The organism is Isoptericola sp. NPDC060185 (genome assembly GCF_042728595.1).
Lineage (GTDB): Bacteria > Actinomycetota > Actinomycetes > Actinomycetales > Cellulomonadaceae > Isoptericola.
Genome location: NZ_JBHWYY010000014.1, coordinates 1 through 57671, shown reverse-complemented (window position 1 = coordinate 57671; position 57671 = coordinate 1). Strand labels below are relative to the sequence as shown.

The 57671-nt window shown below is 74.1% G+C and carries 45 protein-coding genes (1 of these 45 running past the window's edge); 30 read left to right on the top strand and 15 right to left on the bottom strand.

The features are described 5' to 3' along the window. Window positions 1-830, bottom strand: partial view of a GntR family transcriptional regulator gene (locus tag ACFWDO_RS07695; RefSeq protein ID WP_380315554.1) — the 5' portion only. The gene continues 289 nt to the left of window position 1, outside the view; 830 of the gene's 1119 nt are visible here — the first part of the coding sequence; its start codon is at window positions 828-830; the stop codon falls past the left edge of the window. Between the two features lie 98 nt (window positions 831-928). Here ACFWDO_RS07695 and ACFWDO_RS07690 point away from each other — a divergent pair, with 98 nt between their 5' ends. Together ACFWDO_RS07690 and ACFWDO_RS07685 are read left to right on the top strand one after the other, a co-directional pair. Then, entirely contained in the window at window positions 929-3487 is a 2559-nt protein-coding gene (locus ACFWDO_RS07690; protein ID WP_380315551.1) for a family 78 glycoside hydrolase catalytic domain, read from the top strand. Between the two features lie 72 nt (window positions 3488-3559). Further along, window positions 3560-5173 (top strand): CotH kinase family protein, encoded by a 1614-nt coding sequence (locus tag ACFWDO_RS07685; protein WP_380315602.1) that lies wholly within the window; start codon window positions 3560-3562, stop codon window positions 5171-5173. On the opposite strand, the gene ACFWDO_RS07680 is transcribed toward ACFWDO_RS07685, so the two are convergent. Next, window positions 5170-5454 (bottom strand): UBP-type zinc finger domain-containing protein, encoded by a 285-nt coding sequence (locus ACFWDO_RS07680; protein WP_380315548.1) that lies wholly within the window; start codon window positions 5452-5454, stop codon window positions 5170-5172. The two genes, ACFWDO_RS07685 and ACFWDO_RS07680, sit on opposite strands and share 4 nt — an antisense overlap. A 139-nt stretch (window positions 5455-5593) precedes the next feature. Between ACFWDO_RS07680 and ACFWDO_RS07675 the strand changes: the two genes are divergently transcribed. Further along, window positions 5594-6349: a response regulator transcription factor gene (locus ACFWDO_RS07675; protein WP_380315545.1), complete on the top strand. Its 756-nt coding sequence runs from the start codon at window positions 5594-5596 to the stop codon at window positions 6347-6349. Here ACFWDO_RS07675 and ACFWDO_RS07670 read toward each other — a convergent pair. After that, on the bottom strand, window positions 6325-6741 hold the full coding sequence (locus tag ACFWDO_RS07670) for a hypothetical protein (protein ID WP_380315542.1): 417 nt from the start codon (window positions 6739-6741) through the stop codon (window positions 6325-6327). The two genes, ACFWDO_RS07675 and ACFWDO_RS07670, sit on opposite strands and share 25 nt — an antisense overlap. A 152-nt stretch (window positions 6742-6893) precedes the next feature. On the opposite strand from ACFWDO_RS07670, the gene ACFWDO_RS07665 reads away from it, so the two are divergent. The 15 genes from ACFWDO_RS07665 to ACFWDO_RS07595 all read left to right on the top strand — a co-directional run bounded on the left by ACFWDO_RS07665 (window position 6894) and on the right by ACFWDO_RS07595 (window position 22054). Beyond that, the gene (locus ACFWDO_RS07665) at window positions 6894-8603 is read left to right on the top strand and encodes an FAD-dependent oxidoreductase (RefSeq protein ID WP_380315540.1); all 1710 of its coding nucleotides are present in this window, start codon (window positions 6894-6896) and stop codon (window positions 8601-8603) included. Then, complete coding sequence (locus ACFWDO_RS07660) at window positions 8600-9058, top strand: nitroreductase family deazaflavin-dependent oxidoreductase (protein WP_380315537.1); 459 nt, start codon at window positions 8600-8602, stop codon at window positions 9056-9058. Before ACFWDO_RS07665 ends, ACFWDO_RS07660 begins: the two co-directional genes overlap by 4 nt. A 196-nt stretch (window positions 9059-9254) precedes the next feature. Then, window positions 9255-10403, top strand: a complete 1149-nt coding sequence (locus ACFWDO_RS07655) for an ABC transporter substrate-binding protein (RefSeq protein WP_380315534.1) — start codon at window positions 9255-9257, stop codon at window positions 10401-10403. Next, on the top strand, window positions 10400-11266 hold the full coding sequence (locus tag ACFWDO_RS07650; protein ID WP_380315531.1) for an ABC transporter ATP-binding protein: 867 nt from the start codon (window positions 10400-10402) through the stop codon (window positions 11264-11266). Before ACFWDO_RS07655 ends, ACFWDO_RS07650 begins: the two co-directional genes overlap by 4 nt. Further along, window positions 11263-12153 (top strand): ABC transporter permease, encoded by an 891-nt coding sequence (locus ACFWDO_RS07645; RefSeq protein WP_380315529.1) that lies wholly within the window; start codon window positions 11263-11265, stop codon window positions 12151-12153. The genes ACFWDO_RS07650 and ACFWDO_RS07645 overlap by 4 nt, the downstream gene beginning before the upstream one ends. 51 nt (window positions 12154-12204) lie before the next feature. Beyond that, a complete protein-coding gene (locus ACFWDO_RS07640) occupies window positions 12205-13578 on the top strand; it encodes an LLM class flavin-dependent oxidoreductase (protein ID WP_380315526.1) in 1374 nt (457 codons plus the stop codon). 28 nt (window positions 13579-13606) lie between these two features. After that, window positions 13607-14146 carry an NADPH-dependent FMN reductase gene (locus ACFWDO_RS07635; RefSeq protein ID WP_380315523.1) on the top strand — a complete coding sequence of 180 codons (540 nt, stop codon included), beginning with the start codon at window positions 13607-13609 and terminating at the stop codon, window positions 14144-14146. Then, on the top strand, window positions 14143-14667 hold the full coding sequence (locus ACFWDO_RS07630) for a flavin reductase family protein (protein WP_380315520.1): 525 nt from the start codon (window positions 14143-14145) through the stop codon (window positions 14665-14667). The genes ACFWDO_RS07635 and ACFWDO_RS07630 overlap by 4 nt, the downstream gene beginning before the upstream one ends. Window positions 14668-14717: 50 nt before the next feature. Next, window positions 14718-17495 (top strand): cation-translocating P-type ATPase, encoded by a 2778-nt coding sequence (locus ACFWDO_RS07625; RefSeq protein ID WP_380315517.1) that lies wholly within the window; start codon window positions 14718-14720, stop codon window positions 17493-17495. 4 nt (window positions 17496-17499) lie between these two features. Continuing rightward, window positions 17500-17739 (top strand): hypothetical protein, encoded by a 240-nt coding sequence (locus ACFWDO_RS07620; RefSeq protein WP_380315514.1) that lies wholly within the window; start codon window positions 17500-17502, stop codon window positions 17737-17739. After that, a complete protein-coding gene (locus ACFWDO_RS07615) occupies window positions 17736-18134 on the top strand; it encodes a type II toxin-antitoxin system VapC family toxin (RefSeq protein WP_380315511.1) in 399 nt (132 codons plus the stop codon). Before ACFWDO_RS07620 ends, ACFWDO_RS07615 begins: the two co-directional genes overlap by 4 nt. 99 nt (window positions 18135-18233) lie before the next feature. Continuing rightward, complete coding sequence (locus tag ACFWDO_RS07610) at window positions 18234-18695, top strand: DUF2255 family protein (RefSeq protein ID WP_380315508.1); 462 nt, start codon at window positions 18234-18236, stop codon at window positions 18693-18695. Next, window positions 18692-19231: a hypothetical protein gene (locus ACFWDO_RS07605; protein ID WP_380315505.1), complete on the top strand. Its 540-nt coding sequence runs from the start codon at window positions 18692-18694 to the stop codon at window positions 19229-19231. The genes ACFWDO_RS07610 and ACFWDO_RS07605 overlap by 4 nt, the downstream gene beginning before the upstream one ends. A 76-nt stretch (window positions 19232-19307) precedes the next feature. Next, on the top strand, window positions 19308-20762 hold the full coding sequence (locus tag ACFWDO_RS07600; RefSeq protein WP_380315502.1) for a basic amino acid/polyamine antiporter: 1455 nt from the start codon (window positions 19308-19310) through the stop codon (window positions 20760-20762). Window positions 20763-20797: 35 nt separating this feature from the next. Continuing rightward, a complete protein-coding gene (locus ACFWDO_RS07595; protein ID WP_380315499.1) occupies window positions 20798-22054 on the top strand; it encodes an arginine deiminase in 1257 nt (418 codons plus the stop codon). A gap of 38 nt (window positions 22055-22092) precedes the next feature. Here the strand turns inward: ACFWDO_RS07595 and ACFWDO_RS07590 are convergent, their stop codons facing one another. Beyond that, window positions 22093-22608: an HsmA family protein gene (locus tag ACFWDO_RS07590; RefSeq protein ID WP_380315496.1), complete on the bottom strand. Its 516-nt coding sequence runs from the start codon at window positions 22606-22608 to the stop codon at window positions 22093-22095. 86 nt (window positions 22609-22694) lie between these two features. Here ACFWDO_RS07590 and ACFWDO_RS07585 point away from each other — a divergent pair, with 86 nt between their 5' ends. Further along, a complete protein-coding gene (locus tag ACFWDO_RS07585; RefSeq protein ID WP_380315493.1) occupies window positions 22695-24425 on the top strand; it encodes a DHA2 family efflux MFS transporter permease subunit in 1731 nt (576 codons plus the stop codon). On the opposite strand, the gene ACFWDO_RS07580 is transcribed toward ACFWDO_RS07585, so the two are convergent. The 3 genes from ACFWDO_RS07580 to ACFWDO_RS07570 are packed head-to-tail and all read right to left on the bottom strand — an operon-like array spanning window position 24355 to window position 26650. Further along, window positions 24355-24774, bottom strand: coding sequence for a DUF2871 domain-containing protein (locus tag ACFWDO_RS07580; RefSeq protein WP_380315490.1), 420 nt, complete (start codon window positions 24772-24774; stop codon window positions 24355-24357). The two genes, ACFWDO_RS07585 and ACFWDO_RS07580, sit on opposite strands and share 71 nt — an antisense overlap. A gap of 30 nt (window positions 24775-24804) precedes the next feature. Beyond that, a complete protein-coding gene (locus ACFWDO_RS07575) occupies window positions 24805-25500 on the bottom strand; it encodes an ABC transporter ATP-binding protein (RefSeq protein ID WP_380315487.1) in 696 nt (231 codons plus the stop codon). A 52-nt stretch (window positions 25501-25552) separates the two neighbouring features. Then, window positions 25553-26650: an ABC transporter permease gene (locus ACFWDO_RS07570; protein WP_380315484.1), complete on the bottom strand. Its 1098-nt coding sequence runs from the start codon at window positions 26648-26650 to the stop codon at window positions 25553-25555. 163 nt (window positions 26651-26813) lie between these two features. On the opposite strand from ACFWDO_RS07570, the gene ACFWDO_RS07565 reads away from it, so the two are divergent. Both ACFWDO_RS07565 and ACFWDO_RS07560 read left to right on the top strand, forming a co-directional pair. After that, complete coding sequence (locus tag ACFWDO_RS07565; protein WP_380315481.1) at window positions 26814-28028, top strand: sensor histidine kinase; 1215 nt, start codon at window positions 26814-26816, stop codon at window positions 28026-28028. Continuing rightward, on the top strand, window positions 28025-28660 hold the full coding sequence (locus ACFWDO_RS07560) for a LuxR C-terminal-related transcriptional regulator (protein ID WP_380315478.1): 636 nt from the start codon (window positions 28025-28027) through the stop codon (window positions 28658-28660). The genes ACFWDO_RS07565 and ACFWDO_RS07560 overlap by 4 nt, the downstream gene beginning before the upstream one ends. Window positions 28661-28686: 26 nt before the next feature. Here ACFWDO_RS07560 and ACFWDO_RS07555 read toward each other — a convergent pair whose 3' ends face one another. Continuing rightward, on the bottom strand, window positions 28687-30261 hold the full coding sequence (locus tag ACFWDO_RS07555) for a DUF222 domain-containing protein (protein ID WP_380315475.1): 1575 nt from the start codon (window positions 30259-30261) through the stop codon (window positions 28687-28689). Window positions 30262-30432: 171 nt separating this feature from the next. On the opposite strand from ACFWDO_RS07555, the gene ACFWDO_RS07550 reads away from it, so the two are divergent. Both ACFWDO_RS07550 and ACFWDO_RS07545 read left to right on the top strand, forming a co-directional pair. Further along, entirely contained in the window at window positions 30433-31473 is a 1041-nt protein-coding gene (locus tag ACFWDO_RS07550) for a S66 peptidase family protein (RefSeq protein WP_380315472.1), read from the top strand. Window positions 31474-31533: 60 nt separating this feature from the next. Then, complete coding sequence (locus tag ACFWDO_RS07545; RefSeq protein ID WP_380315469.1) at window positions 31534-32190, top strand: hypothetical protein; 657 nt, start codon at window positions 31534-31536, stop codon at window positions 32188-32190. Window positions 32191-32197: 7 nt separating this feature from the next. Here the strand turns inward: ACFWDO_RS07545 and ACFWDO_RS07540 are convergent, their stop codons facing one another. Then, a complete protein-coding gene (locus ACFWDO_RS07540; RefSeq protein ID WP_380315466.1) occupies window positions 32198-32989 on the bottom strand; it encodes an isocitrate lyase/phosphoenolpyruvate mutase family protein in 792 nt (263 codons plus the stop codon). Between the two features lie 89 nt (window positions 32990-33078). On the opposite strand from ACFWDO_RS07540, the gene ACFWDO_RS07535 reads away from it, so the two are divergent. From ACFWDO_RS07535 to ACFWDO_RS07525, 3 genes are read left to right on the top strand one after another with little or no spacing between them, the layout of a single operon-like run. Next, the gene (locus ACFWDO_RS07535; RefSeq protein ID WP_380315463.1) at window positions 33079-33441 is read left to right on the top strand and encodes a YidH family protein; all 363 of its coding nucleotides are present in this window, start codon (window positions 33079-33081) and stop codon (window positions 33439-33441) included. Window positions 33442-33446: 5 nt separating this feature from the next. Then, a complete protein-coding gene (locus ACFWDO_RS07530; protein WP_380315460.1) occupies window positions 33447-33803 on the top strand; it encodes a DUF202 domain-containing protein in 357 nt (118 codons plus the stop codon). 57 nt (window positions 33804-33860) lie between these two features. Further along, window positions 33861-34514 (top strand): Pr6Pr family membrane protein, encoded by a 654-nt coding sequence (locus tag ACFWDO_RS07525; RefSeq protein WP_380315457.1) that lies wholly within the window; start codon window positions 33861-33863, stop codon window positions 34512-34514. Here the strand turns inward: ACFWDO_RS07525 and ACFWDO_RS07520 are convergent. Together ACFWDO_RS07520 and ACFWDO_RS07515 are read right to left on the bottom strand one after the other, a co-directional pair. After that, entirely contained in the window at window positions 34504-36393 is a 1890-nt protein-coding gene (locus tag ACFWDO_RS07520) for an alkyl/aryl-sulfatase (protein WP_380315454.1), read from the bottom strand. The genes ACFWDO_RS07525 and ACFWDO_RS07520 overlap by 11 nt on opposite strands. A gap of 87 nt (window positions 36394-36480) precedes the next feature. Then, window positions 36481-38373 (bottom strand): alkyl/aryl-sulfatase, encoded by a 1893-nt coding sequence (locus ACFWDO_RS07515; RefSeq protein WP_380315451.1) that lies wholly within the window; start codon window positions 38371-38373, stop codon window positions 36481-36483. A 164-nt stretch (window positions 38374-38537) separates the two neighbouring features. Between ACFWDO_RS07515 and ACFWDO_RS07510 the strand changes: the two genes are divergently transcribed. Together ACFWDO_RS07510 and ACFWDO_RS07505 are read left to right on the top strand one after the other, a co-directional pair. Further along, entirely contained in the window at window positions 38538-39209 is a 672-nt protein-coding gene (locus ACFWDO_RS07510) for a GAP family protein (RefSeq protein WP_380315448.1), read from the top strand. Window positions 39210-39242: 33 nt separating this feature from the next. Next, a complete protein-coding gene (locus ACFWDO_RS07505; RefSeq protein WP_380346877.1) occupies window positions 39243-41066 on the top strand; it encodes an alkyl/aryl-sulfatase in 1824 nt (607 codons plus the stop codon). 67 nt (window positions 41067-41133) lie between these two features. Here ACFWDO_RS07505 and ACFWDO_RS07500 read toward each other — a convergent pair whose 3' ends face one another. Beyond that, on the bottom strand, window positions 41134-42849 hold the full coding sequence (locus ACFWDO_RS07500) for a SulP family inorganic anion transporter (RefSeq protein WP_380323152.1): 1716 nt from the start codon (window positions 42847-42849) through the stop codon (window positions 41134-41136). A gap of 206 nt (window positions 42850-43055) precedes the next feature. On the opposite strand from ACFWDO_RS07500, the gene ACFWDO_RS07495 reads away from it, so the two are divergent. Next, window positions 43056-44636 carry an LPXTG cell wall anchor domain-containing protein gene (locus ACFWDO_RS07495; protein ID WP_380323155.1) on the top strand — a complete coding sequence of 527 codons (1581 nt, stop codon included), beginning with the start codon at window positions 43056-43058 and terminating at the stop codon, window positions 44634-44636. 36 nt (window positions 44637-44672) lie between these two features. On the opposite strand, the gene ACFWDO_RS07490 is transcribed toward ACFWDO_RS07495, so the two are convergent. Further along, a complete protein-coding gene (locus tag ACFWDO_RS07490; protein ID WP_380323158.1) occupies window positions 44673-45722 on the bottom strand; it encodes a TIGR00341 family protein in 1050 nt (349 codons plus the stop codon). Between the two features lie 274 nt (window positions 45723-45996). On the opposite strand from ACFWDO_RS07490, the gene ACFWDO_RS07485 reads away from it, so the two are divergent. Next, entirely contained in the window at window positions 45997-54195 is an 8199-nt protein-coding gene (locus ACFWDO_RS07485) for a DUF5979 domain-containing protein (protein WP_380323161.1), read from the top strand. Window positions 54196-54277: 82 nt separating this feature from the next. Here ACFWDO_RS07485 and ACFWDO_RS07480 read toward each other — a convergent pair whose 3' ends face one another. Both ACFWDO_RS07480 and ACFWDO_RS07475 read right to left on the bottom strand, forming a co-directional pair. Continuing rightward, window positions 54278-56329 (bottom strand): bifunctional lysylphosphatidylglycerol flippase/synthetase MprF, encoded by a 2052-nt coding sequence (locus ACFWDO_RS07480; protein WP_380323164.1) that lies wholly within the window; start codon window positions 56327-56329, stop codon window positions 54278-54280. Then, on the bottom strand, window positions 56326-57671 hold a 1346-nt coding region (locus tag ACFWDO_RS07475), incomplete at its 5' end, for an AI-2E family transporter (RefSeq protein ID WP_380323167.1). The genes ACFWDO_RS07480 and ACFWDO_RS07475, both read right to left, overlap by 4 nt.

Genomic DNA, 57671 nt, shown 5'->3' with positions numbered 1-57671 from the left:
ACGCACCCGGTGAGGTCGGGGCTCGCCGCCAGGAACGCGGCGAGGCCGTCGACGTCGTCCTCGGGCGTGACCGACGAGCCCGGCACCACCGACCGGACGCCGGAGTACACCTGGGACTCCTCCAGGCGGACCTGGTGCGCGGCGTGCGCGGCCACCACCCCGCGCCGCCGCTCGTCGAGGGTCGACACCGCGTTGGGGGACTGGACGAGGGCGATCCGCGTGTGGCCGAGCCCGAACAGGTACTCGGCCGCCAGCCGGCCCCCGGCGACGTTGTCCGAGGTCACGGTGCTCACCGGCACCCCGGTGAGGGTGCGGTCGACGATGACGATGGGGAAGCCGCGGCCGACGAGCGTCGCCACGCTCTGCGGGATGGCCTGGGACGACGTCGGCAGCAGGACGAGCCCGTCGATGCCGCGGTCCAGCTGCTCCTGGATGAGGCGCTCCTCCAGGTCCGAGTCTCCCCGCGACATCGCCACCACGACGTGCGCGCGCTCGCTGGACGCGTCGAGGAGCCCGCCGAGCAGGTGCGAGCCGAAGGCGTCGTCGAACCCCGGCACGATGTAGCCGACCAGCGGCAGGTGGTCGGCGGCGGCCTCGGGCGTGCCGTCCGCCGGTGTCGTGGAGACGACGATCGTGCCGATGCGCGGCCGCCGGGTCACGAAGCCCTCGTCCCGCAGGATGTCGAGCGCCCGCTTGATGGTGATCGCGCTGACCGAGAACTCCTCGACGAGCTCGGCCTGCGTCGGGAGGCGGTCGCCCACGCTGAGCTCGCCGCCGAGGATGCGGGCGCGCAGCGCGTCGTGCACCTGGGCGTACAGCGCCTCGGTCAAGCCAGCTCCCGTCGTCGCGCGGCATGAACAGCCGAATCAATATGATCCCTGATCCTGGACCATTGTGGGGCACGAGGCCCCGCGAGAAAGGCGCGACGATGCGCATCGAACGGTTCGTGACCGAGTACGGCGCACCGGAGCCGGGGATCGGCACCGCCGCCCCGCGGCTGTCGTGGGCGTGGTCCGGCGGGGCGGGGGAGCAGACCGCCGTCGAGCTGCGGCTCCGGACGTCCGACGGCGGCACCGAGACGGTCCGCCTGGCCGGGCCCGGGCAGGTGCTCGTCCCGTGGCCGTTCCGGCCGCTGCGCTCGCGGGAGCGCGTCACGGTCGAGGTCCGCGTCGAGGCCGGCGGCGCCCGGACCCCGTGGAGCGACCCGCTGGAGATCGAGGCGGGCCTGCTCGCGCCCGAGGACGTCGCGGCCCGCCTCGTCAGCCCGCGCGACGTCGGCGGGCTGGACGGCGGGGCGGTGGTGCTGGCCCGCGACGTCGAGCTCGACGGCGACGTCGTCGACGCGCGCCTGTACGTCACCGCGCACGGCGTGTACGACGCGTGGATCGGCGGCCGTCGCGTCGGCGACCACCTGCTCGCCCCGGGGTGGACGGCCTACGACGCGCGGCTGCGCTACCAGACCTTCGACGTCACCGAGCACCTGCGGGGCCGCCGCGCCGCCCGGCTCGCGGTGGGGCTGGGCAACGGCTGGTACCGCGGCCAGCTCACGTGGACGCTCCAGCGCGACTCGTACGGCGACCGGCTCGCGCTCCTCGCCCAGCTCGAGGTCACCTACGCCGACGGCCGCCGCGCGACCGTCGTCACCGACGACACGTGGCGCGCCGGGACCACCGGCGTCCTCGCCGACGACCTGTACGCCGGGCAGGCCACCGACCTGCGCCTGCCCCTGGTGCCCGACGCCCCCGCCGACGGCCCGGTGGACGTGCTCGCCACCGACCCCGGCCGGCTGGTCGCGCCCACCGGGCCGCCGGTGCGCGAGGTCGCGACCGTCCCGGCCGCCGCGGTGCTCACCTCGCCGAGCGGCGCCCGGCTCCTCGACTTCGGCCAGAACGTGGTCGGGTGGGTGCGGCTGCGCGTGGACGGGGAGCGCGGCGACGTCGTCACGGTGCGGCACGCCGAGGTGCTGGACGGCGGCGAGCTGGGCGTGCGCCCGCTGCGGGCGGCGACGGCCACGGACACGTACGTCCTCGCCGGGGGCGAGCAGGTGCTCGAGCCGCGATACACGTTCCACGGCTTCCGGTACGCGGAGGTCACCGGGGCCGCGGTGGAGGCGCAGGACGCGCAGGCGGTGGTCGTGAGCTCCGACCTGCGCCGCACCGGCTGGTTCGAGTGCTCCGAGCCGGACGTGAACCGGCTGCACGAGAACGTCGTCCGGGGGATGCGCGGCAACTTCCTCGACGTGCCGACGGACTGCCCGCAGCGCGACGAGCGGCTCGGCTGGACCGGCGACATCCAGGTCTTCGCCCCCACGGCGTCGTTCCTGTTCGACGTGGGCGGCTTCCTCGGTTCCTGGCTGCAGGACCTGGCGGCGGAGCAGCACCCCGACGGCGGCGTGCCCTACGTCGTGCCGGACGTCGTGGGCGAGCTGCGCGGCCCCGGCCCGGACGGCGGCGTGCAGACCCCGGCCGCCGGCTGGGCCGACGCCGCCTTGCACGTGCCGTGGACGCTGTACGAGCGGTACGGCGACGTGGGCGTGCTGGAGCGTCAGTACGGCTCCATGAAGGCGTGGGTCGACCGGGAGCACGCGCTCGCGGGGGAGTCGCTGCTGTGGGACACGGGGTTCCAGTTCGGCGACTGGCTGGACCCGGACGCCCCGCCGGACGACTCGTCCGCGGCCAAGGCCGACCCCGCCGTCGTCGCCACCGCGTACCTCGCCCGCAGCGCCCGGATCCTCGCCCGCACGGCCGACGTCCTCGGCCGCGCCGACGACGCCGGGACCTACGCCCGGCTGGCCGACGAGGTCGGGCGGGCCTTCCGCGCGGCGTACGTGGACGCCGACGGGACCGTCCGCAGCGACTGCCAGACCGTGTACGCCCTCGCGCTCGCCTGGGATCTGCTCGACACCGACGCCCAGCGGCGCCGCGCCGGCGACCGCCTCGCGACCCTGGTCCGGGAGGCCGGGTTCCACGTGAGCACCGGGTTCCTCGGCACCCCCGTGGTGCTCGACGCCCTCTGCCTGGCCGGCCACCCCGACCTCGCCCACGAGATGCTCCTCACGCGCACCGTGCCGTCGTGGCTGTACCCCGTCACCATGGGCGCCACCACGATCTGGGAGCGGTGGGACTCGATGCTCCCCGACGGCACCATCAACCCCAGCACCATGACGTCGTTCAACCACTACGCGTACGGGGCGGTGGCGGACTGGCTGCACCGCAGCGTCGCCGGCCTCGCCCCCGCGGCGCCCGGCTACCGCGAGATCCGCGTGCGGCCGCTGGTGACCGGCCACCTCACCAGCGCGTCGGCCCGGCTCGACAGCCCGTACGGACCGGTCCGGGTCGCGTGGCGGCTCGACGGCGGCCGGTTCGCGCTGGACCTCGACGTGCCGCCCGGGGCCACCGCGCATCTCGACCTGCCCCTCGACGAGCCCGCCCGCACCGTCGGTCCGGGCACGCACCACGTGGCCGGCGACTGGGTGCCGCGGCCCTGACCGCCCGCTACGTCATGGAGCTCCCACCGGCCGCCGAGGACCCTCTCAGCCCGGGATGATGGCGTGAGCGGCATGATGCGTCGACACCTCACCTCCCCGGACGGCCGCGCCCGCGGCCGGTTCCCCCTCCTCTCCCGCCCGCTCGCCGCCGGAGCCGGCGTCGTGGCGCTCGCCGGCACCCTCGCCGCGTGCGACGCGACCGCCGAGGCCGACGACGCGGGCGACTTCTTCGACACGAGCTCCGTGCACACCGTCGCCGTCGACTACGACGAGGACGACTACCAGGAGATGCTCGACACCTTCGCCGACTCCGGCGACAAGGACTGGATCAAGGCCACCGTCACCATCGACGGCGAGGAGTACGACGACGTCGGGCTGCGCCTCAAGGGCAACTCCAGCCTCCGCGGCCTCTCCGGTCAGAGCGGCGGCCAGGGCGGGGGCAAGGCGGACGCCGCGACGAACGGCACGGCGGACGACACCGCCGACGACAAGACCACCACCGACGACCCGCAGGGCGGCGGGCAGATGCCGGGCGGCTTCGGCGAGGGCGACGGCGCGGCGTCGGCGGACGACCCGGCGGGCCTGCCGTGGCTGATCCGCCTGGACAAGTACGTGGACGGCCAGGAGCACGACGGCCGCGCGGACTTCGTGGTGCGCGGCAACAACACGGAGTCGTCGCTCAACGAGGCGGTGGCGCTGAAGGTGCTGGAGCTGGCGGACGTGCCGGCGGAGCAGGCGACGTACACGCGGTTCAGCGTGAACGGCGGCGACGAGGAGCTGCGCCTGGTCATCGACCTGCCGGACGACGACCTGTGGAACGAGGAGACGTACCCGGACGGCGGCATCACGTACAAGGCGGACGCGGACGGCGACTGGTCGGTGCGCGACACGCTCGCGGACTACGCCGACGCGTTCGAGGCCAAGTACGACAGCGAGGGCTCGACGGACGACGACGCCGCGTACCAGCCGCTGGCGTCGTTCCTCGAGTTCGTCAACGACTCGTCGGACGCGGACTTCGCGGCGCAGCTGGGCGACCACCTCGACGTCGACTCCTTCGCCCGCTACCTCGCGGTGCAGGACCTGGTGGCGAACTCCGACGACATCGACGGCCCCGGCAACAACGCCTACCTGCACTACGACCCGGACTCCGGCCTCTTCGAGGTCGTCGCGTGGGACCAGAACCTGTCGTACGGCGGCCTCGGCGGCGGCATGGGAGGGCAGGGCGGTGGCGGTCAGGGCAGCGCGCGCCCGTCGGGCGCCCCGGACGGGATGCAGCCACCGGACGGCGCGGACCTGCCGGACGGTTTCCAGCCGCCGGACGGCGCAGACCTCCCCGACGGCGCGACGCCCCCTGACGGTGCGCAGGGCGGTCCCGGCGGGGGCGGCGGCTTCGGCGGAAAGGACAACCCGCTGGTGACGCGGTTCCTGGAGAACGACGACTTCAAGGCGGCGTACGACTCCGCCGTCGAGGACCTCACGGCGTCGGTCTACGAGAGCGGCGACGCGCAGGACTACCTGGACTCGCTGGTCTCGACGCTGTCCGACGAAGCCCCCGACCTCCTCGACGCGGACACCCTCACGACCGAGTCGAAGGCGATCTCGGACATGCTCACGGGCGACAGCACGGGCGACCCCACCAGCGACAGCGCCGACGACAGCGCCGACGACTCGGCGGCGGGCGCCTAGCTCGCCGGCATCTCCCGACCGGGGATGAGCAGCTCCTCCACGAAGCAGTAGCCCCAGTGCTCGCCGGGCTCGACGGACCGCATCACGGGGTGCTCGGTCGCGTGGAAGTGGGCCGTCGCGTGCTTCGCGGGCGACGAGTCGCAGCACCCCACGTGCCCGCACTGCAGGCAGGCGCGCAGGTGCACCCAGGTGCCGCCGGCGGCCACGCACTCGGGGCACTCGCCGGCGGTCTCGGGGGGCACGGGGACGATCTGTTCCAGGTGCTCGCAGGTGCTGGTCATGTCGCGGTCCTCGCCCTCGTCCGACGATCCCGGGCTCCCCGGGCCACGGACCAGCGTGCGCCGGGCAGGCGCCCGCGGCAAGGGACCGCACGGCGGGCCCCCGGTGCGCGGGGTGCGGCGCGCCGATAGCGTGGCGCTCATGTCCGCTGGAGCCGCGCACGGAGCAGGCGCCGGGGGCGTCCCCGAACGCACCGCGGTGATCGTGGAGGACGACCCGGACGTCCGCGACCTGCTCGAGGTCGTGCTCACCCAGGCCGGCTTCGTGACGGCGGCCGCCGGGTCGGGGCTCGAGGGCGTCGAGCTGGTGCGCCGCACCGACCCCCTGGTGACGACGCTCGACGTCGGCCTGCCGGACATCGACGGCTTCGAGGTGTGCCGCCGGATCCGCGCCGTGTCGGACACGTACGTCGTGATGCTCACGGCCCGCACCGACGAGATCGACGCGCTGATGGGCCTCGACTCGGGAGCCGACGACTACCAGACCAAGCCGTTCCGGCCCCGGGAGCTGCGCGCGCGCATCGAGGCGATGCTGCGCCGGCCGCGCCGCCCCGACCCGAGGCCCACGGGGGACCACATCGTCTCGGCCGGCCTCGTCGTCGACGTCGCGGGGCGCACGGTGGCGGTCGAGGGGCAGGCCGTGCACCTCACGCGCAGCGAGTTCGACCTCCTGGCCGCGCTGGGCCGTGTGCCGGGCCGCGTGCTGTCCAAGGATGCGCTGGTGCGGGTGCTGTGGGGCGACGACTACGACACCGGGACCCGGGTGGCGGACCCGGACCGGCGCAGCGTCGAGGTGCACATGGCGAACCTGCGCCGCAAGCTCGGCGACGACCCGGTGGAGCCACGCTGGATCCGCACGGTGCGCGGCGTCGGCTACCGGTTCGACCACCCTTCCTGAGCGATCATCCCGGCGACCAGGACGGCGCCGGTGTCGGCCGCGTCGGCGACGGACTCCAGGTGGTCCCAGGCGGCGTCCGTGCCGCCCGAGTCGAGCGCCTCCAAGGCCAGCGTGGCCGCGTCGACCAGGTCGCCCACGCCGAGCATCGTCGCGGTGCTGCGCAGCGTGAGCAGCAGCCCGCGGGCGTCGTCGGCGTTCCCGTCGCGCAGGGCGTGCACCAGGCCCTCGGTGCGGCGCGGCACCAGGCGGATCCACGACGTCGCGAACCCCACCAGCGCCGCGCGGTCGCCGTGCAGGTCCGCGGCGAGCTGCTCCCAGGCGCTCTCGGGGTCGAGATGAGGGGGCTCGGCGGGCGGGGTGGGCGGTGTGGGCACGGGGGCTCCGGCGGGCATGGGGGCTCCGGGGACGGCAGGTCGGACGACCCGATCCTGCGGGCCGCGCCTCGGGCTGCCCTGCACTTCGCCTCAGGATCGGATCAAGATGTCCCGGGCCTGCAGTCGGGCGCCCCCGCGCCGGGCCGCGCGGGCGCCCCTACCCTGGCCGCATGCCCGACGCCCCCGCGGACCGTCCCGTCGTCCTGCTCGTCGCCGACGCGCACGCGCCGCAGGTCGAGGAGGAGTTCCGCGCCCGCTACGACCGCGACTACCGCATCGAGCTGGTGCGGACCGCGGACGCAGCCCTCGAGCGGCTGCGCGTGCTGGTCGCGCGGTCCACGCCGGTGGCGATGATCGCGGCGGAGCGCCGCCTGCCGGACGGGACCGGCGTCGAGCTGCTGCACCAGGTGCCCGCGGTGCTGTCCACGGCGCGGCGGGTGGCACTGATCTCGGGCGACGAGTACGCGGACGCCCTCGACGAGATGCGGGCGGCGCTGCTGCGCCGGGACATGGACACGTTCGTCGGCATCCCGCGGGGTGCGCGCGACGAGGAGTTCCACACGGCCCTGACGGAGCTGCTGTCCGAGTGGGGCTGGTCGGTGGCGCGGCCCACCGTGACGTCCACCGAGATCGTCGCGGAGCGGGGCGACCGCGACGCCACGGCGGTGCGCGACCTGCTCGAGCGGCTCGGCGTCCCGAACCGGGTGCTCGCGCCCGACGACCCGGACGCGCGCGCCATCCTCGCGGCCGCCGACCCGGACGCCGCGCTGCCCGTCGTGCGCACGTTCGCCGGGCGGGTGCTGGCGGGCGCGACGCCGTCCGCCGTCGCGGAGGCGATGTACGGCGGCTACGACTCGATCCCGCCCGGCGAGATCGCCGACGTCGCCGTGGTGGGTGCGGGCCCCGCGGGCCTGGCCGCCGCGGTGTACGCGGCGTCCGAGGGGCTGGCCACGGTGGTGCTGGAGCGGGACGCGATCGGCGGCCAGGCCGGGTCGAGCTCGATGATCCGCAACTACCTCGGCTTCCCGCGCGGCATCTCCGGGATGCGGCTGGCGCAGCGCTCACGGATCCAGGCGGGCCGGTTCGGCGCCCGCTTCTACACCGGTCGCGCCGCGGCGCGGATCGAACCCGGTCCTGCCGGCGAGCCCGAGCACCACCACGTGCACGTGGACGGCGCGCAGCTCTGCGCGCGCACCGTCGTCCTCGCGACCGGCGTCTCGTACCGGCGGCTCGCGGTGCCGGGCCTCGACGACCTGGTCGGCGCGGGCGTCTACTACGGCGCGGCGAGCTCGATGGCGCGGGAGATGGCGGACCGGGACGTGTGCGTGGTCGGCGGCGGCAACTCGGCCGGCCAGGCGGCCGTGCACCTCGCCAAGTTCGCGGGGTCGGTGACGATCCTCGTGCGCCGCGGCAGCATCGCCGAGACGATGTCCGACTACCTGGTGCGGGAGATCGCCGCGACGCCCACCATCACGGTGCGCACGCGCACGGTCGTGGCGGACGGCGGGGGAGACGGCCGCCTGCAGTGGCTGATCACCGAGGACCTCGACACCGGCGAGCGGTCGAAGACGCACGCCGACGGCCTGTTCTGCCTGCTGGGGGCCGAGCCGGACTGCGGCTGGCTGCCCGACGGCCTCGCGCGCGACGACGACGGGTTCGTGCTCACCGGCCGCGACGTGCCGCAGGAGGACTGGGTCGACGGCCGCCCGCCCGCGAGCCTGGAGACCACGCTGCGCGGTGTCTTCGCCGTCGGCGACGTGCGCGCGGGGTCGATGAAGAGGGTCGCGTCCGCGAGCGGCGAGGGGGCGTCGGTGCTGCCGCTGGTGCACGCGCACCTCGCCTGGCTGCGCGCCCAGGAGTTCGGAGGGGACCCGTCGTGACCGACGCGACCTCGCCCCGCACGTTCCGCCGCAGCCGCGCCCGCGACGCGGGCGACGCGGTGACCGGCGTGTTCGTCCGCCTCGGGCTGGTGCCCTCGACGTGGCTGCTGACCACCCGCGGACGCCGCAGCGGGCTGCCCCGCACGCATCCCGCGACGCTCGTCGACCTCGACGGACGACGCTGGCTCGTGGCCCCGTACGGCGTCGTGTCCTGGGTGCACAACGTGCGCGCCGACCCGCGGGTGCTGCTGCGCCGGGGCCTCGCGCGGCAGGTGTGCGTCGTGCGGGCGGCGTCGGCCGAGGAGGCGGGCCCCGTGCTGCGGCAGTACCTGCGGCTGTCCCGGCCCACGCGGCCGTACTTCGCGGCCACGCTCGACTCCCCGGTGGCGGACCTCGTGGCCGAGGCGGACCGGCACCCGGTGTTCGAGCTCCTGCCGTACGACGCCGTCGGCTGAGGCCCGGGCCCCCTTCCCACCACCTGTCCACATCGTGGTCTCATTATTCGAGACTAATCCGACCGATCTGATCGGGAATGCGCTACTGTCCCCGACATGACCACGACGGCACTCCTCAGGCTCACCCCGCGACCCGCGGGCGAGCCGTGTCGCCCGGGCGCCCGCACCCGCCCGAGCCGACACACCGAGGAGCATCGTGAGCACCACAGACCTGCGCGGCACCGACCCGCGCCCGACCGGCCCGACCGACCCGACCGACCCGACCGACCCTGAGTCCCGCACCCGCCGCACCCGTCGCGGGGTCGCCGCGCTCTCCGCGGCCCTCCTGGGCCTGACCCTGTCCGCCTGCGCCGGCGCCACCGCCGCGCAGGAGTCCGCCTCCGGCAAGACCGTCTTCCGCTACCAGGGCGGCACCGGCACCGTCTCCTACCCCGAGCTGGCGGAGGACCTCGGCTACTTCGAGGACGTCGAGCTCGAGTGGATCGGCGACGTCACCGGCGGACCCGCGTCCATCCAGGCCGCCGTCACCGGCGAGACGGAGTTCGGCAGCGCGTTCAACGGCGCGATCGCCAAGCTGCAGTCCACCGGGGCCCCCGTCACGTCCGTCATCTCCTCCTACGGGGAGGACGACGAGACGTTCGCGGGCTACTACACGCTCGAGGGCAGCGGCATCACGTCGGCCCGCGACCTCATCGGCAAGAAGGTGGGGCTCAACACCCTCGGCGCGCAGTACGAGACGGTCCTCAAGGAGTGGCTGGCCCGCGAGGGCCTCACCCCGGAGGAGGTCGCGCAGGTCGAGCTGGTCGTCGTGCCGCCGGTCAACCTCGAGCAGACCCTGCGCGAGGGGCAGATCGACGTCGCCGCGCTCTCCGGCGTCATCAAGGACAAGGCGCTCGACCGCGGCGGCATCGACACCCTCGTCGACGACACCGAGCTCTACGGCGGGTTCGCCTATGGCACCTACATCCTGCGCGACGACGTCATCGCCAAGAACCGCGACGCCGTCCAGGACTTCGTGCAGGGCACGGCGCGCGCGATCCGCTGGGCCCAGACCACGCCCGTCGACGAGGTGCGCGACCGGTTCCGGTCGATCATCGAGAAGCGGCACCACACGGGCGAGACCACCGACCTGGTCCCGTACTGGAAGTCGGCGGGGATCTCCGTCCCCGGCGGCGTGATCCAGGAGAAGGAGATCTCCGTCTGGGTCGACTGGCTCGAGCAGGACGGCCAGGTCGACGACGGCGCGCTCACGGTGGACGACCTCTACACCAACGAGTTCAACCCCTACGCCAACGGCGAGTTCGCGCCGGACGCCGGGCCCGACGGCGAGGAGGCGGCGTCATGACCGCGCTCACCGAACGTCCCGCGCTCGTGGGCGACGGCGGCACGGCCGACGACGCGACGCCGCGGCTGCGCTTCGACGGGGTCCGCAAGGAGTTCGCCGTCCGCGGCTCGGGCGGCACGCTCGTGGCGCTGGAGGACCTCACCCTCGACGTCGCGGCGGGAGAGCTGGTGACCCTCGTGGGGCCGTCCGGCTGCGGCAAGTCGACGCTGCTCGACCTCGTGACCGGGCTGTCCGCGCCGACGTCGGGCCGCATCCTGCTGGACGGGCGGCCCGTCACGGGCCCGGGCCTGGACCGCGGGATCGTCTTCCAGCAGTACGCGCTGCTGCCGTGGCGCACCGCGCAGGCGAACGTGGAGCTGGGGCTGGAGGCGCGGCGGCTGCCGAAGGCGGAGCGGCGCCGGATCGCACGGGAGCACCTGGAGCTCGTGGGCCTGTCCGGCTTCGCCGACCGCTACCCGCACGAGCTGTCCGGGGGCATGAAGCAGCGGGTGGCGATCGCCCGCAGCCTCGCGTTCGACCCCGAGGTGCTCCTCATGGACGAGCCGTTCGCGGCCCTCGACGCGCAGACCCGCGAGACGCTGCAGGACGAGCTCCTGCGCATCTGGCGGGCCACGGGCAAGACGATCGTCTTCATCACCCACGGGATCGAGGAGGCCGTCTACCTGGGGCAGCGCGTCGTGGTCCTCACGCCCCGCCCGGGGCGGGTGCGCGCGGTGCTCGACGTCGACCTGCCCGGCCGCGGCGAGCCCGGGAGGGACCTGCGCGCCGACCCGGCGTTCGTCGCCCTGCGGCACCAGGTGTGGGACGCGCTGCACCACGACCCCGAGCCCGCGGACCGTCGGGACGAGGGGGCCGCGCGATGACCGCCACCGACGTCACGCGCCCCGCCCGCGCCGTGGCCGACGAGCCCGCGTTCGCCGACCCGCCGACGCTCGGCCGCCGGAACGCCGTCGCGGAGGCGTCGAAGCAGCGGGCCAGGGCCGCGGCCCGCACGGGCCGGGCGGCAGCCGTCGTCCTGCGCTCCTCCGTCGCCCTCCTGGTGTTCCTCGCGATCTGGGAGGTCGCGCCGCGGGCCGGCCTCGCCGACCCGGTGTTCCTGCCGCCGTTCAGCACCGTGGCGGCGACGTTCGTCGGGCTGGTCGCGGACGGCACGATCGGCACGCAGGTGGGCACCAGCCTCGCGCGGGCCGGCGCCGGGTTCGCGATCGCGGTGCTCGTGGCCATCCCGCTGGGGCTCGTCGTGGGCTGGTACGCCCGCGCCGCGCAGTACCTCAGCCCGTTCTTCGAGCTGTTCCGCAACACCGCCGCCCTGGCGCTGCTCCCGGTGTTCATCCTGGTCCTGGGGATCGGGGAGACGTCGAAGGTCGCCATCGTGGTCTACGCCTGCTTCTTCCCGCTGCTGCTCAGCACCATCACCGGGGTGCGCACCGTCGACCCGCTGCTGGTCCGCTCGGCCCGGTCGCTCGGCCTCGGCAGCCCCGCGCTGTTCGTCAAGGTGGTGCTGCCGTCCGCGGTGCCGACCGTGTTCACGGGCGTCCGGATGGCGGCCACGTCGTCGGTCCTCGTGCTCATCGCGGCAGAGATGGTGGGGGCTAAGGCCGGGCTCGGCTACTTCATCACCTACACCCAGTTCAACTTCCAGATCCCCGAGATGTACGCCGGGATCGTGACGATCGCGCTCGTCGGGGTGGCCGTGAACGCCGGCCTCGTGCTGCTCGAGCGCCGTCTCATGCGCTGGCGCGCCGCCTGACGCGCCCCGCCCCACTTCTTCTCCTCCCGCACTCCCTCGAAAGGCGGAGCCATGCCCGCACGCACCCTCACCCTGAACCTCTTCCTGCACCACGTGGGCCACCACGAGGCCGCCTGGCGGCACCCGTCCACGCAGCCCGACCAGCTGTTCTCCCCGGACTACTACGTGCGCCTGGCGCAGCAGGCCGAGGCGGCCAAGCTCGACGCCGTGTTCTTCGCGGACGGCCCGGTGCTGCACGGCGGGGTCGAGCACAACGCCGTCGGCACCCTCGAGCCGATCCTGGCGCTCGCGACCATCGCCGCCCACACCGAGCGGATCGGCCTGATCGCGACGGCGTCCACCACGTACTACGAGCCGTACAACCTGGCGCGCCTGTTCGGCACGCTCGACCACGTGAGCGGCGGCCGCGCGGGCTGGAACATCGTCACGACGGCGTCGGAGCAGGCGTCGGCGAACTTCGGCCTCGACGCCCACCCGGACCCGGCGGTGCGGTACGCCCGCGCCGAGGAGTTCCTCCAGGCGATCACGCGGCTCTGGGACTCCTGGGAGCCCGACGCCGTCCTCGTCGACCGCGAGGCCGGCCGGTACGCCGACCCGACGCGCATCCACCCCGCCGCGTACGAGGGGGAGCACCTGCGCGTCGCCGGGCCGCTGAACCTGGCCCGCTCGCCCCAGGGGCGGCCCGTGCTGGTGCAGGCGGGCGCGTCCAACGCCGGCCGCGACTTCGCGGCCCGCTGGGCCGAGGCGATCTTCACCGCGCACCAGCGGCTCGAGGACGCGCAGGCGTTCTACGCCGACGTGAAGGACGGGGCGGCCCGGCACGGCCGCGACCCCGGCCAGGTGAAGATCCTGCCCGGGATCAGCCCGTTCATCGGCTCCACGGAGGCGGAGGCCCGCAACCTGGAGCGCGAGTTCAACGAGCTCACCGTGCCCGAGTACGGCCTGCGGCAGCTGGGCGGCCAGGCGGGCGTCGACCTGTCCGACCTGGAGCTCGACGAGCCCGTACCGCTCGAGATCTTCGCCGACGCCGGGGACGTCACGGACAACTCGCGCTCGCGGTTCCAGGTGGTCGCCGGGATCGTGCAGCGCGAGAACCCCACCCTGCGCCAGCTGCTGCACCGGCTCGCCGGCGCCCGCGGGCACCGCGTCGTGGCCGGCACGCCGGAGCAGGTCGCCGACACCATCACCGAGTGGTTCACGCAGGGCGCCGCCGACGGGTTCAACGTCATGCCGCCGTCGCTGCCGTCGGGGCTGGAGGCGTTCACCGAGCACGTCGTGCCGATCCTGCAGCGGCGCGGCCTGTTCCGCACCGAGTACTCCGGCAGCACGCTGCGCGACCACCTGGGCCTCGACGTCCCGGCCAACCGGTACACGGCCGCGCGCGCCACCGCCACCGCCCTCGTCCCCGAGCTCGCGAGCGCGTGAGCGCCGCCCCTCTCGAAGGGAGAACGTCATGACCGAGCACCCCAGCGACCGGAACGACGTCGTCGTCCTCGTCGGCAACCCGCGGCCCGGGTCGCGCACCCGGACCGCCGCCGAGCGCGTCGGACGGGCCGTCGCCGCCCACCAGGGCCTCGACGACCCGACCACCGTCGAGCTCGCCGACCTCGCGCCCGACCTGCTCGTCGCCGACCGGCCCCGCGTCGACGAGGCGCTGCGGCTCGTCGCCGCGGCGCGGTACGTCGTCGTCGCGACGCCCGTGTACAAGGCGTCGTACACCGGCCTGCTCAAGGCCTTCCTCGACCGGTACGGGCCGCGCGGGCTCGACGGCGTGGCGGCCGTGCCGCTCGTCGTGTCGGCGAGCCCCGACCACGCGGCCGCGGGTGACGACCACCTGCGTCCCCTGCTCGTCGAGCTCGGCGCGACGGTGCCGCCGTCGTCCCTCGCGCTCCTGGAGTCGGAGCTGCCCGACGTCGGCGACCGCGCCGACGCGTGGGTGGCGGCCTGGCTCGGGGAGCGGTCCCGCGAGCTCGTCGCGGAGGTCGCCCGGTGACCGCTGTGGCGCGCGGCGCCCGCACCGACGGGTCCGCGATCAGCGCCGACGAGTTCCGGTCCGTCTTCCGCGGCCACCCGGCGGGCGTCGCCGTCGTCGCGCTGCGGGACGGGGACCGGCCCGTGGGCTTCACGGCCACGTCGGTCATCTCCGTGTCCGCGGAGCCGCCGCTGCTGGCATTCTCGCTCGCGACGTCGTCCTCCTCGTGGCCGGCGGTGTCGCGGGCGGCGACGGTGGCGGTGAGCTTCCTCGCGCACGACCAGGCCGACCTGTCCGCCCGGTTCGCGACCAGCGGCATCGACCGGTTCGCCGACGGCGGCTGGCACGCCCTCGACACCGGCGAGCCGGTGGTCGACGGGGCCGCCGCGTGGGTGCGCGCCCTGGTGGTGCAGCGCACGGCCGTCGGGTCCAGCCAGCTCGTGACGCTGCAGGCCGTGCAGCGCCACGTGCACGAGGACGCCAGCCCCCTGGTGTTCCACGACCGCGGCTACCACCGGCTGGGGGACGGCAGCCGGGTGTGACGCTGCACCTCCGCCGCGCGGGGGCGGGGCGACGCGGGTGGAATGGGCCCATGGACCAGGCCCAGGACGTCATCAAGGACGTCACCACCGAGCCGACGCCGTGGGCCTCGCCCCCGCAGGAGGTGCTCGCCGCGCTGCGGGCCGACGCCGGCGGCCTGAGCGCCGCCGACGCCGCGGCCCGCCTCGCGCAGGTGGGGCCCAACCGCCTGCCCCCGCCGCAGAAGGACCCGCTGTGGAAGCGGGTCCTCGTGCACTTCGACGACGTGCTCATCTACATCCTGCTGGTCGCCGCGGTGCTCAAGGCGATCCTCGGGGACTGGGTGGACTTCACCGTCATCCTGCTGGTCGCGGTGGTCAATGCGGCGATCGGCTTCGTCCAGGAGGGCCGCGCGGAGAGCGCGCTCGACGGCATCCGCCGGATGCTGTCGGTGCACGCCCAGGCGCGGCGCGACGGCGCGTGGGCCACGGTCGACGCCGACGACGTCGTGCCCGGTGACGTGGTGCGCGTGCGGTCGGGCGACAAGGTGCCCGCCGACGTGCGGCTGCTGGAGGCGGTGAACCTGCGCGTCGAGGAGTCGGCGCTCACGGGGGAGTCCGTCGCGGCGAGCAAGCGGGTCGACGCCGTCGACCCGGACGCCGGGGTCGGGGACCGCACCAGCATGCTGTTCTCCGGCACCCTCGTGGCCGCCGGGCAGGGCGTCGGCGTGGTCACGGCCACCGGCGAGCGCACGGAGATCGGGCGCATCCAGACGATGATCTCCGAGGTCGCGAGCCTGGAGACGCCGCTGACCAAGCAGCTCGACCGGTTCGGCAAGCTGCTCGCCGGGCTCATCCTCGCGATGGCCGTGGTGATGGTGGTCATCGGGCGGGTGGTGCACGACTTCTCGGTGCCGGAGCTGGTGTCCGCCTCGATCGGCTTCGCCGTGGCCGCGGTGCCGGAGGGCCTGCCCGCGCTGGTGACGATCACCCTGGCACTGGGCGTGCAGCAGATGGCGCGCCGTCGTGCGATCACCCGCAAGCTGCCCGCCGTCGAGACGCTCGGCTCCGTTACGACGATCTGCTCCGACAAGACGGGCACGCTCACCAAGAACGAGATGACGGCTCGCCTGGTGCGCACCGCGGGCCGGTCGTACGACGTCGCGGGCGCGGGGTACGCGCCGCTGGGCGAGATCACGCTCGGCTCCGTCGACGGCCCGGACGACGAGCCCCGGCACGCCGACCTCGCGTCGGACCAGGACCTCGACGGCGTGGTCGCGGCGATGATGCTGTGCAACGACGCGCGCGTCGTCCCCGGCGAGGGCGACGGCGAGGGCGGCGAGGGCTGGCGGCTCGTCGGCGAGCCCACGGAGGGCGCGCTGCGCAGCCTGGGCATGAAGGCGGGCTTCGACACCTCGGGCTGGCGGCGGCTGGCCGTCGTGCCGTTCGAGTCGGAGACCAAGTACATGGCCACGCTCGACCGGGCGCCGGACGGCGCGCTGCTGGTGCACGTCAAGGGCGCGCCGGACCGGGTGCTCGACCGCTGCGCCACGCAGACGGCGCCGGACGGGTCGGCCCAGCCGCTCGACCGCGCGTTCTGGGAGGCGCAGATCGACGCGATCGGGGGTCGCGGGCTGCGCGTCCTCGCCGCCGCGCGGGCCCGGCGGGCCGCGGGCACTAGCACGCTGGCGGCGTCCGACGTCAAGGCGGGGCTCGAGCTGTGCGGGCTGGTCGGCATCGTCGACCCTCCGCGCCCGGAGGCGATCGACGCCATCGCCCAGTGCCGCGCCGCGGGCGTGCGCGTCACGATGATCACCGGCGACCACGCCGGAACGGCCGTCGCGATCGGCCGCGAGATGGGCATCGTCGACCAGCCCGCCGGCGACGGCGAGGCGGCCCCCGTGCTCACCGGCGCCGAGCTGGAGGCGATGAGCACCGACCAGCTGCGCACCATCGTGCGCGACGTGTCCGTGTACGCGCGCACCAGCCCGGAGCACAAGATCCGCATCGTGTCGGCGCTCCAGAGCCGCGGCGAGGTGGTCGCGATGACGGGCGACGGCGTCAACGACGCCCCCGCGCTCACGCAGGCGGACGTCGGCGTCGCGATGGGCATCAAGGGCACCGAGGCCACCAAGGAGGCCGCGGAGGTGGTGCTCGCCGACGACAACTTTGCCACCATCGAGCGCGCGGTGGAGGAGGGGCGGCGGATCTACGACAACATCCGCAAGTCCGTGCTCTTCCTGCTGCCCACCAACGGCGCGCAGTCGCTGGTGATCCTCGTGGCCGTGCTGTTCGGCCTCACGCTGCCGCTCGCGCCGGTGCAGGTGCTGTGGATCAACATGATCACCGCGGTGACGCTGTCGCTCGGCCTCGCGTACGAGCGCGCGGAGCCCGACGTCATGGCCCGGCCGCCGCGCGACCCGAAGGCGTCGATCCTCGACGCCGTGTTCGTGCGCCGCATCCTGGTCGTCTCGCTGCTCATCGGCGGGGCCACGCTGTTCGTGTTCTACGCCGAGCGCGCGCAGGGCGCGCCGCTCGCGGAGGCCCAGACGGCGGCGGTGACGATGCTGGCCCTCGGCCAGCTCGCCTACCTCTTCAACTGCCGCTTCCTGGACCGCTCGAGCCTCACCGTCGACGTGCTGCGCGGCAACCGGGTGGTGTGGATCTCCGCCGCCGCGCTGGTCGCCCTGCAGTGCGTGTTCGTCTACGCGCCGTTCATGCACTCGTGGTTCGACTCGGCGCCGATCAGCGGGGTCCAGTGGGCGAAGACGATCGGCCTCGCCCTCGTCGTCTTCCTCCTGGTCGAGGGGGTCAAGGCAGTGGGCCGTGCACGCGCTGCGCATGTAAAATGAGTGCATGGCCTACCTCCAGATCCGGGACGTCCCCGACGACGTGCGCGACGTGCTGGCGGAGCGCGCCCGAGAGCGGGGGCAGTCGCTGAACATGTACCTGCGCGACGTCGTCCTGCGCGAGGCGGCGTTCGACCGCAACCGCGCCCTCATCGACGACCTCACCTCGCGCCGACAGGGGTCGACCTTCACCGCCGACGACGTCGTCGCCGCGCGGGACGCGGCCCGTGGCCGCCGCGACGCGTGATCGTCCCCGACGCCTCGGCCACCGTGCTGCTCTTCGGTGACCCGGCGGCAGACCCGCGGGTCGCGGAGGCGACGCGGGTGCTGCGTGCCGACCCGGAATGGGTGGTTCCCGGTCACTGGCACATCGAGGTGCTCGGCACCCTGCGCGGCCTGCGCCGCGGCGGCAAGATCACGCCCGAGGTCGCCGGCTCGGCCGTCGAGTGGTTGCGCGCCGTCACCGTCGTCGTGGCGCCGTCGGGCCCGTACCTGCCGCGGGTCTGGCAGCTGCGCGACAATCTCTCGACGTACGACGCGGCGTACGTCGCCGTGGCCGAGTCACACGACCTGACCCTGGTGACGGCCGACGCGCGCCTCGCGCGGGCCGCCGTCGCACGGTGCCCGGTCCGCGTCGTCTGACCTGCTCGTCGCTCCGCGAGCGGGAATAGACGTGGCCCAGATCACGGTTACGCCGTGCGGCGCGCTGCTCGGGCCCGCCGGTCCGAGAGGAGCCCCGCCGTGAACACGTCCGCAACCCCCCTGCCGGACCTCGTCCCCCTCGCCGCCGCGCGCTCCGTCAAGCTCGTCGTGGACGGCGCGGCCGCCCTGCCCACCTGGGTGGTGCAGGTGGGCGGCGACCTCTTCGTCCGGTCCGCCCCCGGCGCCCGCTGGCCCGCCGGCCTCGCCGCCGGCCGCGGCCGGGTGCGCGTGGACGGGGCTGCGTCCGGCACCGTCGAGCGCGCCGTCGTCCTCGCCGAGGTGGAGCCCGAGCTGCACGGCCTGCTCGACGACGCCTACCGCGCCAAGTACGGCGCCTGCGCCCCCGAGCGCGTCGCAGAGGTCGTGTCCGACGCCGCCGCCGCGACCACGTTCCGGATCCGCGCCCGCCGCGCGTCATGGGGCGAGCGGGTCTACGCCGTCGCGTCCGCCGCGCGCGCCCGCCGCCGGGTCGTCGAAGGGGCGCGTACCGTCACCTCATGAGCGGTGCGTCCGAGGCCCGGGAGCGTCGGCGGCGACGCCGCGACCAGCTCACCCCGGACCAGCGCGCCGACCGGCTCAAGGAGCGCGTCTACGTCACCTTCGCGGCGCTCGCGGTGGTGCTCGCCCTGCGCGGTCACGTCGAGGGGCTGGCGGCCGGCCGCGCCGCGGGCACGCTGGTCATCACCGTCGGCGGCACGCTGCTCGCCGTCTTCCTCGCCGACTTCGTGTCGCACGTCGTGGTGCACGGCGCCCTGCCCACCTCGGCCGAGCGGCGGCACATGCTCGGGGTGGTGTCGAGCGCCGGAGGCGTCGTCGTGCTGCCGCTCGTCTTCCTGTGGCTCGCCGGCCGCGGGGTGTGGACGGTGGCGGGCGCGCTCACCGCGTCGACCGTCGCCCTGATCGTCAGCCTCGGGCTCGTCGGGTACGTCGCCGTGCGCGTCGTCGCCCTGCCGTGGTGGCAGAAGTGGCTGCTGCTGCTCACCGAGGTCGCGCTGGGCCTGGCGGTCGTCGGGCTCGAGGTGCTGGCGCACGGCTGAGGGGCCGCTCGGCGCGCGGACCTGCCGCGACGGTGCGACGATCGGTCGCGGCACCGCTCGGAGGAGGGCACGAAGGATGGCGCACGAGGGCACGACGGCGACCACGGGAAGCTCCGCCACCACGAAGGTCTCGCTGCTCACCCTCACCGCGATGGTCGTCGGGTCGATGGTCGGGGCCGGCGTGTTCTCGCTGCCGCGCCGCTTCGCGCAGGAGACGGGCGTCATGGGCGCCCTCATCGCGTGGGTCGTCGCGGGCGCGGGCATGCTGATGCTCGCGTTCGTCTTCCAGCGCCTCGCGATGCGCAAGCCCGACCTCGACGCCGGCGTGTACGCGTACGCGAAGGCCGGCTTCGGCGAGTACACCGGCTTCTTCGCCGCCGCGGGCTACTGGGCCAGCGCGTGCGTCGGCAACGTCACCTACTGGGTGCTCATCATGTCGACGCTGGGCCAGTGGATCCCGGCCCTGGGCGCCGGGGACACGGTGCTCGCGCTCGTCCTGTCCGCCGTCGGGCTGTGGCTGTTCTTCCTGCTGGTGCGGCGCGGCATCAAGGAGGCGACGGCGATCAACCGCATCGTCACCGTCGCCAAGGTCATCCCCATCATCGTCTTCGTCCTGCTGGCCCTGTTCGTCTTCGACCCCAGCGCGTTCGCGGAGAACTGGGGCGGCGCCGACTACGCCGGCTCCCTGTTCGACCAGGTGCGCGGCACCATGTTGGTGACGGTGTTCGTGTTCCTCGGCGTCGAGGGCGCGAGCGTCTACTCCCGGCACGCGAAGCGCCGCGAGGACGTCGGCCGCGCCACGATCCTCGGCTTCCTCAGCGTCTTCGCCATCTTCGCGTCGGTGACGATCGTGTCGTACGGCATCATGCCGATGGCCGAGATCGCCGAGCTGCGCCAGCCGTCGATGGCGGGCGTGCTCGAGGCGGCCGTCGGGGAGTGGGGCAGCGTCTTCGTGGGCGTCGGCCTCATCATCTCCGTGCTCGGCGCGTACCTGGCGTGGACGCTCATGGCGGCCGAGGTGCTGTTCGTCGCCGCCAAGGACCGCGACATGCCGCGCTTCCTCGCCCGGCAGACCGATCGCGACGTCCCGGTCAACGCGCTGCTGCTCAGCACCTCGCTGTCCACGGTCGTGCTGGTCCTCACCTACTTCTCCGAGGACGCGTTCGACTTCGCCCTCGACATGACCGCCGTCATGACGCTCATCCCGTTCCTGCTCGCCGCGCTCTACGCGGTGAAGCTGCGGGCGACCCGCGAGACCTACGACGGCGCGCCGCCGTCCACCCTGCGCGGCGACCTGGTGGTCACCGTCCTCGCGACCGTCTACACGGCCTTCCTGGTCTTCGCCGCCGGCCTCAGCCTCGTGCTGGTCTCGTTCCTCTTCTACGCCCCCGCGACGATCCTGTTCGTCATGACCCGTCGTGAGCAGGGCCGCCGGGTCTTCAGCCCCGCCGAGCTGGTGCTGTTCGTCGTGGTGGTCGCGGTCGCCGTGCTCGCCGTGATCGGGCTCGTCGCGGGCTGGATCTCGATCTAACGCACCGTCCGTCGTCCGACCGAAAGGTTCTGCCCATGACCTCCGCACCGTCCGCCCCCGCCCACGGCGTCCACTCGGAGGTCGGCAGGCTGCGCAAGGTGCTGGTCTGCTCGCCGGGGCTCGCGCACGAGCGCCTGACCCCCACGAACTCCGACGACCTGCTGTTCGACGACGTCATGTGGGTGGAGTCCGCGCAGCGCGACCACCTCGACTTCGTCAACAAGCTGACCAACCGGGGCGTCGAGGTCGTGGAGCTGCACGACCTGCTGGCGCAGACGATGGCGATCCCGCAGGCGCGGGACTGGCTGCTGGACCGCAAGGTGGTGCCGAACCAGGTGGGCCTGGGGCTCGTCGAGGGCACGCGCGCGTACCTGGACTCGCTCAGCGACCGCGAGCTGTCGCGGTTCCTCATCGGCGGGCTGTCCACCCACGACCTGCCCCCGGACTTCCGCAGCGACTACGTGAACCTCGCCCGCGAGTCCACGGGGACGCCGGAGTACCTGCTGCCGCCGCTGCCCAACACGCTGTACACGCGCGACACCACCTGCTGGATCTACGGCGGGCTCACGCTCAACCCGCTGTACTGGCCGGCGCGCAAGGACGAGACGCTGCTGATGAAGGCGATCTACTCCTTCCACCCGGAGTACTCCGGCTCGAAGGTCTGGTGGGGCGACCCGGAGCAGGACTGGGCGCAGGCCACCATCGAGGGCGGCGACGTCATGCCGGTCGGGAACGGCACCGTGCTGATCGGCATGAGCGAGCGCACGTCGCGGCAGGGCATCACGCAGTTCGCCAAGGCGCTGTTCGACGGCGGCGACGTGCAGCAGGTCGTCGTGGCCGGGATGCCGCGGCTGCGCGCGGCGATGCACCTGGACACCGTGTTCACGTTCGCCGACCGCGACCTCGTCACCGTGCACCCGACGATCGTCGACGGCATCCACGCCTTCACCCTGCGGCCGTCGGACAAGGCGCCGGGCGTCGAGGTCACCGACGAGGGCGACACCCCGTTCGTCGACGTCGTCGCCCGCTCGCTGGGGCTGCCGAGGCTGCGCGTCGTCGAGACGGCGGGCGATGCGTACGCCTCCGAGCGGCAGCAGTGGGACTCCGGCAACAACGCCGTCGCCCTGGAGCCGGGCGTCGTCTTCACCTACGACCGCAACACGCTGACCAACGCGGCGCTGCGCCGCGCGGGCGTCGAGGTGATCACCATCGTCGGGGCCGAGCTCGGCCGCGGCCGCGGCGGCGGGCACTGCATGACCTGCCCGATCTCCCGGGACCCGCTGGACTGGTGACGGACGGCCCGCCGGCGGACCGTCGGCGGGCCACGGCGTCAGCCCGCGGTCATCGCGCCGATCGCGCCGGTGACGTACGGGACCAGCCAGATCGCCCACACGACGATGCTGAACCGGTGGAAGCTGGCCTTCTCCGCCTCGCGGTCGCGGACCAGCACGACGACGGCCCACACGAGGTGGACGGCCATGAGCGCGATCGCCAGCCCGCCCGTCCAGATCATGACCGTGTCGAAGGCGCTGGCGGGGCCGTCGGAGGTGTCGGCGATGGGGCTCATGAGGGCGGTCCCGGTGGCGTCGCACACGAGGCCGACGCCGAACGCGACCGCGTGCCACGGCTTCAGCGTGCCCTGCAGGCGTTCCGCCCAGACGCCGACGGTGTAGAGAAGACCAGGGCCAGCGTGATGACGACGATCGCGAGCGCGAGCATCGGCACTCCTCTCCTCGACGACGGGTGGACGGGGTGACCGGCGTGCGTCCCTCGTGGTCAGCGTCGCAGCCGACGGGGGCGAGCGCGCGGCGGCCGGCCCGGAATCATCCGAAAGGTGGAGCCCCACGGGGAGCACCCCGGGCCGTGACCTGACAGTGTGTCGTGACGTGCGCGGTGCAGCGCGGCGCACATCGCAGCCGAGGGGGGCAGGGCATGGACGCGACCGACGACCGACCCGACGACCGACCCGACGAGAGGGTGCACGACAACCGCTGGCGGTCCCTGGTGGTGCTGTCCGTCGCGCTGTCGATGGTGGTCATCGACGGCACGATCGTGGCGGTCGCGATCCCCGACATCGTGGCCGACCTGGGCCTCGGGCTCAGCGACGCCCAGTGGGTCAGCGCGTCCTACGCCGTGGTGCTCGCCGGGCTGCTGCTGTCCGCGGGCCGGCTCGGCGACCGGCTCGGGCGGCGCCGGCTGCTCGTCGTGGGGGTGGCCCTGTTCCTGGTCGGCTCGCTGCTCTCCGCGGCCGCCTCGGACGGCGGCGCCCTCATCGGCGGCCGCCTGGTGCAGGGCCTGGGCGCGGCGGCGATCCTGCCCACGACGCTGTCGACGGTCAACGCGACGTTCCGGGGCAAGGACCGCGCCGCGGCGTTCGGCGTCTGGGGCGCGGTGATCTCCGGCGCGGCGGCGATCGGCCCGCTGGCCGGCGGGTGGCTCACGACGTCGTTCACCTGGCCGTGGATCTTCCTCGTCAACATCCCCGTCGGCGTCGCCGTCGTGGTGGGCGCGTACCTGTGGGTCCCCGAGACGCGGACGACGGTGAACGTGCCGGGACTCGACGTCGACGGGCTGCTGCTCTCGGGGCTGGGGTTCGGCGCGCTGGTGTTCGGGCTCATCGAGGGCCAGACGCTCGGGTGGTGGGCGCCGAAGGCGGACCTGGAGGTGCTCGGGCTGACGTGGTCGACGTCCGCGCCGGTGTCCCCGGTGCCTGTCCTCCTCGCCGTCGGGGTGGTGCTGCTGGTCCTGTTCGTCGTGTGGGAGCGGCACCGGGCCCGCGTGGGCCGCTCCGCGCTGCTCGACCTCGACCTGTTCCGCATCCCGACGTTCCGGTGGGGCAACGTCACGGCGACCGCCGTCGCCGTGGGCGAGTTCGGCATCATCTTCGTGCTGCCGCTCTTCCTGGTGAACGTGCTGGCCCTGTCCACGATGGGCGCCGGGCTCGTGCTCGCCGCGATGGCGCTCGGCGCGTTCGCGTCCGGCGCGTCGGCCCGCCACCTCGCCGCGCGGGTGGGCGCGCCGCTCGTCGTCGTCATCGGCCTGGTGCTCGAGGTCGTGGGCGTCGGCGCGGTCGCGCTCGTCGTGACGCCCACCGTCTCGCCGTGGCTGCTCGCCGTGGTGCTGGTCGTCTACGGCGTCGGGCTGGGGCTCGCCTCCGCGCAGCTCACCAGCACGACGCTCGCGCAGGTCCCGCCCGCACAGTCCGGCCAGGGGTCGGCGACGCAGTCGACCGTGCGCCAGGTGGGGTCGGCGCTCGGCACCGCCCTGGTCGGGACGGCCCTGGCCGTGCTCCTCGCGACCACCGTGCCGGCGTCGCTCGACGGCCAGGGCCTGCCCGACGACCAGGTTGCGCAGCTCGCCGACGCCACGAGCGGGTCCGCGGGCAACGCGATCACCGGCCTGCGGGCCCAGGGGACGCAGGGGCCGCTCGGCGAGCAGGGGCCCGACGTCGTGGACGCGCTGTCGGCCGGGTTCGCCGACGCGACCCGGGGCTCGCTGCTCGTCGCCGGCGTGTTCCTGCTGCTCGGCCTCGCCGCGGCGGGCGCCGTCGTGCGGGCGTCCCGCCGCGCCGAGCCTGTCAGCAGCGAGCCCGTCAGCGCCGCTCGACCGCCCGGCGCACCGGGCGACGCAGCGACACGAGCAGGGAGACGAGACCGACCGTGAGGAGGATGTGCCCCACCCCGGCGATCCCCGGGATGGCGGCGCTCACGTCCGTCTGGCCCTGGACCTGCAGCATGCCGTGCCAGACCATGACGCCCACCGCGATCAGCAGCCCGGCGTTGTAGGTGGCGAAGAACCAGGAGAACGACCGGGTCCCCGAGATCTTCAGGACGGCGTCGAGAGCCAGCACGATCAGCATCACCATGAAGCCCAGGGCCAGCAGATGGGTGTGGGCCACGGCCAGCTGGGTGCTGCCGGTGAAGTCCTGCGCCACCGTGTACTCCCGGTAGAACAGGCCGGCGGCCAGGCCGAGCACGGCGTAGACGATGGCGGCGACGTAGAGCTTCTGCACGGGATTCCTCCGGGTTGTGGTGCGGGTCGGTCAGAGCGTGGCGAGGGGGGTGCTCGCCTCGAGGCGGGCGTCGAGCATCCGCTCGGTGGCGTCGACGCTGGCCAGCGTCGACGCGTCGTGCGACACCAGCAGCGTGGCGGCACCGGTCTCCCGGGCCAGGCCGGTGATCAGCTCGACCACCCGGGTGCCGCGCTCGTGGTCGAGGGCCGACGTCGGCTCGTCGACCAGCAGCACCTCCGGCCGCCCGACGAGGGCGCGCGCGATGGCGACGCGCTGCCGCTGCCCGCCGGACAGCTGCGCGGGCCGCTTGGCCGCGTGGTCGGCCACACCGACGGCGTCCAGCAGCTCCATGGCGCGGGCGCGCACGCTCGCCGGCCGGCGCCCGCGCAGGTGGGCGTGCAGCTCCAGCTGCTCCAAGGCGGTGAGCGAGCCCAGCAGCTGCGGCGACTGGAACACCATGCCGATGCGGTCCAGGCGGGCACGGGTCGCGTCGGCGACCGTCGTGGTGGGGGAGAAGACGACGTCGTCGCCGAACCGCACCGTGCCGCGGGTCGGGTTCGTCAGCCCGGCGGCCACCGCCAGCAGGCTCGACTTGCCCGCCCCGGACGGGCCGAGCAGCGCCGTCGTCGTGCCGGCGGGCACGGCGAGGTCGACGTCGTCCACGGCCGTGAGGGTGCCGTCGCCGTCGGGGTAGACGAGGGTGATGTGGTCGAGGTGCAGGTCCATCGGGATCCTCCAGGGGTGGCGTAGGTCGGCGGCAGGCGTGGTCGGGGGCGGGTCAGCGCGCCGCGAGCGCGGCGTGCGGGTCGATGCGGGTGATGCGGGCGACCGAGACCGCCGCGCCCACCAGGCCCAGCAGCACCAGGCCGACGGCGGGCACGAGCGTCGTGGCGGTCGTGACGACCACGGGGACGACGTCGGGCAGCAGGGACGCGCCCGCGACCGTCAGCGCGGTGCCGACCGCGACGCCGCCGACCAGCAGCACCGCCGCCTGGCCGAGAGCGTCGCGCAGCAGGTAGCGGGTGGAGGCGCCGAGCGCCTTGAGCACCGCGATGTCGCCGGAGCGGCCGATCGTCCACACCGTGAAGAACGCGCCCACCACCAGCGCGGAGATGGCCAGCAGGAACGCCTGCATCGTCGACAGCGACGTGTTCTCCCCGGCGAACGACGCCACCGCCGAGCGGGCGTCCGACGTCGTCACCGTCGTCGTGCCGAGGGCGGCGTCGGTGTCGGTGAGGGCGGCGTCGGTCAGGCCGTCGTCCGCCGTGGTGAGCGCGACCACCGTCGCGACGTCGTCGCCGCCGGCCGCGCCGCGGGCGCCGACCGCCTGCCAGTCGTCGAGCGTGGTCCACACCACCGGGGTGTGGGAGAACGACTCGTCGGCGTCGACCGTGGCCGCGACCGTGAGCTCGGCGCCGCCGAGCGTGACCGTGTCGCCGGTGCTCGCGCCGAGGGCATCCGCCGCGCCCGGGGTGAGCACGACCGTGCCCGGGTCGACGTGGCCACCGCCCGGCACCAGGGTGGAGCCGTCGGCCACGCCCAGCGCCGTGACGGAGGCCGTCGTGCTGTCCGAGGCGGCGCGTGTCGTCGCCAGGCCCAACGGCTCTGCCGACTCGACGCCCGGCGCGTCGGCCCAGCCCTCCCACTGGTCGGGCGTCACGCGCGACGCCGTGAACTCCGGGTCGTCGCCGGCGGCCGGCATGGAGAAGGCGAGGTGGTCGGCGGGCAGGTCCGTCACCGCCGACGTCGACTCCCGGGCCAGGCCCGCCGTGAGCGACGCGAGGAACGTGACGAGGAAGGTGATCAGCACGATCACCACGGACATGAGGACGAAGCGGCCGCGGGCATGCTTCAGATCGCGCAGGGCGACGAACACGAGATGACCTCCACAGGACGGGTGTTCCGGACTGCTTCCAGCCTCCGCGTCGGGGCGCCTGCGATCATCGGGACCCGGGGTGATCCTGCGGCGCCGAAGGACGGTCCGCCCGCTCCACCTTTCGGACGATGCGCCCGCGCCCCGTCCGGCTACCGTGGACGGGGTGATCCGCCACCCCCAGCCGTCGGCGACGCGCGCCCTCATCCTGGGGCTCGACGTCCTGCTCGCGGCGCTCGCCGTCGTCGCGGTGCTGCAGGCCCCGCCGGGGCGGACGTGGCCCTCGGTGGTCGTCGCGGCCGTGCTCGTCGCCGTGTACGTCGTCGGACGCCGGGCGGTGCGCGTGCACGACCGGGCCGTCGACACCCCGCGCGGCGCCTGGTGGCCCGACACCGCGTGGATCGCCGCCCTCCTGCTCCCGTGGGTGGTGCTGCTCTGGCTCTCGCCCGCCGCCCTGTGGCTCGCGTTCCCGCTGATGATCCTGCAGATGCACGTGCTCGGGCCGCACCGCGGCGTCGTCGCGGTGGCCGTGACGACGGCGCTCGCCGTCGCCGAGGGGCTGCTCGTGCAGGCCGACGCCGACGACCCCTGGACCGGCTTCGTGCTGGGCCCGGTGCTCGGCGGCGCCGTGGCCGTCGGCGTCGTGCTGGGGATCGAGGCCTTCGTGCGCGAGTCCCAGACGCGGCAGCGGACCGTCGACGAGCTGACCCAGGTGCGCCAGCACCTCGCCCAGGCCGAGCGGGACCGGGCCGTCACCGACGAGCGGGCGCGCCTGGCGCGCGACATCCACGACACCCTCGCCCAGTCGCTGTCCGCCATCGAGCTCCTGCTGCGGGCCGCCGACGACGCCGTCGGCACCGACGACGACAGGGCGCACGACCTCGTCGACCAGGCGCGCGGGGCCGCCCGCGACAGCCTCGCCGAGGCGCGCCGCGTCGTGCAGGACCTCACGCCGCCCGACCTCGACCGCACCACCCTCGTCGCGGCCCTGCGTCGCGTCGCCGAGCGGCAGCCGCTGGACGTGTCCGTGCACACCGTCGGCGACGTGCGGCCGCTGCCCGTGCCTGTCGAGACGGCGCTGCTGCGCGTCGCCCAGTCGGCGCTCGCGAACGTGGTGCAGCACTCGGGCGCCGGCCGCGCCCGCCTCACGCTCACGTACGAGCGGGACACCGTCACCCTCGACGTCGTGGACGACGGTCGTGGGTTCGACCCGGAGGTCGCCGCGACCGCCGCGGGAGCGTCCGGGCGTGGTTTCGGCCTGCCCTCCGTCCGGTCGCGCGCGCACGAGCTGGGTGGCACCGTCACGCTCGAGACCTCGCCGGGCGCGGGAACCGCCCTGGCGGTCACGCTGCCCGTGGACAGGACGGAGGACGCCCCGTGATCGACGTCGTGCTCGCCGACGACCACCCCGTCGTGCGCGCCGGGCTGCGCGCCGTCGTCGACGGCCAGCCGGACATGCGGGTCGTGCACGAGACCGGCACCGCCGAGGACCTCCTGGCCTGGCTCGACGACGGCGGCCGCGCGGACGTCGTGCTGCTGGACCTGAGGTTCGGCGACGCGGGCCCGGGGCGGAGCCGGCTCGGCGGTGCGGAGGCGACCGGCACCGTCGTGCACCGGCACGGTACCCCCGTGCTCGTCGTGACCACCTACGGCACCGACGCCGACATCCTCGCCGCCGTCGAGGCCGGCGCCACCGGCTACCTGCTCAAGGACGCGCCCACCGAGGAGCTCGCCCGCGCCATCCGGTCCGCCGCCGCCGGCGAGGTCACCCTCGGGGCCGACGTGCAGCGTCGCCTGCTCGGCCGTATGCGGTCGCCGGGCGAGACCCTCAGCGCCCGCGAGCTCGAGGTGCTGCGCCTCGTCGCCGCCGGCCGGTCGAACGACGCCATCGCGCGCGAGCTGTTCGTCTCCGTCGCCACCGTGAAGTCCCACCTGGCGCACATCAACACCAAGCTGGGCACGCAGTCCCGCACCGAGGCCGCCGCCGTCGCCCGCGAGCGCGGGATGCTCTGACGGCACGACCCGAGCGCGGTGACGGCTCAGAACGGTGGGTCGCCCAGCTCCGGCGCCCAGTCCGCCGAGCCTGGTAGGTCCGCTGAGCCTGGTAGGTCCGCTGAGCCCAGTGGGTCCGGCGGCTCCGGTGGGACCAGCTCCCGACCGGTGAGGTCGACGGGGTCGGCGACGGGGTCGCGGGCGACTCGTCCGGTCGGTGAGGTCCACACGAGGGTGCCGTCCGGTTCCTGCCGCGTCCGCCAGCGGGTCTCGTGCTTCAGCACGTGATGTCGGCGGCACAGATGAGCCAGGTTGTCCGCGGTCGTGCGCCCTCCGTCGGCCCACGCGACGGTGTGGTCGACGTCGCAGCGGGCGGCGGCGCGGGTGCAGCCCGGGAAGCGGCAGGTGCCGTCGCGGGCCTCCAGGTAGACGCGCAGCGCCGCCGGGACGGTGTACGTGCCGGGGTCGGCGGACAGCAGCTCGCCCGACGCCGGGTCGACCAGCAGCCGGCGCAGCGACGGCGCCCGGGCGGTGAGGAACGCCGCGACCTCCGGGTCGATCGCGCCGTGACCCGTGAGCTCGGCGGCGTCCTCGGAGCGGCCGAGCAGCGCCATCACCGGCACGGTGATCTGCACGCGGGGGACGATCCGACGTGCATGGTCGGCGAGGTCCGGGACGGGGCACGCCGTTGCCTCGCCCGCGGGCGCGCCCGCCGACTCGCCTGCACGGCCTGCACGGCCTGCGCCGGGCTGCGCACCTGCGGAGGTGCCGGTGACGGCAGGGGTCGCAGACCCGGGTCGCGCCGCGGCCGAGGGGGCGGCGTCCGCCAGTAGCAGGGCGGCGTATGCGTCGGCGCGGAGCTGGGCCACCGTGCGCGGGTCGCCGGCCTCGCGGGCGGTGCGAGCGGCCGTCGTCAGCCGGTCGTGGGCCGCGTGGGCGGTCGTGGCGGGGAGGTAGGCGCTGAGCCAGGCCATGCCGTCGGCGGCGGGGTCGACGAACACGCCGCGCTTCGCCGCCGCCCTCGCGTGCCGCAGCGTGAACGGCTCGGGGTGTGCGCGGTCGCGGGCGCGGCGCAGGTGGGCGCGGAACTGGGCCGGTGTGGCCGTCGCGGCCCGCGGCAGCGCCTCGGCCTGCACGGCCGCGCGGGCCTGGGCGTCGGGGAGGTCGGCGAGGACGTCGGCCATCGCCGTCGCGTGGCGGGCCCCGATCCGGCCGCGGCGGAGCTCGGTTAGCGTCGCGGATCCCGACGAGGTGAGCGTCTGCGCCGTCTCGACGAGGTGGTCCGCCTCCCGCTCGCTCAGTCGCAGCGTGGTCGCGACGTCCGCGACGAACGCCCGCCGGGCGAGCTGGTGCCGACGCGCCGTGCCCGCCCGCAGCACCCGCAGCTCCTCGCCCGCCAGGAGGTCGGGCTCGCACCGCACGGCTGCGCGCCGGGCGCGCTCCACGGCGAGCAGCTTCTCGCCCTCCAGCGCGTCGATCCGCGACTGGAGGCGGGCCACGTCGTCGAGGGCGGCCGAGACGTCGTGCACCGTCGTCGGTCCGGGCGGGGAGAGCGCGTCGTCCCAGGGCGTGGTGACGACCGGAAGGTCGTCGACCGCGCCGTCGAGCACCGCAGCGGACATGCGCGCCTCACCCCCTCGTCGTCGGTCGGCGGTTCGAGAAGGGCTCGAACACGTGTTCGAGCCTAGCGAAGGTTCACGCCTCGCACCAGGCCCGATGCCCCGCCTGTGGACAACCGTCGCGGCCGCCGAATGCCGTTGCCGCGGAGCCGTCGGGTCGGGCAAGGTCCGGTCATGACGATCCGCTACCCCCGCCCCCTGCGCCCCGGCGACACGATCGGCGTGACCGCGCCGTCGTCGGGCGTGCCCGCCCCGCTGCTGCCGCGGCTGGACCACGCCGTCGACGTCGTGCGCGCGAAGGGTTACGACGTGCAGGTGGGAGCCACGCCGTCGGGCGACGGGGTCGTCAGCGCACCGGCGGACCTGCGCGCGGCGGAGCTCACCGCGATGCTCACCGACCCGGCGGTGCGTGCCGTCGTGCCGCCGTGGGGCGGGGAGCTGGCGACGGACCTGCTGGGCCGCCTCGACTGGGACGCGCTGGGCGCGGACCCGACGTGGCTGGTCGGGTACTCGGACATCTCGACGCTGCAGCTGCCGCTCACCCTGCGCACCGGGGTCGCCACGCTGCACGGCCAGAACCTCATGGACACGCCCTACGACGTGCCGGAGGGCATCGTCGGCTGGTGGGACGTCGCCGCCTCGGCGCAGGACGGCGGGCAGCTGGTGCAGCGCTCGCCGCGGCGGTACCGCTCGTCGGGCTGGGACGACTGGGAGCAGGACCCGCAGGTCCACACCTGGACCCTCGACGCGGAGGGCGCGTGGCTGCGGCTCGACGGCGAGGACCCGGGCGCGCCCGTGGACGTCCAGGGGCGGCTGATCGGTGGCTGCCTGGAGACCGTCTCCCTGCTCGCGGGCACGCCGTACGGCGACGTGGCCCGGTTCGCGACGGAGCACGCGCCCGAGGGCCTGGTCGTGTACCTCGACATCCTCGAGTGGGAGGCGCTCGAGGTCGGCCGGGCCCTGTGGGCGATGCGGCACGCGGGCTGGTTCGACGCGGCGAACGCGGTGCTGATCAGCCGTACGCACGCGCCGGACTCGGAGGGGTTCACCCTGCACGACGCCGCCCGCGACGCCCTGGGTGACCTGGGGATCCCGATCCTCGCGGACGTCGAGTGCGGGCACGTGCCGCCGTACCTCGCGCTGGTGAACGGTGCGCTCGCGCGCGTGCAGCACGGGCCCGAGGGGTCGGTGATCACCCAGCGCCTGGTGCCCTGACCGCGGGGCCCTGACCATGGGGCCCTGACCATGGGGAACGGGCTGCGCTACCGTGGCGCCGTGACCCTCGCGCTGCTCGGCGACCACGGAGACCACACCAGCCACCGGGAGCTCGCCGCCCTCGTCCCGCGCCTCGCGGACGAGCTCGGCGTGGAGGCCGTGTGGGTGCCCACCGACACACCGTTCGACGTGCGCGCGTACGACGGGATCTGGCTCGTGCCCGGCTCGCCGTACGCCGACGAGGCGGCCGTGCTGCGCGCGATCACGGCCGCCCGGGAGGGCGGGATCCCGTTCCTCGGCACGTGCGCCGGGATGCAGTACGCGGTCGTCGAGCTCACGCGCAGCCTGCTGGGGAGGGCCGCGACGCACGCGGAGTCCGACGGCGAGGCCGACGACAACGTCGTGGCGGCGCTCGCATGCTCGCTGTACGGCGAGGAGCGCGTCGTGACGCCGGTGCCGGGCACGCGGTTCGCGTCGTGGGTGGGCGAGCCGTTCGCCGGGATGCACTTCTGTGGCTATGCCCCGACGGCGGAGGCCGTCGCGGCGCTGGAGGCGGTGGGCGTCGTCGTGGGAGCCGTCGCGGACGACGCCGGCGCGGAGGTGCTCGAGCTCGCCGACCACCCCTTCTTCGTGGCCAGCCTCTTCCAGCCGCACATCGGGGCGTCGGCCGGGCGCCCGATCCACCCGCTGGTGCGGGCGTTCGCCGCCGCGCTCTGAGCGCGCGTCAGCCCCGGAACGCCCGCGGCATGACCTCGCGCGCCGGGCCGGTGCGGTCGAGGAACCCGACGCCGCCGGCCTGGAGCTCGCGGGCGGCGTCGACCAGCGCGGACAGGGCGTTCCAGGCGAACGTGCCGCCGACGGAGACCCGCGCGACCCCCGCGGCGGCCAGCTCGGCGGGCGTCGGGCCGCCCGCGACGAGCAGCGCGTTGACGGGCCGGTCCACCTCGCGGCAGACGGTCGCGATCGCGGCCGCGTCGCGCAGCCCGGGCGCGTACAGCACGTCGGCGCCGGCCTCCTGGTAGGCCTGGAGCCGCGCGATCGTGTCGGCGAGGTCGTCCCGGCCGTGCAGGTGGTTCTCGCAGCGCGCCGTGAGCACCAGGTCCCCCGCGGCCTCGGCCGCGGCGGCCACGCGCTCGACGGCGGCGGGCCGGGCGTAGAGGGGCTGGTCCGCGCGCCCGGTGGCGTCCTCGACCGAGCACCCCGCGAGGCCGGTCCCGCGGGCCTCGGTCACGGTGCCCGCCACCCCCGCGGGGGAGTCCGCGAAGCCGTTCTCCAGGTCGGCGCTCACCGGCACGTCGACGGCGGCCGCGAGCGCGCCGGCGTGGGCGAGCGTCTCCTCGCGGGTGGTCGCGCCGTCGGGCCGGCCGAGCGTCGCGGCGAACCCGCTGCTCGTCGTCGCGACGGCGGCGAAGCCGAGCGCGGTGAGGAGGCGCGCCGACCCGGCGTCCCAGGCGTTCGGCAGCAGGAGCGGGTCGCCGGGGCGGTGCAGGGCCAGGAAGTCCGCGCGCAGGGTCATGCGCCCGAACCTAGCCACCGCCCCCGACGCCCGCCCCCACGCCGCCGTCGCCGCGACGTGCCCCGCGGCGGTCGATAGGCTCGGGCCTCGTGAGCCGCGAGCGCTTCCCCCGGTGGGTCTACGAGCAGGGCACGGAGCCCGACCCGCGGTTCTCCCTCGCCAACGAGCGCACGATCCTGGCGTGGCTGCGCACCGCCCTCGGGCTGATCGCGGGCGGCACCGCGCTCGAGACGCTGGACCTGCCGATGGAGCCGCACCTGCGTCTCACCGCGGCGGTCGTGCTGCTCGTGGCGGGCGCCGTCGTGCCGGTGGCCGCGGCGGTGGAGTGGGCCCGCTCCGAGCGCGCGATGCGGGAGCACGGGCCGCTGCCCGGCGCGATCACGGGGTTCGTGCTGGTCCTGACCATCACCGTCGTGGGCATCCTCGTGCTGCTCGCGCTGCTGCTGCACTGACCGCGATGGCCGAGCCGCCGCTGGACCCGCCGCTCGTCGGCCCCGAACGAGACCGGGGCCTGCAGGTGGAGCGCACCTCGCTCGCGTGGCGGCGCACCCTCCTGTCGTTCACCGCCGCCTGCGCGGTGGCGTGGCAGACGCTGCCGGGCGTCGACGGGCTGTCGTCGTTCGCGCTCGCCGCCGCGGTCGGCCTCGTCCTCACGCCGCCGCTGTGGTGGTTCGCCCGGCGGCACGCGCACCACACGGCAAGGCACCTGGGCGCCGAGGAGCCGCGGCTGCGGCACGGGCGGCGGATCGTGGTCATGTGCGCGGGGACGGCGCTGCTCGGCCTCGCCGGGCTGGTCGCGATCCTGGTCTTCTGAGGACGAGCCCCGAGGACGACGTGCCGCCGTGGCCGCCCGGTCTGGTTCACTACGCCCATGTTCGTGATCGTCGGCCTGTTCCGGCTCTTCGTCGCCGTCCTCGGCCTCGTCGGCACGCGCGCCATCTGGCGCGACGGCGACGTCGAGGGCTTCGTGTACTTCACCAACCTGACCAGCTTCCTCGCGGTGGCGGTGTTCGGATGGGCGGGCGTCGCGACGCTGCTGCGCCGGGAGCAGCCGCCGGTGTGGGCGAAGGGGCTGGTGACCCTGGCCGCCGCGATCACGGGCCTGGTCGCGTGGCTGGTCCTCGCGCCCGAGTCGCCGGACGCGCCCGCCGTCTTCCTCGGCCTGACCGACGGGCAGGTGGAGCACCGGGCGCTGCCGATCGCCGTCGTCCTGGACTTCCTGCTGCTCGACCCGCACCGCCGCGCCCGCCTGCGCCACGCGGGGCTGTGGATGCTGTTCCCGGTGCTGTACTTCGGATTCATCCTGCTGCGCGGCCAGCTCAGCCCGGGCAGCGCGTACCCGTACGGCTTCATCGACCTCGACGCCCTCGGGTGGGGCGGGCTGGGGATCAACCTGGTGGTCTACGGCGGCGCCTTCTACGTGCTCGGGCTGCTCATCGTCGGCGTCGACCGGCTGCTCCCCGCCCGCCCCCTCGTCCCGGGGGTGGCGGTCCCTGAGGTCAGGGACCCTCAGCTCACGGCGTGACGATGGCGAAGTCCGGGTCGCCCGGGTCGAGGATGCCGTGCACCTTCGCCAGCGCGGCCGTGTCGCCCGAGACCTCGATGCCCGCCGCGGCCAGCCGCGCCGGGTCCAGACCTCCCGCGAGGGCAGGGAGCGCGGCCCGCGTCGTGGTGATGGTGACGTCGGCGGCGTCGGGCTGCGGCCGGGCGCTGTAGGTGAGCGCGCCGTTCGCGAGCCGGAGCCGGTAGCGCGCGGCCGCGTCGGAGAGGACGACGTCGGCCGTGACGCGGTGGTCCCACGCCTTCGGGCCGTCGATCTGGATCGCGAGGGCGTCGAACAGCATCTCGGGGGAGAGGTGCGCGACGATGTCCGCCGACGCGGTCTGCGTCGGCGTGCCGAAGTTCCCGCTGCGCAGCTCGGTGGCGCCCGACAGGTACACCGACCGCCACGTGCCGTTCTCCGCCCCGTACCCGAGCTGTTCGAACGTGTCGGCGAGCAGCTCCTTCGCCCCGGCGTGGTCGGGCTGCGCGAAGACGACATGGCTCAGCACCTCCGCCACCCAACGGAAGTCCCCGGCGTCGAACGACGCGCGCGCCTTCTCCACCACGGCGTCCGCGCCGCCCATGAACTCGACGTACCGCTTGCCCTGCTCCTCGGGCGGGTGCTGCCACAGGTGCGCGGGGTTGCCGTCGTACCAGCCCATGTACCGCTGATAGATCGCCTTGATGTCGTGGCTCACCGATCCGTAGTAGCCGCGCGCGTGCCACGCGTTCTCCAGCGCCGGAGGCAGCGGCAGCTGCTCGGCGATCTCGGAGCCCACGAGTCCCTTGTTCAGGAGGCGCAGCGTCTGGTCGTGCAGGTACGCGTACAGGTCGCGCTGCTCGGACAGGAACGTCACGATGCGCTCGTTGCCCCAGGTGGGCCAGTGGTGCGACGCGAAGACGGACTCGACGTCCGCGCCGAACAGGTCGATCGTCTCGGTGAGGTAGTTGGCCCAGGCGTGCGGGTCGCGCACGACGGCGCCGCGCAGCGTCAGCAGGTTGTGCAGCGTGTGCGTGGCGTCCTCGGCCGCGCACAGCGCCTTGTGGTCCGGGAACCAGATGAGCATCTCGGCCGGGGCCTCGGTGCCCGGCGCCATCTGGAACACCATGCGGACGCCGTCGACCGTCTCCTCCTGCCCGGTCGTCGTGATGTCGAGCGTCGGGGCGATGAGCGTGACGGTTCCGGTGGACGTCGTCTGCCCCAGGCCGGCGCCGACCTGGCCCTGCGGGCCGCGGGCGAGTGCCGCGCCGTACATGTAGCCCGCGCGGCGGCCCATCGCCGTGCCCGCGTACACGTTCTCCGCGACGGCGTGCTCCGTGAAGTCCGCGGGCGCCAGCACGGGCACGCGGCCCGCGTCGACGTCCTCCTGCGTGGTGACACCCTTGACGCCGCCGAAGTGGTCCACGTGGCAGTGCGTGTAGATGATGCCGGTGACGGGGCGGTCGCCGCGGTGCTCGCGGTACAGCGCGAGGGCGGCGGCCGCTGTCTCGGTCGAGATCAGCGGGTCGAGCACGATGACGCCCGTGTCGCCCTCGATGAACGTGACGTTCGACAGGTCGAACCCGCGCACCTGGTAGATGCCCTCGACCACCTCGAACAGGCCCTGCTCCGCGACCAGCTTCGACTGCCGCCACAGGCTCGGGTTCACGGTGTCCGGGGCGTCGCCCTCGAGGAACGCATACGTGTCGTTGTCCCAGACGACGGTGCCGTCGTCCTTCGTGACGGCGTTCGGGGTGCGGCGGCCGAGGAAGCCCCGGGACGCGTCGTCGAAGTCCTGGGTGTCGGAGAAGGGAAGCCTGCCGAGCAGCTCACGCTGCTGGGCGGCGATGGTGGGCGTGGCTGGCTTCGGTGTGCTCGGCATGGCGCCAGGCTGGCACCGGCTGGGCGCTCGCGCGCGCCGAAACGCCCCGCCCGAGCAGGTCGGACGGGGCGCTCGCGGCGATGCAGGTCAGGGCGTGACGATGGAGAAGTCCGGGTCGCCCGGGTCGAGCACGGCGGTGAGCCGGCCGAGCACGCTGACGTCGCCGTCGACCTGGATGCCGGCCTCGGCGAGCCCGTCCGGGGTCACGCCGCCGAGGGCGAGCGCGGGCAGCGCGCGCGACGTCGTGGTGAGCGTGAGGTCGGCGTCGCCCTTCTGCGGCCGGGCGCTGTGCGTGAGGGCGCCGTTGGCGAGGCGGAGCCGGTAGCGGGCGTCCGTGTCGGTGAGCACGACGTCGATCGTGAGCTTCTCGTCCCACGCGCGGGGTCCGTCGACCTGGATCGCGATGGCGTCGAACAGCATCTCCGGGGTGAGCGCGGAGATGACGTCCGGCGACGCGGACACCGTCGGCGTCCCGAACTTGCCGCTGCGCAGCTCGGTGGCGCCCGAGAGGTAGATGTTGCGCCACACGCCGTTCTCGGCGCCGTACCCGAGCTGCTCGAAGGTGTCCGCCAGCAGCTCGCGGGCCGCCGCGTGGTCGGGCTGCGCGAAGACGACGTGGCTGAGGATCTCCGCCGCCCACCGGAAGTCGCCGCCGTCGAACGACGCGCGCGCCTTGTCCACGATGGCGTCGGCGCCGCCCGCGAGCTCGACGTACCGCTTGCCCTGCTCGACCGGCGGGTGCTGCCACAGGTGAGCAGGGTTGCCGTCGTACCAGCCCATGTACCGCTGGTAGATGGCCTTGAGGTTGTGGCTCACGGAGCCGTAGTAGCCGCGCGCGTGCCAGGAGTTCTCGAGGGCCGGCGGGAGCTTCAGCGACTCGGCGATCTCGATGCCCGTCCAGCCCTGGTTGATGAGGCGCAGGGACTGGTCGTGCAGGTAGGCGTACAGGTCGCGCTGCTCGGAGAGGAACTTCACGACACGCTCGTTGCCCCAGGTGGGCCAGTGGTGCGACGCGAAGACGGCCTCGACCTCGTCGCCCCACAGGTCGATGGTCTCGGTGAGGTAGCCGGCCCAGGCGTGCGGGTCGCGCACGAGGGCGCCGCGCAGGGTGAGCAGGTTGTGCAGCGTGTGCGTGGCGTCCTCGGCGGAGCAGAGGGCCTTGTGGTCGGGGAACCAGACGAGGAACTCGGCCGGCGCCTCCGTGCCCGGCGCCATCTGGAACACCATCCGGACGCCGTCGATGGTCTCGGTCTGCCCGGTCTCGGTGATGTCGAGCGTCGGGGCGATGAGCGTGATGTTGCCGGTCGCCACCGTCTGCGCCAGGCCCGTGCCGAGCGCGCCCTGCGGGCCGCGAGCAAGCGCCGCGCCGAACATGTACGCCGAGCGGCGGGCCATCGCGGTGCCCGCGTACACGTTCTCCGACGCGGCGTGCTCCGTGAACTCCGCCGGCGCGACGATCGGCACCCGGCCGGCGTCGACGTCCTCCTGCGTGGTGACGCCGCGCACGCCGCCGAAGTGGTCGACGTGCGGGTGCGTGTACAGCACGCCCGTCACCGGGCGGTCGCCGCGGTGCTCGCGGTACAGCGCCAGCGCGGCGGCGGCGGTCTCCTCGGTGACCAGCGGGTCGAGGACGAGGACGCCGGTGTCGCCCTCGATGAACGTCACGTTGGCGAGGTCGAAGCCGCGCACCTGGTAGATGCCGGGCACCACCTCGAAGAGCCCCTGGACCGCGTTGAGCTTCGACTGCCGCCACAGGCTGGGGTTGGCGGTGTCGGGCGCGTCGCCCTGGATGAAGTCGTAGGTGTCGTTGTCCCAGACGACGGCGCCCTCGGCGTTGGTGATCGCGTTCGGCGTCCGCTTGCCCAGGAGGCCGCGCGTGGCGTCCTCGAAGTCCTGGGTGTCGGCGAACGGCAGGGTGCGGAGCACCTCCTGCTGCTGGGCGGCGATCGTGGGCGTGGCTGGCTTCGGAGTGCTCGGCATGGCGCCAGGGTGGCACCGGGTGCCCGCGGGCGCGCGGTGAACGGCGCCTTCGTGCTGTGACGTCGCGACGTCCCGTTCGACGAGCGGATCCCGGGGCGCGTGCCTACCGTCTGAGCGGCGGCGCCCACCCGCGGCGCCGTCGACCACCGGGACGAGGAGAACACGTGGGTGCAGCGATCGGTCAGTCCCTCCCGGTAGCGGTGGGCGTGCTCATCAGCCCGCTGCCGATCGTCGCGGTGGTGCTGATGCTCGTCAGCGAGCGCGCGAAGGCGAACGCCGCGGCGTTCCTGGTCGGCTGGTTCGTGGCGGTGCTGGTCGTCGTCGGCCTGGTCGCGGTGCTCGCCGGCTCCGCCGTGCCGGACGACGAGGGCACGCCGCTGTGGGCGGCGATCGTCAAGATCGTGCTGGGCCTGCTGCTCCTGCTGGTCGCGGTGAAGCAGTGGCGCGGGCGGCCGCGCGAGGGCGTCGAGCCGGAGACCCCGAAGTGGATGGCCGCCATCGACCGGTTCACGCCCGGCAAGGCCCTGGGCCTCGCGGTGCTGCTGAGCGCCGTCAACCCGAAGAACCTGCTGCTCGTCGTCTCCGGCGGTGCCGCGATCGCCGCCGCCGCCCCGAGCGACACGAACGCCCAGGTCGTGGCCGCCGTCGTGTTCGCGCTGATCGCCAGCGCCGGCGTCGTCACGCCGCTGGTGATCTACCTGGCGATGGGCGAGCGCGCCGCGGCCGTCCTCGACGGCCTGAAGACCTGGATGGTCCAGAACAACGCCGTGATCATGGCCGTCCTGCTGCTCGTCATCGGCGCCAAGATGATCGGCGACGGCATCACGGCACTCTGACCCTGGTTTCTCAACAGCCGAGGAGGCGCACCGATGGGATTCGTGGAAGACAACCCGGGTCTGGACTGGGACGACCGGACCGACTTCGAGAACGCGGACCGGGGCTTCATCGCCACGATCGACCCTCCGCAGATCGCCGGGCCGGGTGGTGGTGTCGCGTGGGACAACACCCGGTTCGACTTCCTGACAGGGGACTGCCCGCCCACGGTGAACCCCTCGCTGTGGCGGCAGTCGCAGCTGGTGCAGAAGAACGGGCTCTTCGAGGTCACCGGCGGCATCTACCAGGTGCGTGGGCTCGACCTGTCCAACATGACCCTCGTCGAGGGCGACACCGGCGTGATCGTCATCGACCCGCTGGTGTCGGTCGAGACGGCGAAGGCCGGGCTCGACCTCTACCGGGCGCACCGCGGTAAGCGGCCTGTGGTGGCCGTGATCTACACGCACTCGCACGTCGACCACTTCGGCGGCGTCGCGGGCGTCGTGCCCGAGGGCGCGGACGTCCCGATCGTCGCGCCGGCCGGGTTCCTCGAGCACGCCGTCTCGGAGAACGTGTACGCGGGCACGGCGATGACCCGCCGCGGGATGTACCACACGGGTGCCGCCCTGCCGACGGGGCCGGAGGGCCTGGTCAGCACCGGTCTCGGGCTCACCGCGTCGATGGGCACGGTGTCCCTGCTGCCGCCCACGGTCGACATCACGGAGACCGGCCAGGAGCTGACCCTCGACGGCGTGCGGATCGTCTTCCAGATCACGCCCGGAACCGAGGCGCCCGCCGAGATGAACTTCGCCTTCCCCGACCGCCGGGCGCTGTGCCTCGCGGAGAACGCGACCCACAACCTGCACAACCTGATCACCCTCCGCGGCGCCGAGGTACGCGACGCACGTGGTTGGTCGCGCTACATCGGCGAGGCGATCCGCCTGTTCGCCCGCGACGCCGACGTCGCGTTCGCCTCGCACCACTGGCCCACCTGGGGCACCGAGAACATCGTGACCTTCCTGACCGAGCAGCGGGACCTGTACGCCTACCTGCACGACCAGACCCTGCGGATGCTCAACGAAGGCCTCGTCGGCTCGGAGATCGCCGAGCGGATCCAGCTCCCCCCGGCGCTCGAGAACGCCTGGCACGCTCGCGGCTACTACGGCTCCGTGAGCCACAACGTCAAGGGGATCTACCAGCGCTACCTCGGCTGGTTCGACGGCAACCCCGCGCACCTGTGGGAGCTGCCCCCGTCGGAGGCGGGCGCCGCGTACGTCGAGGCGATCGGCGGCCTCGACGCGACGATCGCCAAGGGGCGCGAGCAGGCCGAGAACGGCAACCTGCGGTTCGCCGCGCAGCTGCTGAGCCACGCCGTGTTCGCTGCGCCGGAGTCGGCCGACGCGAAGGCGGCGCTCGCGGACGTGCTCGAGCGGCTGGGGCACGGCGCCGAGAACGGCACCTGGCGCAACTTCTACCTCGTCGGCGCGCACGAGCTGCGGCACGGCGTCCTGAGGACCGAGATGGACTTCGGCAGCGGGATGGCGGTGGCGCTCACCCTCGAGCAGATCTTCGACACTCTCGCGATCCGCGTCGACGGCCCGAAGGCCTGGGACGAGCACTTCGTCATCGACTGGCACTTCACCGACGCCGACGCGCGCTACCGCACCACGCTGTCCAACGGCGTCCTCGTCACCGAGCCGGGGGAAGAGAGCGCCGACGGCGCCGACCTCGCGTTGACGCTCACCAAGCGCCAGCTGCTCGGCATCGCCGCCGGGGCCCCGGCGAGCGACCTCGAGCACACCGGCGACCTCGGCGTCCTGGCACGCCTCGCGGCCGTCCTCGGCAAGCCCGACGCCAACTTCGAGGTCGTCGCACCCTGACCACCACGACGACGGCGGCCCGGCGGTTTCCGCGGGCCGCCGTCGCCATGCGGGGGGCGGTGATCGATCAGGGCGAGGCGGCGCCCTCTCGGCGCCGCCGCTCGGCGAGGTCGTAGGCCTCGCGGACGGCGTCGAAGAGCACCTCGGACTCGGGGATGACGGAGTCCTGCAGCCGTCGTGACACGCCGCCGGCGGCGAACCGGCGGGCGAGGGCGTCCGGGACCCCGCACACGACCACCTCGACGCCGTGGTCGTGCCAGCGGTCCAGGAGCCGGTCGAGCGACTTGAGGAACGTGGTGGACGGGATGCCCACGGACCCCCGCAGCGAGATCACGAGGGCGGCGTCGTGGACCTCCGCGGTGTGCGGCCACTCCTCCTCGAGGCGGTTCACCTCGGCGAAGAAGCCGGAGCCCATGTAGTGCAGCACGGTGGTGCGCCCGCTCGGCAGGGTCGCGGGGGCGTCCGCGACCCGGAAGCCGCCGTCGCCCGTCGGGGCGAGCTCGACGATGCGGCCGCGCTTCGCCGCCTGCACCGCGAACAGCACGATGGACAGGCCGGCGCCCAGGAAGATCGCCTGCTGCAGCGGGAGCTGGGTGGTGGCGAGGAACGTCACGACCAGCGCCGCGGCGGAGAGCCACGACGTGCGGAACACGAGCACGACGTCGGCCCAGCGCCCGACGACCAGCTCGCCGCCGATGACGAGCAGCAGGCCGCCGATCACGGCCATGGGGATGTACCCGGCCAGCGGCCCCACGGCCAGCACGATGACGATGAGCCACACGCCGGAGAAGATGCCGGCCCAGCGGGTCTGCGCGCCGCCGCTCGTCGCGACGCCCGTGCGGGACAGGGAGCCGCCGGTGGGGAGGGCGCCGAAGAAGCCGCCGGCCACGTTGGCGAGGCCCTGCGCGGTGAAGTCCTTCGAGACGTCGGTGCGCGACCCGTCCGGGTTCGGCACGGCGGCGCCGATGCCCGCCGCCTGCGCCAGGGCGACCAGCGCGATCGCGAGCCCGCCGGAGACGAGCGGGCCGAGGGAGCCGACGTCCGGCAGCGTGAACGGCGGCAGGGAGCGCGGGATCGCCGCGATGTCGGAGACGAGCTCGACCTTGGTGCCCAGCAGCGCGACGACGACGGTGACCACGAGCAGGGACAGCAGCGTCGCCGTCTTCCTCAGCCGCGGCACCAGGCTGAGGGCCGCCCACGCGGCGACGGTGGCGACGGCGACGGCGACGGTCGGGCCGTCCCAGTCGCCCACGTGCACCACGGCCTCCACCAGCTTGGCGATCGTGTTGTGCGACTCCGGGGTGTACCCCGTGGCGTCCTTCACCACGCCCGCGACGATCTGCACGGCGATGCCCGCCGTGAAGCCCGTCATCACCGCCGTCGACACGAACGACATCACCGACCCGAGCCGCAGCAGCCCGAGCAGCAGCATCCACAGCCCGACGATCACGGTGAGCGCGGCGACGGCGCCCACGTCGCCCGGGTCCAGGCCGGCGTCGGTGAGCACGCTCTTGGCCGACAGCGCGATGGCGCTGGTCAGCGTCGTGACCATCAGCACCGTGCGAGAGAACACCGAGCCGATGACGGTCGGCACCGCGCCCGACCACAGACCCATCGGGGCGGAGAACCCGCCGACCGTCGCGTACGCCATGCCCTCAGGGATGGAGAACAGGCCGGTGACGAAGCCGGAGACGACGTCGCGCGGCGTCGGCCGGGGGATCTTCCGGCCCCCCTTGGCCTTCCGGCCCCCTGTCGCGTCGCTCGCGTCGCTCGTCTCGCTCACTGCTGCCCTCCTGTGCCGGCCGGGGATGCACCCAGCACCCTGCCCCACCAGCGGGGACGCCGCGACCGCAGACACCGTCATCGGTGGTGCGGCCTCCGCGCGCGTGCGGCAGCGTCCTCGGGCAGTGTCGTGGATGACGTCCGGGCGCCGCCCGGCGCGGGGGCGGGGCGTCACGAGACGGGAGAACACCCATGACGGGTGACCGGATGTCCGCACCGCGCCACGACCGGCCGGGGCTCCACCGGCGACGGCGGCTTCGCGCCGCCCTGTCGGGTGCGCTGGCGCTCGCGCTCGGCGGCGCGGCGCTTGTCGTGGTGGTGCCGCGGGCCGCAGCGCAGGTCGTGAATCCGACGCTGACCTTCACCTCGACCGCGGTCCCGTCGGACGAGGCGGTGCCCGGCGACACCGTCGCGTTCACGGTGACCGTCACGAACACGAGCACGACGCCGTACGACGCGGAGAACCCGGCGGCCTTCGGCGTCGACCTCTCCGCGGTGCTCGACGACGCGACCAGGGACGGCACCGCGACCGCCGACGTGGGCGAGGTGACCCCCTCGGCCAGCGCCCTCTCCTGGGCGGGCCCGCTGGCGCCCGGCGGGACGGCGACGGTCTCCTACTCCGTGACGGTCGACGACCCACCCGCCGGCGACGGGATCCTGTCCGCCGTCGTCCTCGGTCCGGAGGGCTCGAGCTGCCCGCCCGGCGGGGACGACCCCGGCTGCGCGACGGCCGTCCCCGTCCGGGCGCTGCACCTGCGCAAGGTCGGGGACCCGGACGGCCCGCTCCTCGCTGGCGGCTTCGTCGAGTACTACGTCACGGTGACGAACACGGGCGGGGTGCCGTACACGGCCGACGACCCGGCGTCGTTCACCGACGACCTGACGGGCGTGCTCGACGACGGGACCTACGAGGGCGGGGAGGCCGACGTCGGCGACCTGACCTACGACGCGCCGGTGCTGTCCTGGTCCGGCCCGCTCGCGCCGGGGGAGTCGACCGAGATCGTCTACCTCGTGCACGTCACCGCCCCGCCGTCGGGCGACAAGGCCCTCGACAACGTGGTGGTGGGCCCGGACGAGTCGAACTGCGCCGCGGGCAGCGACGACCCGGACTGTGCCGCGACCGTGGGCGTCCAGGAGCTCGAGATCGTCAAGACGGCGGACCCCGCCGGCCCGGTGGCCCCCGGCGACACGGTGACGTACACGGTGGTCGTGACGAACACCGGCGCCGCGGACTACCCGGCCGACGCCCCCGCCTACCTCACCGACGACCTGACGTGGGTGCTCGACGACGCCACGCTCGACGGCGAGGCGAGCGCCACCGTCGGCCAGGTCGTCGCCGACGGGCCGCGGCTGTCCTGGTCGGGCCCGCTGCCGGTGGGCGGCTCGGCGCGGCTCACCTACGCGGTGACGGTCGACGACCCGCCGTCGGGCGACCGGAAGCTCGCCAACGTCGTGCTGGGGCCGTCGGAGTCCAACTGCCCGACGGAGCTCGTCGCGGGCGGCGGCGGGACGGCGGCGCCGGTACGGGCCGCGATCCCGCGGATGCCCGAGGGGTGCCAGGTGATCACCAGGGTGCGGGGTTCGCGGCCGGCCGCGCTGCCCTCCGACCCGCCCTCGGCGACGCCGTCGGCGCCGGCCGTGGCAGGCCCTGCCGACCCGGGCGCCCCGACGGCGGGGACGCTGCCGGACACCGGCCCCGACCCGGTCGCGGCGACCGTCGCGCTGGCCCTGGTGCTCCTCGCCGGCGGCGCGGTCATGGTCGGGGCCGGGCGGCGTCGACGGGGCTGAACTGACGGGGTCGACGGCTCGGGGCCCGCCCGGGCCTCAGCCCTCGACGCGCTCGCCGACCGTGTGCACGACGGTGACCTCCGGGTCCCAGGGGACCAGCTCGTCGACGGACGCCTGCAGTTCGGCGACGTCGGGCAGGTCGCCCGGCCCGCGCACCTCGACGACGAGGTCGGTGCCCTGCCAGGTGACGTCCTCGACGTCCGCCTCGGGGGTGTCGGCGAGCCAGGACTCGGCGGCGGAGCGCACCTGGCCGGCCCACACCTCGGCGAGGACGGACTGCATGGTGTTGGCGACCATCGGCACCGCCACGACGACGACGGCGGCCGCGCCCAGCACGACGGCGCGCCGGGGGCGGCGGCGCCCGCCCGCGTCCTCGCGCGCCTGCGCGGCGTCCGAGGCGTACCCGGCGCCAGTGAACACGACCGTGGCCGCCACGACCAGGGCGACGACGTTCGAGCCGAACAGCAGCAGCGCGCCGGCCGCCAGCGCCGGCTCGCCCGCCCCGAGGCACACGCCGACGACGCCGAGCGGGGGCACGAGCGAGATCGCGATGGCGATGCCCGGCAGCACGTCGCCGAGGTCGCGGCGGGCGAGGGCGATCGCGCCCGCGAACCCGGTGGCGAACGCGGCGACCAGGTCGCCCACGCCGGGGGAGGTGCGCCCGGTGACCTGGGAGTTCGTCACGACGGACGACGTCTCCGGAAGGGCGAGCGCGACGAGCCACCCGAGCACCACCACCAGCGCGACGCCGCCGAGCACGTAGAGCGCGGACCGCCCGACCAGCCGGCCCTGGCCGGTGACGACCCCGAGGCCGAACCCGAGGATCGGCGTCGACAGCGGCGCGATGATCATGGCGCCGATGACGGTGGCGGTGGAGTCGGTGACGACGCCGGAGATCGCGATGATCCCGGAGAGGACCAGCATCGCCCAGAACGCGGACCGCTTGGCGCGCACCTCGCCCGAGGACAGGTCGAGGCGGTCCGCCAGCTCGGCGAGGTCGCGACGCTGCCGGTCGGGCACGACGGCGGACAGCAGGCGCCCGTGCTCGCGCGCGGGTTCGGGCGGGGCGGCGGTGGGTGAGGACATCGGACCTCCGGGCGGGACCGTGCCCGGCCACGGGCCCGGCAGCCCGGGGCGGGGTGCTCCGCGGCGAGGCGAGTATGCCGCCCGGCGCGCCGCACGTCGCGACGAACGCCCAGGTGACGGCCCCGCGTGACAGGGAGTAACGGACCTTGACGATGTATGGGGCAAATCGTCGTTCGCCGAGCCAACCCCGCCCATGTCTGACACCTTCGGAGGTGGCGCGCGTCCGAGGTCGTACGCGCGCGCATGGTGACACCGGGGTGGGGGAGAAACTTCGATGGCAATCGGTCGCGCGACGACGAAGCACGGCGGACGACACGCACGGAAGCGGCAGGGCAGGCGCTTCAGCCGCGGCTGGTCGGTCCTGGGCGTGCTCGCGCTCGGCTTCGCGGGGGCGATCATCCCCGCCACGACGGCGTCCGCCGCGGAGTGGGGCATCAGCAAGACGGTGACGAGCGGTCCCGGGCCGTACGAGCCGGGGCAGACCGTCACTTACGCCATCCAGATCTCCTGCTCGGACCCGAACGCGGACCCGTGCACCAACACGGTGATGACCGACGAGCTGCCCCCCGAGCTGATCCTCGTGGACGCCACGGTCAGCTCCAGCGGCGGCGCGACCAACGGCGTGGTCGTCGCAGACCCCGCCACCAACACGGTGACCTACACTGCCGACTCGAACCCGAACGGGCAGACGCCCACCATCACCGTGAGCGCCCGGGTGGACCCGGACCTGCCGTACAGCGCCGACGGCGTGCCGATCCCCAACACGGCGACGGTCGTGGCGGACAACGCGGCCGAGGAGTCCTCGACGGTCGAGATCACGCCCGTCGTGGAGCTGAACCTCGACTCGGAGACCACCAAGGCGATCGATCCGGAGGGCGCGCTGGCCGCCCCCGGGACGGCCGCCACGATGACGATCACGGGAACGAACACCTCCAACGCCCCGGTCGACACCCTGGTGATCCAGGACCCGGTGGACCCGACGGCCACCCCGAACCCCTTCACCTACCTCGAGTACACGAGCACCGGCGACATCGAGATGCCGCCGAACGCCACCGAGGTGACCGAGGAGTACTGGGACGGCGACTCGTGGGAGCCGCTCGACGACTCCGTCGACCCGGCGGCGGTCCAGGGCGTGCGGTACACGTTCAGCGGCGACATCCAGCCGCAGGCCACGGCGACCGTCCCGGTCCAGGTGCAGCAGAGCGACGCCGTCGAGGAGCTCACCGACCCGACCACGGTCACCAACGACACGTCGTCCCTCGTGACGCTGGACGATGCGTCGTCCGACCCGACGACGGCGAGCGACACCTACGTCATCACGCCGCCGAACAACAGCGTGACGGCGAGCAAGTCCTTCGACCCGGCCCAGGTGAGCGCCGGCGATCCGACCACGGTGACCCTCGGCGCGCAGAACACAGGTACCGCCGTGACGTCGCTGACGATCACCGAGCCTGCCCCGGGCACGAACAACGTCTTCGAGGGCGACGACCCGATCACGTTCACCGGCTGGGGCACCGACGGCCAGGGGGCCGGCGTGGTGTGGCCCGACGGCGCCACGGGCGCCACGGTGACGTTCGTGTGCGACGGCACCGCCGCCGAGCCGATCTCGACCACCGAGGTGGACACGCTGCCCGACCCGCCGGCCGGCTGCAACGTCACCGGGTTCACCATCGAGTACACGGGGAACATCTCCAACGGCGCCGAGGCGACCGTCCCGTTCACGGCGGACACGGACCCCGACCAGATCGCGGACGACGTCGACCACCCCAACCAGATCCAGGCCGAGGTGCCGAGCGCGGACCCGGCACTCGCCGACGACACGCTCACCACGCTCGTCGACCGGCTGGCGACGGACATCACCAAGGTCATCACGCCGTCCACGTTCCCGGCCGTTCCCGGCCAGAGCGTCGTGGTGCAGCTGCCGAGCTCGCTGGCGGGGTTCGGCCCGGACGGGTCGACGACGGACGCCGACACCTTCGTGGTGCAGGAGCCGGAGGACCCGGCGAACCCGGGCGAGTTCTGGGACAACTTCGAGGCAACCGGTGTGCGCAGCACGTCGGTGCCCCCCAACGCGACGCTGACGGTCGAGTACTGGGACCCCGACACCGGAACGTGGTCGCCCGCGCCGGACTGCCCGCCCGTGCACGGGCCGGCCACCGTGAACTGCGACCTGCCCGCGGGCGCGGAGGGCGTGCGGTTCACGTTCACGGCGGACGACGGCTCCGGCTTCCCGCCGGGCACGGAGTTCCAGCCGAACTTCACGGCCGACTACACGGGCCCCGCGGACCGCGAGGACCCGATCACCAACTGCGCGTACTCGTCCGCGTCGGGCGGCTCGGTCGAGATGACGGACCCGGTCGAGGCGTGCGACGACGTGGACCCGTTCCCGGTGGACGGTGACGGCACCGGCGCCGACTTCATGGACAAGACGTTCCTCGGCGACCCGCCGACGGTGCAGGCCCGCACCGACGACCAGGTGACCGCGCAGCTCACGTGGTCGACCGGCGGCTTCTCGGGAGTCGGCCCGATGGTCGTGCAGGACGAGGCCGACCCGGTCGCGGCCGACGACACGGCCATCGCGGGCTCGTTCTACGACGCGTTCAACCTGGTGAGCATCGCCCTCGACGACCCGATGCTGCAGTACGACCAGGTGCAGAGCGTCGAGCTGTTCATCGACGGCGCGTGGGTGGAGGCGTCGGGCGACCCCTGCCCGGAGGCCTGCGACGGGACTTTCCCGGGCTACACGCTGACGGCGGACGAGCAGACCTCGGCGACGTCGGTGCGGCTGACCTTTGTGGAGTCCCCGTCGCGCACCGACAACCCGACCGACCCCACGGCCCCCGCAGCCGGTGACGGCGTCGCGCGGTCTACGCAGGCCGACGGCCGCCACGTCGACCTCACCTTCCAGGTGCGGGACACGAAGCGCAGCGACCCCGACGAGGCTGTGCTGGGCACCACCAACGGCACGATGTACAACACGGGCGACGCGGGCGTGGTGAACGACACCGCGCGCGGCACCGGCACGTTCGAGGGCAACGACTACACGGACACCGACGCGGACGAGGTGACGATCCTCGACACGCCCGTGAACGTCACGGTGACCAAGGACTGGACCGGTGGCCCCCTGTCGGTGCCGCCGGACGGCACCCCGCTCGAGTTCTACCCGACCACGAACGCCGTCATCACGGGGACGAACAACTCGACCGCGAAGGTGGACGAGCTCCGCCTGGCCGACCCGGGCGCCGAGGACTCGGACGACGTGATCACCGCCGCCGGCACCAAGCCGTTCGACGCGTTCACGCTGACGCACATCGACCTCACGCCGCCGGCGGGCACCGATACGACCACGGTGATCCTGCACTACGAGAACGGCGACACGGCGCGCGGCGACGAGGCCGGGGCAGAGGCGCTCACGCCCGCGGACCTCGTCGACGTCGTCGGCGTCGAGGTGCTGTACGACGGCCTCGTCGCCCCGGCGGCAAAGGGCGTCATGAACCTCACCCTGCAGCTGCGTCAGCTCGACCGGTACACCAACGCCCCGGTCACGGTGGCGGACTACAGCCCCGTGCCGAACGGCGCGGTCGCGACCATCGACGACCCGGGCGGCTTCGCCGACGACCCCCGGCAGGCGTTCGACGACGCGACGATGGAGCTGCAGGACGCGGCGATCGGCATCGACGTCACGAAGACCTTCAGCCCGGACACCATCGTGGAGCCGAACCACGGCAACCCTGGCGACACCCCCGTGATCATGACTCTCACCGGGCAGCCCCTCGGGCCGTCGCGCAGCGTGGAGATGACGCTGACGGACGACGACCCGCAGTTCTGGAACCAGTACGACTTCGTCGGGTTCGACCCGAGCGCGGCCCTGGCGGCCCCGATCCAGCAGGTGCAGGTGGACGCCTTCGTGGGCGGTACGTTCGTCGGCGACCCGGACTCACCGGACCCGGTCGAGGTGACCGGGGGCCAGTGGGTGACTGGCGTCGCGGGACCGGACTTCGCCCTGCCGGACGGCGTCGAGCCGTCCCAGGTGCAGGGTCTGCGGTTCACGTTCAGCCGCACGGACAACTCGATCTGGGAGAACCCCGCCACGCCGACGCAGAGCGTGCCGATCCAGATCCTGCGACGTGACGAGATGCGGTCGGGCGGGGACGTCCAGCACGACCTGGCGTCCAACCCGACGGCGCCGGGCGAGACTGCACCGGGCGTCGCGAGCAACACCGTGGACGGCACGACGACGGGCGCCGACCTGGTCGTGGACCCGGGGACCGGCGATCTCGTCCCGGTGAGCGCCGACGACTCCGCGGACGCGCAGATGCTGTACCAGCACGCCACCAACGGTGTGACGATCGTCAAGGACTTCGACGGCGTCCCCACCGGCGGGTCGGAGGCGCCGGAGGCCCTGTTCCCGATGAACATCACGTTCACGAACACGGGCGACCGGCCGATCGTGGACCCGGTGGTCACGGACGACCCGATGCCCTTCGACGACGACGGCGCACAGTTGCGGATCGCTGCGGGCGAGGACGAGCCGTTCCGGTACGCGCTGGGCGGCGTCGCCGACCCCGACCCCAGCACGCCCGACCTGCCGACCGACGCCGCGCAGGTGACGGTCGACCAGCAGGGCGACATCGACAGCCTCGGGTTCACGTTCCCTGCGGGGTCGGTGCTCGAGGTGGGCCAGAGCTACACCATCACCGTGATGGTGCAGTTCCGGCTCGGCCTCCCGCCGAACACACTGGTGGAGAACACGGCCGGCGTCACCGGCGACCGACCCTGGGACGAGTGCAGCCCACGTCTGAATGAGGAGACGGGGGCCTGCGAGGCCGACGCCGACGTGAAGCCATCTGCGTCCGCGGCGCTCGAGCAGCAGAAGCTCGTCAAGGCGACGAACGACGACGAGCTCGACGTGATCGTCGACCCCGACGCGTCGAACCCGCCGGACGAGTGCACCCCGAACGCTGCAGGCTTCTACGCCTACCCGTGCACGCCGGTGATCGCGCCCGGGCACGATGAGACGTGGCGCGTCCGCGTGAGCAACGCGGGCAACCTGCCCATGGACACGCTGGTGCTCTACGACCGGCTCCCGACCCCGGGCGACACGGGCTCGTACGCGGGCTCGCAGCGCGGCTCGGCCTGGGCACCGATCCTCACGGACGACCCGCCGCCCACGTTCGTCGGGCTGCCCGACGGCGCCGTGGGCACGTTCTACTACTCGACCACGCAGGACTACTGCATGGGCGACATCCAGGACCCGCTGACCATGCCGTGCCCCACCGACGACCCCGAGACCGGGTGGGTGCGGCTGACGGGCGACGAGCCGGACTCCGTGTTCGAGCAGATCACCGCCCTGAAGGCGGTCGTGACCTTCCCCGAGGACGACCTCTTCGGGCCGGGCGACACGGTGATCCTCGAGGGCACCACGACGACGCCGCCGGTGGCGCCGGAGGCCGGCGACCGGTCGATCGCGTGGAACTCGGCGGCGGCGGGCGGCGTGGTCGTCACCCAGTCGGCGGGGCGGGTGAACAACCTGCCCACCGAGGGCGTCAAGGTCGGCGTCGCGACGGCGACCGGACCGCTCGAGGTGAACAAGCTGGTCAGCGGCGCCGGCGCCCAGTATGCGCCCGACTCGTTCGCGATGAACGTGCAGTGCACGTCCGCGGTGGGCACCTGGGTGGAGGAGGAGCTCGACCCGATCCCCATCACGGTGGTGCCGGGCACGCCGACCACCGTGCCGAACCTGCCCTACGGCGCGGAGTGCACGATCACCGAGGACGGGACGAACGGACAGACGGACCTGATCGTCGGCTCGGTGACCATCGGTGAGGACCCCGAGGCCGTGAGCATCACCGCGATGAACGTCTACGACCTCGGCGGCCTGGTGCTGTCGAAGGACGTGGAGAGCGACGCCGTCGACCAGGCCGGCGACCCGATCGCCTACGGCCCGTTCGAGGCGACCGTGGAGTGCACGTTCCTCGGCGACCCGGTGTTCGCGGACGGCTACGACGCGGAGAACCCGATGGTCGTGGAGTTGGCCGGGGACGGCACGCCCGTCGAGCTGACCGGCCTGCCGGTGAACTCCGAGTGCACCGTCACCGAGACGAACGCTGCGAACGCGGCGGGCACGACCATCACCGTCACGACGCCGGGTGAGGACCCGGTCGAGACCGACGGCACGTCGGCCGACGTCACCGTCGTCCCCGACGAGGACGGCACGTCCGGCGCCCAGGTCGCCCTGGAGAACACGTTCGACGTCGGGGCGATCAACCTCCAGAAGGTGGTCGACGGCGAGGGCGGGCCCGCGTATGGGGCGGGGCCGTTCACGATCCAGGTGGTGTGCACGTACGACGCCGACGGCGACGGGCCGGGCGAGCCCGGCACCGTGTACGACGGCACCGTCGTGCTCGGCGGCGCCGGGCCGCTCGACGCCCAGATCGCCAACCTGCCCGTGGGCGCGGAGTGCACCATCACGGAGACGAACGACGGCGGTGCCACCGGCTCGGTGGTCGTGCCCGACACCGTGACGGTGGACGCGGACGAGCCGGCCGAGGTGGTCATCACCAACACGTTCGACGTCGGCACGATCGAGGTGGACAAGGAGCTCGACGGGCTGGGCGCCCTCTACGGCCCCGGGCCGTTCGAGGTGACCCTGGCCTGCACGTACGGCGAGGACGCGAACGGCGATCCCGTCGACATCGTGATCCCCGGCGGCGCCGCGCGGACGTTCGTCCCCGGCCAGCCCGCGGTCTACGAGGGGCTGCCCGTCGGGGCCGAGTGCACGGTCACGGAGACGGACGACTTCGGGGCCACGGAGACGTCGGTCAGCGTGGACGGCGGCGCGCCGGTCGACGGCAACCGGGCGGAGGTCGTCGTGCCGCCCGCCGACGGCGGGGAGGCGACGACCGTGACTGTCACGGTCACCAACACGTTCCTCACGGCGCCGGTACTCGTCGAGAAGACGGTCGACGGCGACGGTGCGGACTTTGCTCCCGACATGCCCGAGATCCCGCCGCTGCCGGAGCTGCCGGACGAGCCGGTCACGCCGGAGGAGCTCGCGGCGCTGATCGCGCAGCTCGAGGACTTCTACGCGCAGTTCCCGCTCGACGGCATCCCGTACCGTGCGTCGCTGGAGTGCACCTTCCAGGGTGCCGAGATCCCGATCCCGGGCGGTGCTGTGCGGCCGTTCGGGCCGGGGCTGCCGGGCGTGTACTTCGGGCTTCCGGTCGGGGCGACCTGCTCCGTCACGGAGACCGAGACGGGCGGTGCCACGTCGGTGACCGTGGACCCGAGCCCCTTCGTCGTCGACGAGGACCGCGTGCTCCCGGCTCCGCCGCAGGTCGTGACAGTCACCAACACCTACGACGTGGGCTCGATCCAGGTCGAGAAGGTGCTCGACGGTGACGGCGCGGAGTTCGTCACGGCGCCGTTCGAGGTGTCGCTGGCCTGCACGTTCCAGGGCGAGGAGATCGAGGTGCCGGGCGGCGCGACCCGTACGGTGACGCCGGACGACCCGGCCACCTACGACGGCCTCCCGATCGGCGCCGAGTGCGTCGTCACCGAGACGGACGCGGCGGGCGCGGCGTCCTCGACGGTCTCCACGACCGTCGAGGGCGGCGACCCGGGCCAGGTGGTGGTGCCGGGCGCGGACGCCGACCCCGCCGTGATCACGGTGACGAACACGTTCGACGTCGGCGGGTTCACGGTCGAGAAGGTCGTGACCGGGGACGGGGCGGCGTTCGGCACCGGGCCGTTCGAGGTCACCGCCGAGTGCACGTTCCAGGGCGAGCCGATCGACGTGCCGGACGGGGCGACCCGCACGGTGACGCCGGACGGGCCGGCCACGTACGACGGCCTCCCCGTGGGCGCGGAGTGCGTGGTCACGGAGTCGGACGACGGCGGCGCGACGTCGGCGACCGTGTCGACGGCCGTGGAGGACGGCGACCCGGGCCAGGTCGTGGTGCCGGGCGCGGACGCCGACCCGGCGGTCGTGACCGTGACCAACACGTTCGACGTGGGGTCCGTCGCGGTGGAGAAGGCGGTCGACTTCGAGGGCGACGCCTACGACGTCGGGCCGTTCGAGGTGACGCTCACGTGCACGTTCCAGGGCGAGGACATCGACGTACCGGGCGGCGCGGCGCGCGAGATCGCGGCCGGTGACACCGTCACCTACGACGGCCTCCCGATCGGCGCCGAGTGCGTCGTGACGGAGACGGACGACGGCGGTGCGGCGTCGTCCACGGTCTCGGCCGTGGGCGACGGCGACCCGGGCGCGGTCACGATCGCGGCCGACCCGGCGTCGATCACGGTGACGAACACGTTCGACGCCGTCCCGCCGCCGCCGAACGGTGGCGACAACGGCGGTGGCTCGCTGCCGATCACCGGTGCCGACATCATCATGTGGGTCGGTATCGCGGTGCTGCTGCTCGCGGCCGGCGTGATCCTCGTCGGGATCCGTCGCCGCAACCAGCACTGACGGTCGGCACTGACGGTCGGCACTGACGGCGCCGGTCCCGGACTTCCGGGGCCGGCGCCGTCGTCGTGCGCGGGGTGCGTGCTCAGGAGGCGTCGCGGCCGGCGGACCGGGCCGCGGCGAGGAGGTCGCGGGCGCGCGCCTCGGGCAGGTAGCACCGCACGAGGGCGAGGCCGACGAGCGGCAGCGTCGCCGGCTCGGGGACCACGAGGCTGAGCGGCACGGCGCGCGGCTGGAACTTCTGCTTGAAGCGGTGCAGCGACTCGAAGCCGTACAGCGGCTCGAGGACCTCGGCGAGGCGGTCGAGGGCGGCGTCGACGCCGCCGGGGTTGCGGTCGCCGTCGCGGGCCAGGGGGCTGCCGGACAGGGATGCCTCCTGCGCGCCCTCGTCGCGGAACGTGGTGAGGGCGTCCGCGATGAGCAGCTCCATCGTGTAGCGGAACGAGTCGGGGGCGCGGCGCATGACGTCGAGGGTCCAGCCGACCACCTGGCCGCCGGGCGCGTGCACGGGGAGCCAGCTCGTGACGCCGTGCAGGCGGCCGTCGGCGTCGGTCGCGAGCCCCACCCGGACGGCGGGGTCGAGCGCCTCGTGCACGCCGCCGAGGGTGAACGCCATCTCGGGGAGGTCGGAGTCGCCGAGCCACGCCTCGGAGATGGCCCGCACCTGCGCGAGCGTCTCGGGCGGCTCGTCGGCGAGGGTGACGAGCCGGTGCCCGATGCCGTGCTTCGCGGCCTGGTTGAGGGCGGTCCGCACGTCCTGCCACTTCTTGCCGCGGAACTCGAGGCCCGGGAGGTCGACGACGGCCTCCTCCGCGACGCGCACGACCGTCCACCCGCGGCGGCGCCCGAGGTCCGCGAGCTCGGGGCTGGAGGAGAAGAAGCAGGAGCCCGACCCGGCGGCGGACGCGGCCTCGACGAACGCGTCCACGAGCTCGGCGCGGCCCTGGGGCCCGTCGCCGACGGGGTCGGTGAGCGCGACGGCGACGCCCGCGTGCGCCCGGTAGGCGACGTAGCCGGGCACGCCGGGGGAGGTCCACCGCTCGTTCCCGTCCCACGTCGTCATCCAGGCGAGCCGCTGCCCGGCACCGAGCTGCGCGACGGTGGCACGCGCCTCGGCCTGGTCGAGCTGCTCGCGCGCCCAGGGGCGCGCGTGCCGCCGGGTGCGGAAGGACGCGCGCCGCACGACGAGCAGCGCCAGCGCCCCGCCGTCGAGCAGCAGCATGAGCAGGTACAGCGGCAGCTGCTGCGAGAGCTCGACGGCCGACGCGAGCACCAGGACCGTCTCGGCGAGGACGCTCAGCAGCGTGAGGGCGACGGCGACCCGCCACCACACGCGCCGCCCACGGAACAGGCCGACGGCGAGGACGAGGTCGATCGTCAGGGAGACGAGCCCGGTGGGCCAGTCGTCGCTCTCGACCTTGCCGAGCGGCCCGCCCGCCGGCCCGGCCGCGAAGGCCGCGAGCACGACGATGAGCGCGGACAGGGCGAAGTAGCCGGCCGCGGTGACGCGGTCGCGCTGCACCCGGCCGGCGCGGGTGCGGCCGCCCAGCCGCGGCCCGAGCAGCGGGCGCGCGACGACGAGCCCGGCCAGCCAGCCGAGCACGTGCTCCACGTCCGCGAGCCCGCCGCCCACCACGAGCCCCACCAGCACGTACGCCGCGACGAGGGCGCCGGCGCGCTGTCGCCACGGGGAGGAGAAGCTCATCGCGGTCACCGTGATCGCGCCGGTGACGCCGGCGCTGAACCCGACGTCGAGGTCGCCCGCCAGGCCCACGGCCCACGACCAGCCGGTGCGCGCGAGGAGTGTGATGGCGGCGGCCGTCGCGACGACGCCCACGAGCTGCGTCGTCGCGGTGACGAGCGCGGTGCGCCGGGTGCCGAGGCGCAGCTCCGTCCAGCCGACCAGGACGAGGAAGAGGCCCGCCGTCGGCACGTAGCCCCAGGGGACGGGGGCGAAGAACGAGCCGGTCACCGGAGTCCACCAGCGGCCGTCCTGGAACGCGGGGGCGCCGAACGCCACGACGTCGAACCACGACGAGTCCCGCAGCGGCGTCCACAGGCCCTGGGACACCACGCCGAGCACGAGCATCATCGCCACGACGGCGAGCGTGAACGGCGCCCGGCGCAGCAGGCTCACGGGCCGGCCCCGGCCCCGGCCCCGGCCCCGGCCCCGTCGTCGTGCCCGCCCTGCCCGTGCGCCGCCGCGTCCGCGTCCGCCACCGGATCGGCGCCGCGCGCGTGGCCGAGGATGTCGCGCAGGATGACGGTCACGGGGGCGGACAGCATGGCGCCGAGCAGCCCGGCGAGGACTGCGCCGACGATGGTGGAACCGAGGTTCACGATGGGGTGCAGCCGCAGCTGGTCGGAGGACAGCTTGGTGAGCATCAGCGTCTGCACCACGTTCTGCACCACGAGGATCACCGCGAGCAGGATCAGCGCCTGGGGGAGGCCCTGCGAGCCGAGGGCGATGAGGCAGGCGAACGCGGCGGAGAAGATCGCCCCGAGGTAGGGGATGTAGCTCGTCACGAACGTCACGAGCGCGATGGAGAACGCGAGCGGCACGTCGAGGACCACCGCCCCGATCGCGATGAGCACGGCGGTGACCAGGCTGGACGACGTCAGCGCGCCGAAGTAGCGGCGCAGGGTGAGGGTCGCCTCCTCGATCACGACGACGCCCCGGGCGCTGCCGACCGACGAGTGGCGGGCCGCGAACGCCTCGATGCGGGGCCAGTCGGCCATGACGTAGAAGAGGAAGAAGACGGCGATGAACGTGCCGACGACGAACGCCGCCGCGCTGGAGAACACGCTGCCGAACAGGCTGGCGAGGCCCCCGGTGAGCGAGCCCGACGTGTCGCTCAGGTCGAGGCCCGTCAGGTCGAGGGTGGTGCCCGCGAGCTCCTCCTGAAGGGTGGCGAGGCCGCTGCTCAGCCGGTCGGCGATCTCCGCGGACTGGTCGGCGATGCCGTCGGCCGTCACCCCCACGGCGAGCGCGAGGACGGCGCCCAGCGCGACGAGCACGGCGAGCGACCCGAGCCCGCGGCGCAGCCCCAACCGCTCGAGCCGATCGACCAGCGGGTGGAGCAGGACGCCCAGGACGGCCGCCACGACGAGGGGCACCACCAGCCCGCTGATCGCGGACACCGCGGCGTAGACGACCACCGCGGCGGCGGCGATGCCGACCACGGCCCAGCCGATGCGGCCCAGGCGCAGGACGAGGACGCCGGTCCTGCCCGCGGTCCGGTCGGCGGGCTCGGGGCCGGGCGCCCCGCCGGTCGCAGGGCCGGTCGTCGGGTCGGTCGCGGGGGCGTCGTCGGGCACGGGGCTCCTCGGGTCGGTCCCGTGCATCATCGCGCGCGGTGGCGCCCGGCGCGCGTCGCAGGCGGGCGCGTCGGCGCCGTCATCGCAGGTGGCACAGCCGTGCGGGCAGCCGGCGCCGTCGTGCGGGCGCGAGAAGGCCGGGCCGGCCGTCGAGGGACGGC

Coding starts and splice junctions, on each gene's coding strand:
- ACFWDO_RS07690 (WP_380315551.1), top strand. CDS start 929: ATGCGCATCGAACGGTTCGTGACCGAGTACGGCGCACCGGAGCCGGGG.
- ACFWDO_RS07685 (WP_380315602.1), top strand. CDS start 3,560: ATGATGCGTCGACACCTCACCTCCCCGGACGGCCGCGCCCGCGGCCGG.
- ACFWDO_RS07680 (WP_380315548.1), bottom strand. CDS start 5,454: ATGACCAGCACCTGCGAGCACCTGGAACAGATCGTCCCCGTGCCCCCC.
- ACFWDO_RS07675 (WP_380315545.1), top strand. CDS start 5,594: ATGTCCGCTGGAGCCGCGCACGGAGCAGGCGCCGGGGGCGTCCCCGAA.
- ACFWDO_RS07670 (WP_380315542.1), bottom strand. CDS start 6,741: ATGCCCGCCGGAGCCCCCGTGCCCACACCGCCCACCCCGCCCGCCGAG.
- ACFWDO_RS07665 (WP_380315540.1), top strand. CDS start 6,894: ATGCCCGACGCCCCCGCGGACCGTCCCGTCGTCCTGCTCGTCGCCGAC.
- ACFWDO_RS07650 (WP_380315531.1), top strand. CDS start 10,400: ATGACCGCGCTCACCGAACGTCCCGCGCTCGTGGGCGACGGCGGCACG.
- ACFWDO_RS07645 (WP_380315529.1), top strand. CDS start 11,263: ATGACCGCCACCGACGTCACGCGCCCCGCCCGCGCCGTGGCCGACGAG.
- ACFWDO_RS07640 (WP_380315526.1), top strand. CDS start 12,205: ATGCCCGCACGCACCCTCACCCTGAACCTCTTCCTGCACCACGTGGGC.
- ACFWDO_RS07635 (WP_380315523.1), top strand. CDS start 13,607: ATGACCGAGCACCCCAGCGACCGGAACGACGTCGTCGTCCTCGTCGGC.
- ACFWDO_RS07625 (WP_380315517.1), top strand. CDS start 14,718: ATGGACCAGGCCCAGGACGTCATCAAGGACGTCACCACCGAGCCGACG.
- ACFWDO_RS07620 (WP_380315514.1), top strand. CDS start 17,500: ATGGCCTACCTCCAGATCCGGGACGTCCCCGACGACGTGCGCGACGTG.
- ACFWDO_RS07605 (WP_380315505.1), top strand. CDS start 18,692: ATGAGCGGTGCGTCCGAGGCCCGGGAGCGTCGGCGGCGACGCCGCGAC.
- ACFWDO_RS07600 (WP_380315502.1), top strand. CDS start 19,308: ATGGCGCACGAGGGCACGACGGCGACCACGGGAAGCTCCGCCACCACG.
- ACFWDO_RS07595 (WP_380315499.1), top strand. CDS start 20,798: ATGACCTCCGCACCGTCCGCCCCCGCCCACGGCGTCCACTCGGAGGTC.
- ACFWDO_RS07585 (WP_380315493.1), top strand. CDS start 22,695: ATGGACGCGACCGACGACCGACCCGACGACCGACCCGACGAGAGGGTG.
- ACFWDO_RS07575 (WP_380315487.1), bottom strand. CDS start 25,500: ATGGACCTGCACCTCGACCACATCACCCTCGTCTACCCCGACGGCGAC.
- ACFWDO_RS07555 (WP_380315475.1), bottom strand. CDS start 30,261: ATGTCCGCTGCGGTGCTCGACGGCGCGGTCGACGACCTTCCGGTCGTC.
- ACFWDO_RS07550 (WP_380315472.1), top strand. CDS start 30,433: ATGACGATCCGCTACCCCCGCCCCCTGCGCCCCGGCGACACGATCGGC.
- ACFWDO_RS07540 (WP_380315466.1), bottom strand. CDS start 32,989: ATGACCCTGCGCGCGGACTTCCTGGCCCTGCACCGCCCCGGCGACCCG.
- ACFWDO_RS07530 (WP_380315460.1), top strand. CDS start 33,447: ATGGCCGAGCCGCCGCTGGACCCGCCGCTCGTCGGCCCCGAACGAGAC.
- ACFWDO_RS07525 (WP_380315457.1), top strand. CDS start 33,861: ATGTTCGTGATCGTCGGCCTGTTCCGGCTCTTCGTCGCCGTCCTCGGC.
- ACFWDO_RS07520 (WP_380315454.1), bottom strand. CDS start 36,393: ATGCCGAGCACACCGAAGCCAGCCACGCCCACCATCGCCGCCCAGCAG.
- ACFWDO_RS07515 (WP_380315451.1), bottom strand. CDS start 38,373: ATGCCGAGCACTCCGAAGCCAGCCACGCCCACGATCGCCGCCCAGCAG.
- ACFWDO_RS07505 (WP_380346877.1), top strand. CDS start 39,243: ATGGGATTCGTGGAAGACAACCCGGGTCTGGACTGGGACGACCGGACC.
- ACFWDO_RS07495 (WP_380323155.1), top strand. CDS start 43,056: ATGTCCGCACCGCGCCACGACCGGCCGGGGCTCCACCGGCGACGGCGG.
- ACFWDO_RS07490 (WP_380323158.1), bottom strand. CDS start 45,722: ATGTCCTCACCCACCGCCGCCCCGCCCGAACCCGCGCGCGAGCACGGG.
- ACFWDO_RS07485 (WP_380323161.1), top strand. CDS start 45,997: ATGGCAATCGGTCGCGCGACGACGAAGCACGGCGGACGACACGCACGG.